The sequence below is a fragment of the Methanoculleus sp. DTU007 genome, from assembly GCF_001512385.1.
In the GTDB taxonomy this organism is placed as follows: Archaea; Halobacteriota; Methanomicrobia; order Methanomicrobiales; family Methanoculleaceae; genus Methanoculleus; species Methanoculleus thermophilus.
This window is the reverse complement of the sequence record NZ_LFRO01000023.1, coordinates 1-57671: the sequence shown is the minus strand read 5'-3', so window position 1 is coordinate 57671 and position 57671 is coordinate 1. Positions and strand designations below refer to the sequence as shown.

Here is a 57671-nt window from a genome sequence, read left to right as displayed (position 1 = left end):
ATCAGGCAGTCCGCTTCTTCTAAAGCCCGGCCGAGCCCCCACCCAAGCTCCCGCTCGTCGCGAAGATGGAGTTCTTCAACGGTGAGGAAATCATCGGATCGCCCCCGCTCTGCGAGCCTCCGGTAACGGGTCTCAAACGACGAGACGATCCCGATCAGTGTGAATTCGGGGAAGTGCTCTTTGAACGTCGCTACTTCATAGTCTCCCCGAATACCGTCCACCAGGACAACAGGCGCACCCGTCTCCTCGATGATCGGGATGGTGATCCGGGCGATGGCGTCCATACCGAGATCTGCGCGCAACTTCCCGGCGATCGCGCCACAGTTAGCATCCGTCAGGGGGAGACCGGCCGCTCTCACCTGCTCCCGTATCGCGTCGCCCATAACCACAACCGGGATCCCGAGATCCCTGGCGACCCTTGATACCTCCCCCTTCCCGCTTGCCGGCATACCAACAATTCCAATGACCTTCATCAGGACTTCTCCACCTATTATACTCTATCCAGAACAGCAGGCCGTGCCGGCGAGAGACCGGCTGCAGAATCCTGGTGTAGCCGGCCGCCCGATCCCCGTAATGCGAGGTCCGGGCAGCCGCCACGAGCGTCTCCATAACCGTGCGTTCCCGACGCTATTATGCTTAACGTCAGCGCTGCATCGACAAAACCGGACCTGGTGCATCGCGAGAACACCTACCGCTCCGGGTCGTACTCGACCTCGCCATCCTCCCGGGTCCGTATCCGAACTTTGCGGCCAAGCGGCGCTGCTGCCGCCTCGAGTTCCTGTCGGGTCAGGGGGATAAATCCCGGGGCAACTCCCTGCTGGAGCACGAGATCAACCCCGCGGGTGGCCCTGGCGATGGATGGGAGATCACTCTCCCTGCCCCGGAAGAGAGTGACCACGACCTCAAATCTTCCGAGGCTGCCGTTGGCCCTGGCCCGCATGCAGAGATCAAGCGACCCCTTCACCGCATCGACGGCGGGAAGCCCCAGTAGATTGTCGTAGTCTTCCCATGTAGTCTTGAGGTCGAGCGCGATCATGTCCACGAGATGCTCCTTAAGGAGGGCTTCAATAACCCGGGGAAACATCCCGTTTGTGTGCAGGCCGACGGAGAACCTCATCTTTTTGGCAGCGGTGGCGAGGTGCATGAGCGCCGGCCCCTGCAGTGTCGGCTCTCCTCCGGAGAAGACGACGGCACCTGCAAGCATGCGGGAACTCCGGATCATTTCAAGGATCTCATCTATGTCGCGAAGGTCCTCACCGCCCTGAAGGGAGGCGTTGTGGCAGTAGAAGCACCGGGCGGGGCATCCTCTGAGAAAGACGGTGCAGGCTGCCCGCCCACGCCAGTCGACGGTGCTGATTGGAACAAAGCCACCAAAATTGACGTACAAGGGATCACCAATCGATGTACTGGTGCTCTCCACTCTCTTGTAAGTCTTGGCTTCCCGGCTAGGAAACAAAACCTGAGTAAGCGTAAATCAATTTTACTTTAGGAGAAAACAAGCAAATCTTAGGTCAAATCGCAAAAACAAGCCTTTATCAACCCTTTCTCTCAAATATAGAGCCATGGGACTCATAGAGGATGCCCGACATGGCATCATCACTGAAGAGATGCGGGCTGTTGCGGCAGCAGAAGGTGTAACTGAGGATTTCGTCCGGCGCGGCGTGGCCGAGGGCCATATCGTCATCCCGGTCTCCCCCTATCGCAAGGTGAAGATCTGCGGTATCGGCGAAGGACTCCGGACGAAGGTCAACGCAAGCATCGGAACGTCTTCGGATATCGTGGACGTCGATATGGAGGTCGAGAAGGCCCGGCAGGCCGAGCGCGCCGGTGCCGATACGCTGATGGAACTCTCCACCGGCGGCGATTTCGTCGAGATCCGGCGCAGGGTCATCGAGGCGACCACCCTCTCGGTCGGGTCCGTCCCGCTCTACCAGGCGTTCATCGAGGCCGCCCGAAAATACGGGGCCGTCGTCCACATGGAGGAGGACGACCTCTTCCGGATCACGGAGGAGCAGGCGAAGCTCGGGACGAACTTCATGGCGATCCACACCGGGATCAACTACGAGACGATGAAGCGCTTAAAGAACCAGGGACGGCACGGCGGGCTCGTCTCCCGGGGCGGCGCCTTCATGACCGCGTGGATGCTCCACAACGAAAAAGAGAACCCGCTCTATTCTGAATTCGACTACCTGCTTGAGATCTTAAAAGAGCACGAGGTCACTCTCTCGTTCGGCAACGGGATGCGGGCGGGTGCGGTCCACGACGCGACCGACCGCGCTCAGATTCAGGAACTGCTCATCAATGCCGAACTCGCCGACAAAGCTCACGCAGAGGGTGTGCAGGCGATCATAGAGGGACCGGGGCATATCCCGATCGACGAGATCGAGGCGAACGTCATCCTGCAAAAGCGGGTCACAAACAGAAAGCCGTTCTACATGCTCGGGCCGCTCGTCACCGATATCGCACCGGGCTACGACGACCGGGTGGCCGCCATCGGGGCCGCGCTCTCCTCCTCTTACGGTGCCGATTTCATCTGCTATGTGACGCCGGCCGAACACCTGGCGCTCCCAACCCCCGAGGAGGTCTATGAGGGCGTCATCAGTTCAAGGATCGCCGCCCACGTCGGGGATATGATCAAACTCAAGAAGCGGGACGCCGATCTCGAGATGGGCCACGCACGCCGGGAACTTGACTGGGAACGGCAGTTTGCGATCGCGATCAACCCCGAGCGCGCCCGGGCAATCCGGAACGAACGGATGCCGGCCGACACCGATGCCTGCACAATGTGCGGCGATTACTGCGCGTTAAAGATTGTCGGGCGGCATTTTAACTTCTAACAATAGGAGAGTCCGGCGGGACACTCCCACTTTTTAATATTACATTCGCCAAAGAGCGGAAGTTGATGTTCACGGTAACGTGGACCGTGAGGGGATCGCCACTGAGGCAGGCAGCTGCCCGAAGGTCCATATGGGCATCGCGTTGAAGGGAAGGGGCATCCCGAGACGAGATCCTCGATGCACCCCAGAACGCCGCGACGGCATTCTTGCTCCGCGGGATCTGTGAGGTCTGCAGCGGGGAGCGGAAAGCAGCGAAGCGACGGCTTTCCCGCCCGGGAGCATGTATATTTTATGGTTTGATTGAGCCAAAACTCCTATAATGAGTCAGGCAAAGGCGGCCCTCCGCGCGCAGGCAAAGGAGGTCCGATCCCATCTCTCCCAAAACGAGATTACAGCGTACAGCAGCAGCATCAAACAACGGCTCCTTGGACTCCTGAACGGGTTTGAAACGGTTATGGTCTACGTCTCAAAAGCCCCGGAGGTCGAGACAAATGACCTCATCCTCGAGTTAAACCGCAGGGGCGTGAAGGTTGTCGTGCCTATCATCGAGCGGGAGACCCACAGCCTTCGCCTCTCGTATCTCCCGGACCCCGGGGTCCTCGTCCCGAGCACATTCAACGTTCCCGAACCGATCGGTCACGAGATTCCGGCCCGGCCCGAGGAGGTCGAAGCCGTCATCATACCGATGCTTGCCTTTGATGCCGAAGGGAACCGGCTTGGTTACGGCGCCGGGTATTACGACCGCTTCCTCTGCCGGTACCCACGCCCAAAAAAGATTGGGATTGCATTCTCCTGCCAGCAGATGGAGAGCATTCCTGCTGACGATTACGACGTGAAGATGGACTTCATTGTTACAGAAAAGGGTATCATCCAGTGCAAATAGGATGCTGCAATGCAAAAATATAAATATAACTTTTCACTTACTTATGGTAAACATCACAGGAGATGGAGCACATGGCTAATATCGACTCTGTTGAGGTGACCATCAAAGAGGCGGCTCATGAAGACGCCGGTCGTGGGATTGCCCGACTGAGCATCGACACAATGAAGGCTCTCAATCTTGTCAGCGGGGACGTCATCGAGATCGAAGGTCGGCAGAAGGCAGCGACGCTCGTATGGCCTGGATTCCCCCAGGACACCGGCAGGGCAATTCTGCGTATCGATGGAAACACCCGGCGCAACGTCGGGGCGGGGATCGACGATATAGTCAAGATCAAGAAGACCGAGGCCGGATACGCGAAGAAAGTGACCATCCAGCCGACCCAGCCGATCCGGCTGGTCGGCGGCGAGCAGTACCTGGCAAGACTCCTTCGAGGCCGGCCGGTTATCGAGGGGCAATACATTCCGGTCAGCATCCTCGGCAACCCGCTTACGTTCGCGGTCGCCAAAGTCGTCCCGAAAGGCATCGCCATCGTCACCGACAGCACCGAGATCGAGCTGAAGGAGACCCCATACGAGCCCAAGGAGGGGCAGCGGGAGACGAGGGCGGCCGACGTCCACTACGAGGATATCGGGGGTCTCGACCGCGAACTGCAACTCGTCCGGGAGATGATCGAACTCCCCCTCCGGCACCCCGAGCTCTTTGAGCGCCTCGGCATCGAGCCTCCAAAGGGTGTCCTCCTCTACGGCCCGCCCGGTACAGGAAAGACGCTGATCGCAAAGGCAGTGGCAAACGAGGTGGACGCTCACTTCATCACGCTCTCGGGCCCCGAGATCATGAGCAAGTATTACGGCGAATCCGAGGAGCGTCTCCGCGAAGTCTTTGAGGAGGCGCAGGAGAACGCGCCCTCGATCATCTTCATCGACGAGATCGACTCGATCGCGCCCAAACGTGAAGAGGTGAAGGGCGAGGTCGAACGCCGGGTCGTCGCCCAGCTCCTCGCTCTCATGGACGGGTTGAAGACCCGTGGTCAGGTCGTGGTAATCGCCGCAACGAACCTTCCCGATATGATCGACCCTGCTCTGCGGCGCGGCGGCCGGTTCGACCGCGAGATCGAGATCGGCATCCCGGACACCAAAGGGAGGCAGCAGATCTTCCAGATTCACACACGGGGCATGCCGCTTGCCGACGATGTGAACCTTGAGGAGTACGCCCGCTCGACGCATGGGTTCGTCGGCGCAGATATCGCGCTGCTTGCAAAGGAGGCGGCGATGCACGCGCTGCGTCGGATCATCCCGCAGATCAAGATCGAGGAGGAGATCCCTGCCGAGATCATCGACCAGCTCCGTGTAACGAACGAGGACTTCATCGAAGCGCACAAGCATGTTGAGCCGAGCGCGATGAGGGAGGTGCTCGTGGAGATACCCGATGTCAAATGGGAAGACGTCGGAGGCCTTGATGACGTAAAAAGAGATCTTGCGGAAGCCGTCGAGTGGCCGCTCAAGTACCCGGAGGTATTTGCCTCCCTGGACACTAAGCCACCCCGCGGGATCCTGCTCTTCGGCCCCCCAGGAACGGGGAAAACCCTCCTGGCAAAGGCGGTCGCAAACGAGAGCGAATGCAATTTCATCTCTGTAAAAGGTCCGGAACTCCTTTCGAAATGGGTCGGGGAATCAGAACGCGGAATTCGTCAGGTGTTTAGGAAAGCGAGGCAAGCTGCACCGTCGATTATCTTTTTCGACGAAATAGATGCACTTCTGCCAAAGCGCGGAGCTTATATAGGATCATCACACGTAACTGAAAGTGTGGTAAGCCAGATCCTGACAGAGCTCGATGGCCTCGAGGAGCTCAACAATGTCGTGGTTCTCGGCGCTACCAACCGCCCTGACATGTTGGACGAGGCGCTGCTTCGCCCCGGCAGATTGGACCGGATCATCTACGTTCCTCCGCCGGATCGTGAGGGCAGAAAGAAGATCTTCGAGGTCTACCTCAGGAACAAAGAGATCCTCTCAAACGATGTCAACATCGATGAACTGGTTGACAGGACAGAAGGCTACGTTGGAGCCGACATCGAGGCACTGGTCCGTGAAGCAAAGATATCCGCAATGCGCGAGTTCATTGCTGTGATGGGCAAGAAGCCCGAGGAAGAACGGCGCCAGGCGATCGGCAATGTAAGGATCACGAAGAAACACTTCGAAGATGCCTTCACCCGCGTGAAAGGTTCGCTGGATATCGACCGGTTGGAAGAGAACGAACGCAGCTCCTGGAAGATCCTCTACAACCAGGAGCAGCGGTCGGCCCTTGAAGAGGCCGTCTCGGCCATCAACCGGGTCAGGACGCGGGAGACTGGAAAGATCGAGGAAGAAGTCAAGGATCTGGTGCAGGCCCTCAAAGACGCGGTCTACGCGAGAAAGAAAGACTTCGGTGAGATAAGCCGTCTCACAAAGGAACTGAAGACCAAGATAGAACGTCCGCTGCCCCAGACAGGCATGGCGTTCTGATGGGACCGGTCCCCTTCTGGGGGCGGTCCCTCATCAACAGAGTCAAAGACAACGTGATGCACATGAGTGACACCCCAGAAGACATCTTCCAGCAGCTCAACGAGCTGATGAAACGTCTCATGGAGCAGGGGCTCAAAGAGCAGGGAGATCAGAACAGGCCGTTTGCCTATGGATTCAAGATCGTCCTTCATGATGCCAGCAGACAGGAGGCCCCAACGACGGAGGAGACGGAACCCGTATCTGCGCCTGCAGAACCCTCATCGGAAGGAAAGATCGAGCCGATCGCAGAGATGTTTACAACCGACGATGATGTGACGGTGGCAGTCGATCTCCCGGGTGTCGAAAAAGATGAAATTCACCTGTCACTCATCAATGGGACATTGACGATCATCGCCGGCGCAAACCAGCTGACCTCGGTGGAGGTGCCGGCCGTGGATCCCGACTCCATGCAGTCAAACTACAAGCATGGTGTCCTGGAGGTCAAATTCTCACGGGGCAAAACAATCCGGATCGATTAAGGGCCGTCCCAAGACCCGGCAGAACCCGGCAACTCCTCTTTTTCCTCATCTGCCGCCCCGGGAGGGGACGCGCGGCGGACATCTAAGTCACATATTAGACCCCAATGGGATTGAACACCGATAGCCTTCCTTTTTTGGATTGAAGAGTATAATTGGACCAAAAAGCCAAAACTCACTACATTAAGCAGAATGCCACTTCCCGCCGCACACATGCGAAAGAAATCCGGTCCACATCAAGGATAGGAAGTCGTACTATACGTTGCCCCAGCCAACCCTTTTTCAAGGCAACAACACCTACATATACAGTAATACCTATCTACTAGTCGTAAGGGCTATGCCCGTCCAGGTAGTGGTGATTAAATGGTTAAGACCACCGTGTCTGTAATTAAAGCAGATATAGGCAGTTTCCCAGGGCACTCCCGTACCCACCCAAAGATCCTTGAACTGGCCGCCCAGAGGCTCAAGGAAGCAGAGGGCAAGATCATCATCGACTCGCATGTTACCCACTGCGGTGATGATCTCGAGTTGATCATGACGCACACCAAGGGTGAGGACAATGAAGAGATCCACAAGTTGGCGTGGGATATCTTCATGGAGTGCGCCGGAGTTGCCAAAGAGATGAAACTCTACGGCGCCGGCCAGGACCTCCTTGGGGATGCTTTCAGCGGCAATGTTAAGGGGATGGGACCCGGCGTTGCCGAGATGGAGTTTGAGGAGCGGGGTTCCGATCCGGTTCTGATCTTCATGGCCGACAAGACCGAGCCCGGGGCGTGGAACTACTTCCTCTACAAGATCTTCGCCGATCCCTTCAGCACGTCCGGCCTCGTCATCGATCCTTCGATGCACCAAGGGTTCACCTTCGAGGTCCACGATGTCATCGAGAAGCGGAGGATCCGCTTTAACACGCCCGAAGAGTCTTACAGCCTTCTTGCCTATATCGGAGCACCGAGCCGCTATGTGATCAAGTACGTCTGGAAGAGGGATGGCACAATCGCGGCCTCCACCAGCACCCAGCGACTGAATCTGATGGCCGGCCGCTACGTCGGCAAGGACGACCCGGTCATGATCGTCAGGGCACAGAGCGGGTTCCCGTCGGTCGGAGAGGTCATCGACCCCTTCAGGACACCCATCCTCGTTGCCGGCTGGATGCGCGGCTCGCACCATGGACCATTCATGCCGGTCGGCGTCTGCGATGCAAACTGCACGCAGTTCGACGGACCGCCCCGGGTCATCTGTCTCGGGTTCCAGGTCAGCAACGGGAAACTGATCGGGCCTGCAGATATGTTCGACGATCCGGCATTCGATCGCGTCCGCGAACAGTGCTGCGAACTCTCCAGTATGCTCAGGGCCCACGGACCGTTCGAACCTCACCGCCTCTCGCTCGAAGAGATGGAGTATACCACTCTCCCCGGCGTCGAGAAGCAGTTCAAGGACCGCTGGGAAGACCTCCCCGAGTAACCCATTTTTACTCCTGGTTTTTGGACTGCCAGCCATTGATTGCAATCAAGGGTACTCGAACGAGATCTCTGTAGCAGGGAGGCCTCTTTCTATGCCGGAAATGGTTGACGGAAAATTTAATGCGTGAGGGTAACCATATAAGAACAGATGGTTAACGGCATTGTACTCCCCGTAAAAAAGGTTTTTTCTCTCGTAGACTCTAAAATAGTCGTTGAGATCAAGGACGACGGCAGAAAACTCCAGGGCCGGCTCGTGGCGGTTGACGAACACCTGAATCTGCATATGGACGAGACCACAGAGTATAAAGGCGACCAGAGGGGCCGCATACTGGGGACCGTCGTCATAAGAGGCAATAACATTTTGACTATTGCACCCCTGCTCTGATAGCCATGTCCGACCAGGAGGAAGAAGCACTTAAGGTCATTCAGTCTCATCGCCAGGGGGTTCTCCAGAGCGAACTCTGGAAACTCCTTGACATCGACAGCAGAAAGTGCTCAAGAATCGTAAAGCGACTGCTGGATGCCGGGCTGATCGAGCGTATCGAGTTTCGTAGCGACGGCATCAAGACGTATCTATTGCGGGCGAAGAAACAGGCGATTGACCCCTGTCTCATCCTTGCAGGAGGAGAGATCCTCCCTTGTATCGGCTGCGATCAGGAGTGTACCCCGGAAGACTGCGCGCTCCTCTTCGACTGGATGTACCAGCTCGCTCTTGAAGAGTACCAGGGTGAGTGACGCTTCCCAGGGGTCCCTCGATTGACCGGGACCAGCGGTCATCACTCCTGATGATGGGGTGGCGGCCCCGCCCCTTACCGGGTGTGTCCGCCTCCAGCACTCATTTCTTCGGACAATGCCGCACGCCCCCTTGTGACCTCCGCCTCTCATCCAGGAGATCTCATAGCCTGCGCTGTAAGATGCCACTCCCTCAGGCCTTAACCTTGAAGACCGGCCTCTGTATCCTGGGCGCAATCAGCAGCTCCTACAGGCAAGTGGCTGCTCCATAGTCCGCTTAAAAATCGATCGAGATGGACCTGAGTTCTGTTTCATAGTTCAATCACTCACAACTGAAACTTCGTTTCGTAGCGTTTATTTATCAGATGGTGGGATTCTCATCCAAGGCGAGAATGACGCTTCAAGGAGGATGGGGAGTCACTATCCCCTGCATACAGATAGAGATGCCGTGCGGGCAAACCATTGCTCCAGTAGTTCATGTCAGAACGCCCGCCGGGAGACCCAGCGCAGTTGGCGCATCGGGCTGTCGTGGTCCGCGGTCCGCGGGAAGAAGACGGTACAGGGACGTAAATGTTGGGAGCGGATAGCACAATCTTTCGATTTTCAACGGCTTTACGAACGGCATCTCAGCCAGGGAAACCGTCCGAAGCGCCAGTAGAGCTGACCACGGAGAGTGATCGAGCCATCTCGGAGACGCACGGCACGCTCCTGATGGTTGCCATCACCATCATCCTCGCTATTCTTGTCCTGCTGATGGCGCTTGCGATGCTCCCGTCCGGGTCCTGGATGGAGCCTGCAGAGCCGCCGATCATTATTACCGAGATCTCTCATAACAGCAAGGAGACAGGAAAATTCACCTGCGCAAGCAGGATAGTGCTCCTCAATAACGGCAGCACGGTCTACGAAAACGACGGCTTAAAGGCAGTCATATATCGGAACGGCCAGAAAGTCTGCGTCGTCCAGACTTTAAACGGCCACCGGCTCATACCATCGCACCACTACGGGGTAAAGACGCTCGGGGGCGAGGGGTGCCGCACCCCCTACTGGAACCCAGGCGAGGAGCTGGAACTGGACCTCTCCGACAATACCATCTACCCGGGCGTACAGGTCACCGTCGAGATTTTGGAGAAGCAGACGGGGGAGATAATCTCGAAGCACACCGTGCAGGCATGAGGTGGAACGCCTGCAAAGACCATGTATTTGTATCAGTACGTTTCAGACAGACGATTATGTTCAAATTGATACTCGTCGCGATCGATGGGTCGGAGATCGGTCACAGAGCGCTCGAGGAAGCGCTGGCCGTTGCCCGCTCCATGAAAGCAGCCCTTCATGCCGTACATGTTATCCAGACCGAAACCTACCCTACACTGATGCTCAACGAGCTCGAACCACCCGATTTAGCAAGGCAGGCAGTCCTCGACTCGCTCGAACGGGAGGCGGATGAGATTCTCGCCGAAGCGGAGCGGCAGGCAGCCGCATCCGGAGTCCGGATGACGGTTCACAAGCGCCGAGGACACCCGGGAGCGGAGATCACCGCTCTCGCGCAGGAGCTCAACGCCGACCTGACCGTGATTGGATCGCATGGCAGAGGTCGGATCGACCGATTCATCCTCGGGAGTGTCAGTTCCTACGTCGTCGATCATGCGACGTCAACGGTCATGGTCGTCAGGAGTTGACCGGGACGACCGGACGAGACCCCGGGCAATGAGCCGGGCAACCCTGATCGGCTCGGGCACCTTCCCTTCGCGCGTGAAGTCGTTGCAGAGCCTTGCAGCATCCTTGAAGGAAAGTCCGTAAGGCCGGATGAAGAGAGCGTATCCCGAGTGCAGCCTGACGGGGATACGCTCGCCAAGCCGGCGGTATGCTGCAAGCCTCTCAACGTCGCCCGGAAAGTGCCGGCGAATGTCTTCCTCGAGCCCTTCCGACTCCTCGTAGGTAGTGATGATGACGGGGAGACCCGTCGCCTCCTGCACCGCTACGGGGTCGATGATGTTGTACCAGGCGATGACGCTTCCGCTGATCATTATGAGGTTGATATCCTCTCGTGCAAGGCCGGTAAAGACCCGGATGACCGCATCGGTGGCGTCCGATCCCCCGACGGTCACCGGTGCAAAGGCCACCCCGTCGATAAGGAGATCTTTTCGCATGACGACCCCGGCAAGGGTGGACCGCTCACGCCCGGAGTAACTCTCAGCGATCCCGAGAACCCTAAGCCCCGATTTGGCAACGTGCATGCGAAGTCCTTATGATTCCCAATTGGATATAAGTACGTCAATGAGCATCGAGCGCGATGAGGTGTGCATCTTCATCCCTACGCTGAATGAAGCCCCGACGATCGGCAGACTGATCCAGGAATTCCAGGAGCGCGGGTTTCACCACATCCTCGTCATGGATGGGAACAGCATCGACGGGACCCCGGAGATTGCACAGGCTGCAGGAGCAATTGTCCGGAAACAGACGGGGAAGGGAAAGGGCAACGCCATTATCGAGGCTATCGAGATCATCGATAAGCCTTACGTGCTCATGCTTGACGGAGATGGGACCAACTCGCCGGAAGACGCGGAGCGAATGCTCGAACCTCTCGGGCGGGGGTTCGATCACGTCATCGGCGACCGCCTTGCCAACCCGGAGGAAGGGGCGTTCACGAGGCTGAACCACCTCGGCAACCATATCATCAACTTGATGTTCAGGATAGCACACGGACGAGACCTTCGTGACATCCTCTCCGGCTACCGCGCTTTTACCCTTCATTCGATCCGGCAAATGACCTTAAAGGAGACCGGATTCGAGATCGAGACGGAGATGGCAGTCGAGGCGGTGAGACACGGGCAGCGAATAGCCGTCGTTCCTGTCCGATACTACGCACGATCCGGCACCGCCACCAAACTAAATCCCCTCCACGACGGTATCGGGATACTCTCGACCATATACCGGCTCGCGAAGACGAACAACCCGATCTTTTACTTCGGGATCATCGGTCTCTTCATATCGCTTGCAGGTGGTGTCATCGGGATCTATGTCGTCCTCGAATGGCTCAAGAATATCGAGCACCTGCCGCTCACCATCCTCACGGTCCTCCTGATCGTGGTCGGCTTTCAGATCTTCATGTTCGGGGTTATCAGCGACATGCTCCTTGGGTTTCACCGCGAGATCATCCGTCAGATCGAGGAGTTACAGAACCCCCCGAAGCCGCCCCGATAAGAAGAGAATCCTACAGGCATACTCTGCTATCGAGGTGTAGATATACGCCTCATCAAGTGTTCTTCCGGCGGCAAACGTCCCATGCCCCCGGACAATGACGATATGACCGGCCTGAAGCGCCCCGGCGACGTTCTCTGCGATCTCGTTGGTCCCCGGGCTCCCGGTGACGACCGGGATCTCCGGGCAGAGCATACCCCCCTCGCTGTCGACCGGCCGGACGAGATCATGATCGAGCGAGGCCGCAACGGCGTGAACCGGGTGGGCGTGGACGATCGCCTGGTGCTCGGTCGCCCGGTAGACCGCCCGGTGAACCCGGTACTCGCTTGAGGCTTCACGCGGGACGTCGCCCGTATGAGGCACGTAGACCGGCATCCCGCAGGAATCGAGGTACGCGCCGGTTTTGGTGATGTAGAAGCCCCCTTCCGCCCGAACGCTCATGTTTCCGAAATTCGCTCCGACAAGCCCTTCCAAAAAGAGCCTTTTTCCTATTCGTTCGAATTCCTGATCCAGCATTTAAGACATCCCGAACTTCGTACAGAATGATTTGGCGCGACAGGGGATATCTGTGTGCTGGTTGGGACTATCGAGAAGAGATCAGAGTTCTAAAACAGTCTTTGCAGAGCGAATACGATTACCAAAGAGTTCAGGTTTTTGGGGTCAGGTGCAGGTCCCGAGCCACAAAAACCTCTCCCGGGCAGGATTATACAAACCTCACTCCGACATCCTTCATCCCGTTGAACCGCGCGATGTTGAGGAGAAGCGGTGTGAGGCTCTCAACGATGGAAGCGGCATGAAGCGGTCCTGCATCATAGGCACGGAGGCTGGATACACTGTTGACAAGATCCATGACCGTTCGCTTTGCACCATCGTCGTCGCAGCAGACGGCGACCGAGTAGTCCAGCACCTCGTCGAGCGCCCGCCACTTGTTTGCAGCGACGTTATTGAACGCGGCACAGACGATCGCGCTCTCTGGAAGCATCCCCTTGATCATCATCGCCGCCGAACCCTCCGGCGGAGGAGCGTAATAGAAGTAAGTTGTCCGTTCGATCGGATTGACCGGGCTGATGACGATCTTATCCTCAAACCCGGTCAAGGTTTTCAGGGTGGGAGCCACGTGTCTGAACGGTATCGCGAGAATGACAACATCCGCCTCGTCGATCGCACGCTGGTTGGTGACCCCGAGGAGATTGCACGCCAGATCACGCTCCTCCAGAGATGCCCTGCAGGCATCACAGGTGGCTATCGCCTTTGTCTCCTCACGTGACCCCACGATCACATCGTATTTCGGAGAGAGCCGGAGCGCCATGCCCTCCCCTATCTCACCGGTTCCACCGACGATCCCGATCTTCATTGCCTTACTCGACCAGCGGTTTTAGGATGCTTTCAAGTTTCTCGAGATCCTGTACACCCACCAGTTTCTGGACGATCTTTCCATCTTTCTCGATAATTAGCGTCGGTACGAACTGAATGTCGTATTTTGCGGCATATTGGCGTGTCTGCTCGGAATCAACACCGACGTCAATCTTCCTGATCTCAACTTTGTCGCCCATTCTTGCCTCGAGTTCATCGATGATCGGTGACTGCTGGTGGCATGGGCCGCACCACTCGGCGAAAAAGTCCATCAAAACTGGTTTTCCCATAAGACTATACCCCATTCACACACTGTGTGTGAATGGGGTAATAAAGGTTGTTGTGGGATTTTTATTTGGAGAGGATTGCCATGATTATCTTTCCATACGCGGGCCTGGTGACCAGGATACCGATCAGGACACCGAGTATGGTGATGATGGCAAAGCCCCGGAGAGTGGAGAGGTCCATCAACGCGAGAGGGAGCATGGCGATGAAGACCGTCGCCGCCGAGGCGAAGATGATCCCGAGCGCCCGTCCGTACCGTTTCAGATAAAGGTTCGGCGATGGGACGCGCCCTTCGTGAAGAACCTCGTCCGTGATGATGACAAGCTGGTCGATACCGGTACCCACAACCGCTATCAGACCGGCGATGGTGGCGAGATCGAGTTGCACGAAATATCGGGCGATACCGAGCAGAATGACGATCTCTGAAAAGTTGACGGCGAGCATCGGGATCACGATCGAGGGCTCCCGGTAGCGGTAGTAGACGACGACTCCCACGGTGAGCAGGGCAAGCACCCCGGCAATGAGGACCACCATCTTGAACTGTTCGCCTAACGCCGCGGGGACCGAGCCAGACCCGACGATATCCACCTTCACCGGCAAGGCGCCGGCACGCAGGTGAACCTGGAGCGCCTGTGCTTCCTCTAGCCCCTCATCGCCGAGGCCGGTGCTCGCGGAGAGCGACCTGACCGGGCCCGACCGGATCTGTGCCGCAAGTTCGCCGGAGAGCGGAGCGCTGTAGACGGTCTCGTTGTCAAGAAGCATCATGAGGTAATGAGCTCTTGGGTTGTCGACCGCTCCGTGCTCGATGGCGGCATTCCGGAAGGCCTCTGCGCCGGCATCAGAGAGCGAGAACCCGACACCCCACTCCTGTGTTCCGGGATCTCTCTGCGGCACGCCGACGCTCGTGATCTGGTCGCCGTAGAGGACGTGCTCGGTCTCGTTGCCGGTCGTCTGGATCCGGATCTCGAAGAGACCCTGCTTGCCGACAATCTCCTGCGCCGTCGCCATATCGACGCCGGCAAGTTCAATCCGCACATACTGCGGGTAATCGCTTCCCGTCGGGGTAAGGAGGTTGATCCGCGCGTCCTGCATCCCGAGAGCGTTCACCTTGTCGCTTAAGATCCGCTTTACTTCGTCCGCGGTGAGCGCCGATACACCCTTCTGGTAACCGACGATCGAAGCGTCCGACTCTGCAAAGATCGGCTCAAGGTCAGCGCGTGAGACGCTCTTTCGGATCTCCAGGTGGTTCTGGTCGATCTGGATGACATCCGCATCTAGACCAGTTCTCAGGTTCTCTACGAGGTCTCCGACCGACCCGTCGGTCGAGTAGGTCACGACCACGGACTGGAACTCCATCTGCAGCCACGATCCCCCTTCGAGATCGAGACCGAACTGGAGGTTCCCCTCAAGCCCCTTCTCCGGGTTCGGGGGGGCGAGGTAGATGCCGATGAGGGAGCCGACGACCAGCACGAGCAGCAGGGCAACCCGCCAGTCTTTAACAAGGTTCTTGATGGTTTCGCTGTTCATCTCTTATTCTCCCGGCGGATGTATCCTTTGAGTATCCCGGCATTCAACATCCAGGTGTTCATCATATCGACAAAAAGCCCGATGAGAAGGACGCTTGCGATCTCGCTGATGATCTGGATCTGGCCTGCCGTGGCGACGACCCACATCGCGGCGATGGCCGTAAGCGTCGTCGTCGTCATGATGATACCGGTCCTGAAGGCTCCGGAGAGTTTCTCTTCGAGTTTCCCTTTGCGCTTCAAGAGACGTGTGGTCAGCAGGACGTTACTGTCTGCAGCGTACCCGATCAGCATCAGAAGAGCCGCCGTAGTCCCGAGGGAGAGCGGGATGCCGATGATCTGCATGATCGCCGCAGTGATGCAGATATCAGAAAAGGCCGCAAGAACGATCGCGCCTGCTGATACCAGTTTGCGGTACACCAGAAAGATCACGACGGCCATCCCGATGAACGAGAAGATCAGTGCGAGGATTGCCTGGCCCTGAAGGGTCTTTCCGAACGTCTCGCCGATCTGGTCTACTTTCGCATCAGGATACTTCTCATTGATGAGCCTAGCGAGATCCTGAAGCTGCGTATCGTCCATGGGACCGAACTGGAGGTACTTTCCGTTGCCGATCCCCTCACCCACCGATAGCAGTGGATACCCGGCAAAGGTCGCCTCTAACGTCTCCTTGCTGTCAGCGGTAAACACGGTGACCGCCGTTCCCCCTACAAAGTCAATGCCCGGAGTTACCGGCAGGCCGGTGGTGAGCGTGGTATAGCCCACCAGGACCCCGGCAAGGAGGAGAAGAACGAGGGGCAGCGCTACCATCTGCCGCGGAGAGTATTTGTTGATATCATATCCGGAAAATTCCATGCCGTAGTAGTGTACGGGTGTGATAGGTTAAAGGGTTGCTCATTCATACGAGGCGCGAATCGTGATCCGCCCGGGGAGCGCGAGTCCGTCCCAAAATATCCCGGATCAGAATAAGGTCTGATCGCGCCCGGTTCTCCCTCCGCGTAGGTCCTAACGAAGCATGGCAGCCCATCTTTGCAGATCTCATCACGCCGGGCCAGAACGCATTTATCCATTCAGACTGTCCCTGCCAGATCCCAGGCCAACCCTCATGTTCATCGTCTTTACGCGCATGCCTGCAAGCATTGCCCACAGAACAGAGCGGCACGCAGAATGTTTGCAGGAGAGTTCATTGGAGGAAGATCCTGAGCAACAAGAACACGGGTTATGTTCACTAAATTTCTAAAATATCCTCTTATATGTTACAGTATTATGAATAGACCAATCTAATTTATCCTCACCATATTTCGTCAGACAATTGTCGTCCTCCTGGCAGAATACTCGATTAAACGATTGAAAAGAAAAGATATATATAAAATACCGAATCACAAGCACATATGAGATCACCCTCTGAGCTCAAAAAAGAGATAGAAACTCGACTCAAAGGATATCTCTCACGGGACCGGGATGGAATCCGGCACGAACTGCTCAGCCTCTTCGTGAAAGTAAAATCTCTGACCATCCCCCAGATCTACAGGAGGTTACAGAAGCAGTTCTCGATCAGCTATCACTCCATCGCATCAATGGTAGGTATCATTGCATCCCGAATGGGCATTCTGCATGTGAAGCGGAACGCAGAGGGAACAAAGACAATTTACGAATTGAAAGACCAGTACGTGGATGTGGTGGCGAAGATCCTCGGAATAACGTAACACTCAAAGACCATACCTCTTTTTTTATACCCAAAACCAATATGTGAGACTAATCATGCAGAGTGATACACAGGGGTCTGAACCATCGCCAAGCATCTACATCACAGACGACGTCCGAACATACGTTCTCCAGAGAAAGCGTGATTTCAGGGTGAGCACATCCTGCAGCGGAGCCATCCTCCTCCCGACGTCAGTGAAACCGCCGAAATCGACCGATCTGAAGATCCCGGTTGGTGATTATACCATCTATGTCTCGAAGTATCAGGCCCGCTACATCGACTCCGTTCACAAGGGAATGATTCCTATATTTTATGATGACTTCTAGACCATGAGTTTCGAAGAACTGGAACATACCGCCGACGTCCAGATGCGGGTGCGGGGAAGGACCATAAACGAGCTCTTTGCCGATGCAGGCCGAGCCATGTTCCAAATCATGTACGGCCCCTGCATTGACCGCGGCGTCACGAGAGAGATCTCCCTCGAGGCCGATAACCTCGAGGCCCTCCTTATCGACTACCTCTCGGAACTGCTCTTCATCACCGAGGTCGAGGGCACCGTATTCTGCACGTTTGACGTTGATGTCCAGGGTACCCGGCTCACCGCCACCGCACGAGGTGAGCCCTTCGATCCAAAGCGGCACTCCGGAGGGACGATTGTCAAGGGTATATCCTACTTTGGACTCGAAATCGTTAAAGAAGAAGAGGGTTATGTGGTGGAGATCATCTTCGATATTTAAGAGGGATCCATATGCTTGAAGGAATCAATAAAGTCGGAGACCTCGAATGGGAGGTCCCCATCGGGTATGTTCCCAATATGCGGGTACCCGGGCGTTTCTTCCTCTCACCGTCGCTTGGAGAGACACTTGAGGAAGGGGCAATTCGTCAGCTTGCAAACGTCGCAACCCTTCCCGGGATTGTGAAACACTCGCTTGCCATGCCCGATATTCATTGGGGATACGGGTTTCCCATCGGCGGTGTTGCCGCGTTTGATATGACTGAGGGGGTCATCTCTCCCGGCGGGGTTGGCTTCGACATCAACTGCGGCGTCCGGCTGATCACGACACCTCTGACCGAGGCCGATCTCTCCGGCAAGAAGCGAGAACTGATCGAGAGCCTCTTTGCCGCGGTACCGACAGGTGTTGGTGCAAAAAGCACCTTGCGGGTCTCAAACAAGGAGCTCTCCGATATCATGGTCGACGGCGCACGATGGGCGGTTGAGCGCGGACTCGGCACGAGCGCTGATCTTGCCCGGTGCGAGGAGGAAGGCGCGATGCCCGGCGCACAACCGGAGACGGTCAGTGCCAAAGCACGCCAGCGAGGCGTGCCGCAGATCGGGACGCTCGGCGCGGGAAACCACTTCCTGGAGGTTCAGGTGGCGCGAGAGATCGTCAATCCCGAGGTTGCGAAGGCCTTTGGAATATCTGAGGGACAGGTCTGTTTCATGGTCCACTGCGGCTCACGGGGTCTCGGCCACCAGGTCGCCACCGACCACATACGGGTGCTCGAGGGGGCGCTTTCGAAATACGGGATACAACTCCCGGATCGGCAACTTGCCTGCGCTCCTATCGATTCCCCAGAAGGGCGTGCGTACTATGGCGCCATGGTCTGCGCTGCAAATTATGCCTGGGCGAATCGACAGGTCATCATGCACGAGGCAAGAAAAGTCTTTTCGCAGCTCTTCGGGATCGATTACGATGAGATGCGGCTCATCTACGATGTCGCACACAACGTCGCAAAGTTCGAGCGCCACGACGTCGACGGTGCGTCGATGGAGGTCTGCGTCCATCGCAAAGGCGCGACACGAGCGTTCGGTCCCGGGGCAGCGGGTATTCCCAGGGAGTATGCCGCGATCGGGCAACCCGTGATCATCCCAGGAAGCATGGGGACGTCCTCTTACCTCCTCCGCGGCACATCGACTGCTATGGAAAAGACCTTCGGGAGCACCTGCCACGGCGCAGGGAGAGTGCTCAGCCGGTCGAAGGCGAAGAAAGAAGTCCGCGGGAGAGAACTCCGGGAGCAACTCGCAGGAGAGGGCATTGTGGTGCGAGCTCACAGCGACGCCGCCCTCGCTGAAGAAGCACCCGAAGTCTATAAGCCAAGCGGGGAAGTGGTCCGGGTCGTGCATGAAGCAGGCCTCTCGGATATCGTTGTCCGACTTGAGCCGCTCGGGGTGATCAAGGGGTGACCGGCAGAACCGGGCTGCTCTGGGACAGTCCTCTCATGTTCTCGCGGCTCATCGAGGACTGCGGCTCCTGCTGTGAGACGGTCAACCCCCATATGCTTGGATCTCCCTTCTGGCGCGGACGATTCGGTTCACTCATCGTCCCGACGGGGTTTGCAAACCCGTCCTACTCAAACCTTCTTCCGGCTCTTCGGGCCGCAGAGGGGCGTATCCGGCGTTTCGTCGAGAACGGTGGGCGACTGCTTGTCTTCGGGGCAGGATGCTCTCGTGATGACGCCTACGACTGGCTCCCATTCCCGGTAACCTATACGTTCGCCTATGGGCCGCGTGCCGTCAGGTTCGAGAGGGAGAGCAGATACAACTCCCTGTTCTCCGGATACGACCTGACCGCCGTCGAGTGTGATGGCACCTTCCCGTCCCACGGCGGTGAGACGCTTGCCGCCGCGGATACCGGTGAGGCGCTTCTCATCGAGAAGGTGGTCGGCGACGGAATAATTCTGATCTCCAGTATCCATGAGTACCCAACACGTGAATTTTTGAAGGAGTTCTCCTGCAACGAGAGGGAAACCTTATTTTAGATAAACCGTGATGAAAAGTTAGGGGTACGACCATGGAGCAGTATATCATCTCTGAGTCTTCGAGAGCGCGCGATCTCGCTCCAATCATGATGAGTATCCATGAACTGCTTGGCCGTCTGCCTGTTACAGCACGCTCCCGAGATTACCCCGGACTCAGAATCGAGGGAGGGAAGATTATTGAGGAGGCCTATACCGGCCCCGTTCTTGAAGAAGTCCTGGCGGAGAACGTCACGTTGAGGGTCAGGCCGCAAGGAGGCCCATACAAAGGCATCCCGGTGGTAGTGGCGCCGGTGCGAAACGAGGAAGGCAAGGCCATCGGCGCGATTGGGATCGTCGATGTGACCGGGATCTTCGATATTGCGGGTTTCATGGAGCAGAACGCGGAGATCCAAAAGCAGATCTTTGGTGAGAATCCATATCCGCCCTCGACTGAGTCGCCTGCAACGCAAAGGTAATAGACATGAAGGATACGGCAATCAGCGTATTAAAGATTCTCGAAGAAGCATCCGGCCCGGTATCGGGCGAGCGAATTGCAGAGCAACTGGGCATAACCCGTTCAGCAGTCTGGAAACAGATACGTGAACTCCGAAAGTTGGGATACCGTATCTCATCATCGCGGGCGGAAGGCTATCGCCTTGAAGCGGCAACAAGCAGGCTCCTTCCGTACGAGATCCAGAAAAAACTTCGCACGCAGGTCATCGGACGGCAGATCCGCCACTTCGACCGCACCACATCCACAAGCTGGATCGGGAAGAGACTTGCCGGCGAGACGGATCCTGAACAACTGCACGGTCTGGTGATCATCGCCGAGGAGCAGACCGGCGGCGTTGGGAGACTCGGACGCGCCTGGGTCTCGCCCGCCGGTGGGATCTGGGCCACCATCGTCTTAAAACCGCGGATCCCGCTTGACAACCTCTTCATGATCACCATGGCCGGGGCGATCGCAATCGCCCGGGCCATTCGGAAGGAGTACAACATCAGCGCCCTCATCAAGTGGCCCAACGACATCTTCATCGGGGATAAGAAGGTTGCCGGGCTGCTCCTGGAGCTCGCCGCAGAGGCAGATACCGTCCACTATGCCCTTCTCGGGATCGGGATCGATGCGAACATCTCACTTGCCGATCTACCATCGGACCTGCAGAAGACAATCACCTCGCTCAAGGATGAGGTGGGCCATGAGGTCGATCGTGTGGCGCTTCTTGCCCGGATACTGCGGGAATTTGAGCTGCGCTATCGGCAGCTCGAGGATGGAGAATACGATTCCATCATTCGCGAGTGGAAGACCCTCTCCCTGACGCTTGAGCACCGGGTCGTCATCAAGACCATCAACAAGACCTTTGAGGGAGAAGCCATCGACATCGACAGGCACGGCGCCCTGATCATCCGCAAGGACAACGGAGAGGTCGAGCGGGTTATCGCCGGCGACTGTTTCCAGTTCTGACCCGGGCCACCTGTCAACCACAACAAAATTTTTGGTTGACAGGATTTTTCTCTTCGGCCGTCCCATACTAGACGGTCTAGATGATACGTCGAACACGGATCCTTGCCTACAGCGGCACGTTTATCGCGCTAATTGCTGCCGGGAGCTGGATATCCATCCCGTTGCCCCCGGTCCCGCTCACACTCCAGACACTCTTTGTGCTTCTTGCGGGTATCGTCATGAAACGCTACGGAGTGATACCCGTCGGGCTCTACGTCCTCCTCGGGGCGGCGAACCTGCCGATGTTCCATAACGGTACGGCGGGTCTTGGGGTGCTCCTCGGCCCGACGGGAGGGTACCTGATCGGCTTCATCCCCGCCGCCCTCATCGTCGGGCTCGCCTACGAGCATGAATCGATACAGTGGCGTGTAGGAGGCCTGATTCTGGCGACAACCGTCATCTACCTCTTCGGGGTTGCATGGCTCGCCTACTCGGCCTCGCTTGCGCTCCCCCAGGCTGTCCTGCTCGGGGTCGCCCCGTTCGTCATCGGGGAGGTCGTGAAGGTCGCAGCAGCGTACTCGATAGGAAAGCGTCTGGCATGATCCGCATCACCGATCTTCGGCATAAACTGCTCGATATTCCCGATCTCTCTCTCGTTGCACGCCATATCGCCGTGATCGGGCCGAACGGGAGCGGAAAAACGACGCTCCTCTCGGTCTGCGCCGGACTCGAGGAGCCAAAGAGGGGGAGAGTCCAGATCCTCGGAAAGCCGCCGTCCGCTGCAAAGATCGGGTGGGTAGGGGAGTTCCCGGACCGGACGCTCCTCTTCTCCCGGGTCTACGACGAGATTGCATCGACCCCGCGGTTCCGCCATTACCCCTGTACGAGGGCGGATGAACTTGTCAGGGCGGCCGCAGAGGCGGTCGGCATCGTCCACCTCCTCGATAAGAAGGTCTCGGCCCTCTCCGGGGGAGAGAAGGCCCTCGTCGGGCTGGCCGCGGCCGTTGTCGATAACCCCGAGGTGCTGATCCTCGACGAGGCCGACTCGCACCTGGACGCCGGGACCGCAAAGCGCGTCCACCGCATCGTGCGGGAGAGCCCGGCCGCCCACGTCCTCTGGTGCACCCAATCGATGGATGCCGCAGCCGAAGCGGACTTCATCCTCTTCATGGACGGCGGCAGGGTCCGGCACCACGGGACGCCCGACGAGGTCTTCTCGGCGCTCGAGGGGACGTGCTTTTACCCGACGATCTGGAGGCTCCGTTCATGAGAGTGGAACTTGATGAACTCCTGTTTGCCCGGGGGACGTTCACCCTCCGGGGCAGCGGCACCTTCGATGAGGGCGTACACCTGGTCAGCGGTCCGGTGGGCAGTGGAAAATCGACGCTCGCCCTCCTGATCGCAGGGCTTCTCCGTCCAACCGGTGGCGCCGTCCGAAGGCACGGGATCTCCTCGGTCCAGGTCCTGCTCCAGTTCCCGGAGTACCACATAACATCCTCGACCGTCGCCGGGGAGGCTGCATCCTGGGGCCTTGACCCGGACGAGGTGCTTGCCCGGGCGGATCTGGTCGGGCGTGCAGACGATGACCCGTTCCGCCTCTCCCGCGGTGAACTCAAACGGCTGACCCTTTGTTGCGCCATCATGCAAGATCCGGACCTCTTGATGCTGGACGAACCGTTCAGCTCGCTCGACTGCACCGCAAAACAGAGGGCCTGCAGGATGATCGAGGGGAGGAGAGAGGGCATCACAATCATCTTCTCGCACGAGAGCGCGGTCCTCCCCCGGGTGGATGCAATCTGGGAGATGGAGAACGGAACCCTGACCGGCCTCGGCGGTGTTCCCCATGCGATTCCCAGATGGCGGCACGCTCCGCCGTACCTTGCATACGCCTTAAACGAGGGTGCGCGCCCGGAAAACATCAGGCTCCAGGACGCCCGGGAGGCGCTATGCAGGATCCGCGACTGAGGTTCCTTGCGGCTGCTGTCCTCTCGCTTGCTGCGTTTGCAAGCACGGCAGGAGCCGTCGCAGCCCTCGTCTGGTGGCTGCTCGCGACACCGCGCACAAAAACCCTCCCGGGACCGCGGGTGCTCATCCCCCTTATTGCGATGATCGGCGTCACAGCCCTCGTCTCTGCATTGGAGGGCGGACCTGGTCTCTCCTACTTCATCCGGATGACCGTGATTCTGCTGCTTGCTGCATGGGCATATGCCGAGACGAGGGAGGGAGATGCTCTTTCTGTGGCGGTCTGGGCCCTCGGCAACCGGGTTGGATTCGAGATCGGGCTCATTGCCGAGATGGGAATTGGAGGGCTCGCCGTTATCCGGGAGGATATCGAGCATGCGCAGGTGGCAATGGCACTGAAGGGAATCCGACCCGGTCTGCGCTCGATCGTGCCGCTCGCCGTCACCCTCATTGTTACGGAGATCCGGCGATCCGACGATATCGCACGGCTGCTTGCCGTGCGGGGGTATACGTTCGGAGGAGAGATCTGTCCAGAGTTCAGGAGGGACTCAAAAGATCTTCTGGCATCCATATCAGCCGTATTTTTTGGGATTTTATCGTGCCTGCCCCTTCGCGACGTTTTTATATTATTAGGATGAATTTTCTAGAGGCTTTATTGATATTTTCTCAGCCCTTCGAGGTGCAAATTCGATGTGTGCTGCCAAATCGGATACACTCAATATCACCGACACCACGCTTAGGGATGCGCATCAATCGCTCATCGCCACCCGGTTGCGGACAGAAGATATGCTCCCTCTTGCCCGAGCCATCGACGAAGTGGGTTTTTTCTCTGTCGAAGCCTGGGGCGGGGCGACCTTTGACAGCTGCATCAGGTTCCTCAACGACGATCCCTGGGACCGTCTCAGGATGCTGAAGGCTGAACTCAAGCGCACTCCTATCCAGATGCTTCTGCGAGGGCAGAACCTCGTAGGGTACCGGCATTATCCGGACGATGTGGTGGAGAAGTTCGTAGAGGCATCGGCGCGGAACGGAGTTGACATCTTCCGGGTCTTTGATGCATTGAATGATATCCGGAATATGAAGAAAGCGATGGAGGAGGTCCAGAACGTCGGCGCGCACCTGCAGGGCGCAATCTCCTACACGACAAGCCCGGTTCACTCCGTTGCGTCCTTTATCGATATGGCGCAGGAGCTCTATACGCTTGGCTGCGACTCGATCTGCATCAAGGACATGGCCGGACTGATCATGCCCCATGATGCCCGAGACCTTATCTCGGGGATCAAGAAGGTAGCAGATGTCAAGGTCTGTCTCCACTCCCACTGTACGAGCGGCGTGGCACCCCTGAGTTATCAGGCGGCGATCGATGCCGGCGTGGATATTCTTGACACGGCGATGTCGCCGTTCTCCCTCGGCACATCCCAGCCTCCAACGGAGAGTGTCGTTGCAAGCGTCGCCGGAACGCCGCGGGATACAAAGATAGACCTCATCAAACTCCGCAAGGTCCGCAACATCTGCCGTGAGATTCGGGAGAAGTACGATCCGCTCTTCAACTCCATCGCAGACAGGGTTGACTCGGACGTGCTGATCTACCAGCTTCCGGGCGGTATGATCTCAAACCTCGTCTCCCAGTTAAAGGAGCAGAATGCACTTGACCGCCTGGATGAGGTGCTCCACGAGATCCCCCGGGTTAGAGAGGACCTCGGCTACCCGCCGCTCGTGACACCGACAAGCCAGATCGTGGGCACGCAGGCGGTGCTCAACGTTCTGATGGGCGGACGCTACCGGAACGTGACAAAAGAGGTAAAGGACTACGTCCTCGGCTGTTACGGCCGCTCACCCGCCCCGATCAGCACGGAGGTGCAGAAGATGATCATCGGCGACGAGAAACCGATCACGGTCCGTCCGGCGGATCTCCTCGAACCCATCTACGAGCAGATGCGGGCGGAAGCAATGGAGCAGGGTCTCGTCACCCGTGAGGAGGACGTTCTCACCTATATCCTCTATCCAAACATTGCTCCCTCGTTCCTCCGGGGCGAGCGGAAGGCCGAAGTGATCCCGGAAAAGACGGCAGTCGTCACCGCACCAGCAGGGGCTGCAGGCATACCCCGGTCCATGGAGGTGGAGGTGGACGGCGAGATCTTCTCGGTCCGGATCATTACCGTGGAGGGAGGCTCGGTCCCGGGACCTGCAGCCGAATCATCAGCCAAAGAGAGGATCCCCCGCGGCGAGGTCGCCGGCGGCGTCAAGAGCAACATGCAGGGCATGGTCCTGAAGGTGATGACCGAGCGTGGGAGCACCGTCAAGAAGGGCGATACCCTCATTGTCCTTGAAGCGATGAAGATGGAGAACCCAATCCGCAGTCCACGCGACGGCACGGTGAAGGAGATCTTCGTGGATGCCGGGGACGTCGTGCAGAACGGCGATGTGCTCATGATCATCGAATAGGGACTGTTTGCGCGATGAAGTACTTTGACAAGATCCTGATTGCTAACCGTGGCGAGATTGCCATCCGGATTATGCGTGCCTGCCGGGAACTGGGTATCGATACGGTTGCTATCTACTCAGAACCCGACAAGAATTCACTCCACGTCAAGTATGCCGACGAAGCATTCTGCGTGGGCGAGGCGCACCCATCAAAGAGTTACCTCAACAAAGAGCGGATCTGCGATGTGGCGAAGAAGACCGGAGCGGAGGCAATTCATCCGGGGTACGGGTTCCTTGCTGAGAATGCCGATTTTGCAAAACTTGTCGAGGATGAAGGTCTGACGTTTATCGGACCATCGTGGAAGACCATCAAGGCTCTTGGCTCGAAGATCGGGTCGAAGCAGATGATGCACGATGCGGGTGTACCGGTCCTTCCCGGCACCCCGGAAGGCGTCAGGAGCCTCGATGAAGCGAAGAAGGTCGCCGCTGAGATCGGCTACCCGGTGATTGTGAAGGCAAGCGCGGGCGGCGGCGGTATCGGGATGCACATCGCCGAGAACGAGGAGCAACTCGAGGAAGCAATCGAAAAAGGCATGCGGATCGCCCAATCCGCCTTCGGAGATCCGACGGTCTTCGTGGAGAAATATCTCACGAAACCGCGCCACATCGAGATTCAGATCCTTGCCGATTCGAAAGGGCACATCCTCCACCTCTACGACCGTGAGTGCTCGATCCAGCGCCGGCACCAGAAACTGCTCGAGGAAGCACCCTGTCCGATCATGACACCCGCACTCCGCGAACGGATGACAGCCTCGGCCATTGCCGCCGCAAAGGCAGCAAACTACACGAACGCCGGCACGGTGGAGTTTCTCTATTCAAACGGCAACTACTACTTCATGGAAGTGAACACCCGGCTGCAGGTGGAGCACACGGTCACGGAGTTCATCACAGGGCTTGACATGGTCAAGCAGCAGATCGCCATCGCTGCCGGGGAGGAACTCGCGATGGACCAGGAGGATGTCAGTATCCGGGGGCACGCGATCGAGTGCCGGATTAACGCTGAGGACCCCCTGAACAACTTCGCTGCGGATCCAGGAAAGATTGTCCGCTACCGCTCCCCGGGCGGGCCGGGGATACGGGTTGACTCCGGCATTCATGTGGGTTATACCATCCCTCCGCACTACGACTCGATGATCTCGAAGCTCTGCGCTCTCGGCTCCAACCGCGAGGAGGCTATCCAGCGGATGCGCCGGGCCATCTACGAGTATGTCATCCTGGGTGTGAAGACAACGCTCCCGCTCCACTACGCGATCATGCATAACGCTCACTTCATCGCCGGCGATACGCACACACACTTCCTCCAGGAGGAGCATATCATGGCGGATCTGCGCCGCTACCTCCACGAGGAAGAGGCGCGTATGCAGACACTGGCCGCGTCGCTCCGGCAGGGGAAACATGTGGCGGCAATAACCGCAGCAGTCAACGTGTATCTACAGAAAAACATGAAGTAACCCGTCATCCAATTTTTTGGGGAGACGTAAGGTTTATTTGTCAATACATCATTGTTATAATGCACTTTGTGTGCTGCGGTGGCCTAGCTGGTTAGGGCGCCAGACTCATAGGGTTTTCAAGCGAAACGGTGCGTCCAAACCTGGGACATCTGGAGATCGTGGGTTCGGATCCCACCCGCAGCATCGATTTTCAGGTTCAGATCTGTCAGAAAGTGTTTTTTATACATCTATTCAGACCACCTTTGCATGGGGACTAGAAAGACAACAACCGGTGAGCAGATCCATACTACTCACGGGAGTGCATTCCCTTACACACTCACATATCTCCGTTAACAAGCGGCATTCCCCGGGGCAATCCCGGATCGTACTTCGTTGCAGTCTCAAAACACGCCGCTGCTTCGTCGGTCCTATTCATATTCGTCAGGATGACTCCTTTCAGGTACCATGCCTGCCCGTACTCCGGGTCCAGTTCAAGCGCCCTGTTGCAGCTCTCCAGCGCTTCGGCGTACTGATTATAGTTATTGTTGTAGTACATCCCCCGGATGCACCAGGCCTCCAGGGTTGTTCGGCTCCGCAACAACCCAGTTATCGTAATACTCCTGGTTATCGTAATACTCCTGGTTTTTGACGTGAACTATGCAACCACCGTTAAACAGAGCAAGTATCAACACACAGCAGAGGCATACAACCGGGGATGGGGTCTTCATGGAATCCCATTGGACCCGACGGTTAATCAAACCCCGCTATCGGCAGTCAAACGTGGTGTCCTTCAGGCCCTGCCAGAACCGCTCTGCATTGACCCGATCCTACATCCAATAGACCGCAGTTGCAGGAGCGATCTCGTGCTGCCAGGGGGGCCAGGCCGCATTGCTACCCCATCAGCATACAAAAGTATTTGAGGGATGACGACAGATTAAATGAGGTAAACGGGGTGCGAAAGCGCAACCGATGGATTACCCATCTCCGTTCATGCGTAAAGCATGTTCTTCCTCATACCCTAGCGAGGGTTGCCAAGCCAGGTCAAAGGCGCAAGGTTGAGGGCCTTGTCTCGTAGGAGTTCGAGCGTTCAAATCGCTCCCCTCGCACTTATGCTTCTCGCCCGGGCAACGGGCGGCGAGAATCACCAGAGTGCCCAGGTAGTGTAGTGGCCTATCATGACGGCCTGTCACGCCGTCGACACGGATTCGAATTCCGTCCTGGGCGTTCCATTCTCTCACCATCTTTCAGCAGGCGATAGAGCACATCCCACTTCTCCAGTAATAACCCCAACCGCTCCCGACCCAACTCTTCGCTCCATAGCCACCAAGCCGTTCGTGAGTATCAGATCCGCCAGATATCCGGCTCGACAACAAACAGTTCGATGCGCCCTGGGACAAACCGCGCAGAGAGGAAAGGATAGAAGAGATGCCGTACCGGCAGGGAGAGATCACGCCAGTATTTCATGGCGCTGCTGGCAGCGTGCCTGCAGTTCATCCCACTCATCCGGGTGCTCCTCAGCCCATTCTATAATCGCATGGATAACCCGATCCCGCGACTCAGAATCCCCTCGATAATCTACCAGGACACAGTTTACCACCACTTCGATCTGATCTTTCAGGTATTGTTTATCTCCGGCCATAGCGGCTACCTCCTGATACTCCAGGTGCCAACGTTGGGTGAAGGTTCGAGACCATATAAGCCTGATCCCGCTCGCCCGGCGCCCTCAGGGCATCTCGCCGTTGCCCAGAATCCGACGCAGCGTCCCCCTTTGCAACTACCAGCCCACATGCACCCGGATTCCCATAAGGCACATAGTTCTGCCGCGCCGCAGGAGTTATCATGCCCGAAAGAGAACGATATGCAGTTACGATGAAACTCGGCGTGCTCTTCTCCGGTGGGAAGGACTCACTCTTTGCCTGCTGGAAATCGATGCAACAGGAAGAAGTGGTCTGTCTGATCACGGTCGTCTCCAAGAACCCCGAGAGCTATATGTTCCACACCCCAAACATCCGCCTTGCCGCACTCCAGGCAAAGGCGGCTGGGCTCCCTCTCGTTGAGGTGGAGACGGCAGGGGAGAAGGAGACCGAACTTGAAGACTTAAAGCGGGCTCTTTTCGTTGCCCGGGAACAGTTCGGGATCGAAGGGATCGTCACCGGGGCGATCCTCTCTGTCTACCAGGCAACAAGGGTCCAGCGGGTCTGCCAGGAACTGGGCCTCTGGTGCTTCAACCCGCTCTGGGATACAGACCAGGAGGCGTACATGGACGAACTCATCAGCGCCGGCTTTAAGGCCATCATCGTCGGCGTTTTTTCCGCTCCTTTTGACGCATCATGGCTTGGGAAGGAGATCGACCGCCATACCCTCGATGAACTCCGGAAAATCGCCCGGAAGCACCAGGTTACCCTCACCGGGGAAGGTGGGGAGTTTGAGACGTTCGTCGTCGATGCCCCTTTCTTCTCACAGCGGATCGCGATCGAGGAAGCATCGCGAGTTTACCAGAACTACAACGGCGTCCTTCGGATTGAGCGGGCGGGGTTGATGGAAAAATGATCCTCGTTCTCGACCTCTGCTACAGGGAGAACTCGCTCTCCCGGGACGAGTTTGTCAGGCCGATTGAACGGCACCTCCAGAATGCCGGAACACCGTTTGCCACCCGCCACTACACCGCCGTCGGTGCACCGGAGATCGAGGCCGCGGATGCGGCGATCATCTGCGGGACGGCGCTCCAGGATACCGGGTTCGCAGAACATCCGGAACGGTTCAAGTGGCTTTCTGAATTCAAGCGCCCGGTGCTCGGCATCTCCTCCGGGATGCGGGTTCTCGCGGCTGCCTTCGGCGGCGGTATCGAACCGTGCTGCGAGATCGGCATGACCGAGATCAGAGTGCTCGTTCCCGATCCTCTCTTTGCCGGAAAGGAGGATTTTTTTGCATACGAACTGCATGAACAGGCCGTGCAGGCTCCAAATGGGTTCATATCGCTTGCCGCCTCCGACCGGTGCCTCCAGGCGATCCGGCACCATTCACTCCCTCTCTACGGTACCCTCTTCCACCCCGAAGTCAGAAACGAGTGGATCATCGAACGGTTCCTCAAGTTAGTGGGAACCGCTCAGTAAGACTTATCGTCAGCACCGGATAGAAGATGGAAGTGTTCCGGGCGTATCCCGGCGTGCCTCGCATGGGTATGGGATTCGAGTTACCAGACATCCAGAACCTGACGGCGGGGGAATGAAGGAATGCCCGAACCCCTCCGGCTGCTCATCATCACCAGGAGCCCGGGCGACGCCCTGCTGATAGAGCAGCTGCTCCGGGAAGTCGGGCTCCCGGTTGAGATAATCTCATACCCGCAGGTTGCCGACGGTCTTGCTGCCCTCATGCGGGAGCCGTTCGATCTCGTCATGCTCGACCCCGATAACGATCCCGATGTGGTGACGCGGGTGAGCAAGAATGCCCCCGGTGTTCCGGTCATCCTTCTCATCCCGCGTGACGACCTTGACGCCGCGATCAGGCTCCTTTGGCGTGGTGCGGACGATTACCTGATCCGGGAGCAACTCACCCCCGAACTCCTGCTCTGCACCATCCGATATACTCTCATGCTGAAGCGCACCGAGGTGGCGTTCAAGCGAATAGAGTGCTTCTGGCACGAGATCGGCAGGAGCCTGCATGAAGGAATCCTCGTGGTCGACCAGAGAGGCACTATCGTCTTTGCCAGTGCTCGGATGAAGGAGATCCTCGGCTACACCACAGACGAGATGCAGGGGACCCCCTTCCTTTCCTTCGTCGACCCGGTCGACGTCCCACGGGCAAGGATCCTGATCGAGCGGGATGGAGGCGGGCGGGAGGAGACTGAACTCCGGCTCCGCCGATCCGACAGACGGGTTATCGACGCCAGACTCACCACTTCACCGGTGACCGGCGGAAACTCCGGATACGTTGGTGTTGCCATCGGCGTTGCGGACATCACCAACCAAAAACTCGCCGAGGAGGGGATCCGGCGCAGGAACACTCAACTTTATGTCATCAATCAGGTGGTCAGGACTGCCACATCGTCGGCAGATCTAGACGAACTGCTGAGAGGCGTGCTTGAGAAGACCCTGGAACTCCTCATCTTTGAGGGCGGCGGCGTCTACCTGATCGATCCCGGCCGGTCCAGCGCCGAACTGGTCACCGAGATCGGGCTTCCGGAAGGGTTCTCGTTCCGGCGACGGATCATCGATCTCGGTGCACCGCCATACGACCAGGTTCTCGGGAAGGGTGCGGCGCACTTTGTAGAGAACTACCCGCGCACCTACCCGCAGGATGCCGGATCAGGTATCCAGGCGTTTGCGAGCATCCCCATCATGACCGGGAAACGAGTAATCGGCGCCATCAACCTGGTCAGCCGGACCGTGCACAGTTTCTCACCGGATGAGCGGGAGGTGCTCGTCTCCATCGGCAGGGAGGTAGGGGGCGCCGTCGAGCGAATGTGGCTCAACGAGCAGGCGAATTTCTACCTGGACCTCATGACGCACGACATCAACAACGCAAACACCGTCGCCAGCGGCTATGCAACACTCCTTGCAGAGACACTCGCCGAGCCGGATAAGGGTCTTGCCCGAAAACTCGCAGCGGCTATCAGGCAGAGCGCCGAGATCATCGGGAACGTATCGACGATCCGGAGGATTGCGGAGGAAACTCCCGCACTCGGGCCGGTGAATCTCGATCCTGTCATCAGGGATATCATCTCCTTCTTTCCGGACGTCGATATCCACTACACCCCGCAGACCTTGTGCGTCGCCGCCGACGATCTCCTCGGCCAGATCATCATAAACCTCGTCGGCAACGCCGTCAAGTTCGGCGGCCCCGGGGTCTCGATCTGGATCACTGCACGGGAGGAGGACGGGAGAATTCTGGTCTCGGTCGAGGATACCGGTCCCGGGATACCGGACGCCGAGAAACCCATGGTATTCAAGAAGTTCAGGAAAACAGGGAGTAGGAGCGGCAAAGGTCTAGGACTCTACATCGTCCACACCCTGGTCCAGCGCTACGGCGGCAGGATATGGGTCGAGGGCCGGGTGCCGGGGCATCCGGAGTCCGGGGCCGCCTTCCGGTTCACGCTCCAGGCGTGCCCACCCGTCACCGGCCGTAACGATTGATCGTGTTGATCAGGGCTGCAAACCCTTCCATCTCTTTATCGAGCACTTCCGTACGGGTCATCCCCATGCTCATCTCCGCGTCGGCCGTCAGCATATCGGGGCCGCGCACCACCACGCGGTCGACGCCGTCTGCGGAGAGGATCTTCTGGGCCTCGGCGTCATGGACGAAGGCCCGACCGGGGATGACCACAGCGTCCTCAAGCCTCGCCAGGTCCACCCCGGCAAGGTCGTCGGCGGTGATGAGGCAGGCGATCTCCTTTCTGACCTTGACGACCCTTGATGTCGAGCCGCGGATCGAGAGGACACGCTGGATGAAGGGGGCCGCGATGCTCCCGGTGATCACCGTCGCACGCTTCCTGACCCGGGGGAGTTTCTTTAAGAGGTCGGGCTCGTGAAGGATTGCAAACGGCGATCCGATCGAGGGATCGCCAAGCGGGGTCCCGCTGATCTTCATTGAGAACCGTTCGTTTAGGTCGGTGACGATATCGTGGAACTCATCGACAGTATGGACCCGTTGCCCCTCTAGGAGCGGTGCATTCCCGAGAATGAGCCCCTGGTCGGTTCGGTTTGCAAACCGCATCAGGATCAGCCCCTTTGCACCCCGCTCCTCCAGCCACGCACAGGTCTCTTCAAGAATCTCGCCGTCGTTGACGCCCGGGATGATGACTGCGGCGGCGTAGACGTCGACTGCGCCGCAGAGCCGGTCGAGGATCTCAAGCGAGGTCTCCGGCGTCGGGTCGTGCATCCATTCTCGCCGCAGTTCTGGGTCTGCGGCGAAGATGGTATAGGAGACCTCGGCGAGGCCGTTATCGATGAGGAAGTCGGCAATACCGGGGTCATCGAACCCTTTGCCGCTGGTGTAGCCGATATGGAGCGGCACCTCCATGCTGCCGAGGAGTTCGATGAGGTCGCGGAACTCCGGGTAGCAGCTCGGGTCCCCACCCCCGCTGATGGTGATCCGGTCGAGATCGTCGCCCATCACCTGGAGGTTTGCCAGCGTCTCGTCGGCGACGCTCCGGAGGTCTTTGAACCCGGTATAGCCCTCGCGCACGCCCCGGGTGCAGTAGTCGCAGCCTTTCTGGAAGGGGAGGCAGTATTTGCAGCCGAACGACGTTGTGCCCTTGACGTGTTTGAAGTAGCAGTACGAGCAGAATCCCCGGCAGTCGAGGCCGGGCCGACCCCCGAGATCGACGGTGAGATGCGACATTCTGATGGTACTTCTGTGCTCCTCGGTTATGAAGATTGCAGACCCATCCTTGCCGTCGCGCTGCAGCCAGGCCCATCGACAAAACGGGCATTGCACGACAACCCGAGCGGCACCGTGCACCTTTATGCCCCGGGGTGGGCAAGGTGATCGTGGGAGAGGAAGGATATGCGAACAAGCCACCGGCTGCTGCTCCGGCTCTACCACGATCCTGGCTACGACTTCTCCCGGGTCGAGGTCGAGTACGTCGATCGGGGAGCGCCCGGCGACCGCTCACGGGTGCAGGGGGAGCGGGTCGTCGCGCTCGATGCCCAGTACCTGGAGGTGGACTCCGGGACCCACGTCGCCTGCATCCCCTACCACCGGATCCGCCGCATCCTCTACGACGGCAAGACCCTATGGCCACAACCGGCCGAGGGCATGGAGAGGGGCGAAGACAACCCGGGGTGAGCGCCACCTTTTTTACTGCAGACCGCCCACATAATAGGGTGTGCCCCAGTGGCTTAGCTGGCAGAGCGGCTGACTTGTAATCAGCAGGTCCCGAGTTCAAATCTCGGCTGGGGCTCTTGCGCTTTTAGTTCAAACCCTGAGGTAAACGAATACTCCTGTAATCGTTCAATCCCCTTCGATCCAATTCCAACCCGGGGGTAATGTCCTCGCTCCCCGGAGATTCGGCCGTGCCAGTTCGGGCGCATCGGTGAGGCCCTCCGTCTTGTGATAAGGCGAGCCCTCTACCATCTGTGTTTGTGCGTTCGATTACATAATCGGGGGAAGATCATCTTCGAGGGCCTCGAGCAAGGCAGTTTTCCGAGGGGAGGCATTCTCAAACCCGCAAATGATCCGGAGACGCAGACGAAACCGCCATGAGAGGCAAACGAGCAGATATCATCCTGTGGGTGAATGCCTCCGGGTTCCCCTCAACATCGAGAGCCACTGGCGTATCAGCGCCATTTCACGTAAAGCGGCGGCGACCATGACCTTCGTGGCAAATCCGGCTCTGGGGAGCACACGGGTCGGACTGCACTCTCCGGGGATGATTGGAGTTAGGCCACACCGAGAGTCATGTGACTATGCGTGACCGGTACCGGGCATCTTTTCTAGAGTTAGGACGTAAGGGGGACGAGATCTAACATACCAAAAATGTATGATCCGTACTACCAGACGTCACCCCGTGTGGTTTTTTAGATACCACATCAATGTTCTGTCCGGAGACTCTCCCGGTGTTTCGATGCCATTTAGATCTCAATCGCTTACACCCGTCAACAGGTGGGGAGACGAAGTTCGTCTGCGTCGACGACCTGATGAGATCGTGGATCTTTATAAACCGATAGCATTATTGGAGATCCCCGATCACATATCTGTAGAGCGAACCTACACCTCGCCCGATGCTTGAATAGGGCATTTTTAGGCGCTGTTAGAATTGGACTAAAGTAGGATTGAAACGAGAGAACCGTTGGACTCTTACCCTTTCGAGACCCTAGTTAGAATTGGACTAAAGTAGGATTGAAACTGGTGACGGTCTGGGTTAACGACAGACAAATTATACGTTAGAATTGGACTAAAGTAGGATTGAAACCGGGTACATGGCGAGGAGTTTATACGGGGATTGAAGTTAGAATTGGACTAAAGTAGGATTGAAACATTACTGATCCTACAAAACTCCTTAATTCTTTCGTAGTTAGAATTGGACTAAAGTAGGATTGAAACGTCTATATCCTGAATGATAACGAGGAGTCCGGCGAAGGTTAGAATTGGACTAAAGTAGGATTGAAACCTTCTATCCTCACCGTAACCTCTTCGCCGTCCTCGAGTTAGAATTGGACTAAAGTAGGATTGAAACCACCTTGGCGAGGAGTTCGACAATGCCTCGCACCTCGTTAGAATTGGACTAAAGTAGGATTGAAACCTGTGAAAGTGGGAGCGTGTATGTCCGTAAGGACAAAGTTAGAATTGGACTAAAGTAGGATTGAAACATCAATTGTGTAACATTGTAGTAACCGCGGGGGATGGTTAGAATTGGACTAAAGTAGGATTGAAACTATCTCATATTTGCGGCGAGTCGGTCCCTGTCCTCTGTTAGAATTGGACTAAAGTAGGATTGAAACGACCATGCGGGCTGCGTTGCTCTACGCTGCCGAACGGTTAGAATTGGACTAAAGTAGGATTGAAACTGCCCTTCTCTTCGAGGGCTGCGAGAGTGATCGCCAGTTAGAATTGGACTAAAGTAGGATTGAAACAGGCGCAGGAAGAGTATAACGCCGCGCTCCGGGAAACAGTTAGAATTGGACTAAAGTAGGATTGAAACCGTAAGGAGGGTATATACCTTCAGCATCATACCCTCGTTAGAATTGGACTAAAGTAGGATTGAAACTATATTCTTATCGCATTGGTTACATCTGGAATATTGGTTAGAATTGGACTAAAGTAGGATTGAAACATCGGGTGCATCGATACAAGGGGATGCTCAGCATACGTTAGAATTGGACTAAAGTAGGATTGAAACACAAACGTTAAACATAACGTTTTACCGTTCCCACGGTTAGAATTGGACTAAAGTAGGATTGAAACGTCGTAGAATTCGAAAACGGAAAGCGCTTGATTGTAGTTAGAATTGGACTAAAGTAGGATTGAAACGTATCTGACGTTACTATGATATCACATAGTTGATATGTTAGAATTGGACTAAAGTAGGATTGAAACTAGTTTCTGCCCATGGGGCCTCCTGGGGATTTTCTGGTTAGAATTGGACTAAAGTAGGATTGAAACAGTCCAACGGCGATAGGGATTAACGGCGCAACCATTGTTAGAATTGGACTAAAGTAGGATTGAAACGCGAAAACGATATCGTATGTATGAGGTGATTAACGATGTTAGAATTGGACTAAAGTAGGATTGAAACGATCTTACCCTCGCATACAGGGCAGTTGTCGGTATCGTTAGAATTGGACTAAAGTAGGATTGAAACGATACATCGAGGTTTCTGTTCCTGAAAACTCTACCTAGTTAGAATTGGACTAAAGTAGGATTGAAACCGGGAGACGTTCGAGGCGTCGGGCTGACAGGCAAGAGTTAGAATTGGACTAAAGTAGGATTGAAACGGTCGCTCATCGGAGCCACCCCCCGGAGGCAAGCGCGGTTAGAATTGGACTAAAGTAGGATTGAAACAATATTGTTTTAGCCGTCGCAAAACCGACACCAAAGGTTAGAATTGGACTAAAGTAGGATTGAAACATGATGGCCCGGCCGGAGGGGACGCGCAGAAAATCGGTTAGAATTGGACTAAAGTAGGATTGAAACGTCGGGAGAAAGCAAATGCGACCAAGAAGTGACATCGTTAGAATTGGACTAAAGTAGGATTGAAACGGGGTAAGGATATCGTTTACCCATCCACGAGTATCGGTTAGAATTGGACTAAAGTAGGATTGAAACAAAATTGGCTAGACCAGATGAGGCTAAAGCACCCTAGTTAGAATTGGACTAAAGTAGGATTGAAACGTCGGTACTACAAACGTGCCAATACCTTCGACGGTAAGTTAGAATTGGACTAAAGTAGGATTGAAACTATCCATTTAGTGTCTTTTTCTGTCTCTGAAAGTAGTTAGAATTGGACTAAAGTAGGATTGAAACAATCGACCATCCTCACAGAGGCTCTATATCCGACGAGTTAGAATTGGACTAAAGTAGGATTGAAACTGCTCGGAATGATTTATTGTAGTACTTACTCCGAACGAGTCGAAATTGACCTAAAGCAGGACTGATACCGCGAGAGACTCAGGGGAGCGGCCCCTGGCAGGGAGCCCTCCCCTGATCGACCCTACTTGGGCCCATTCACCTTTTTGCACTGGACCGCGAATCAATAAGTGATCGGAGTGGCAGAAGAGGAGAGAAGGACTGGCGGGCTAGCCATCAACACCATCCATACCATGGACTGCATCGAAGGCATGCAGCGCCTCCCGGCAGGTTCGGTCGATATCATCGTCACATCGCCGCCCTACAACATCGGAAAGGAGTACAACACCTACGACGACCAGAAACCCCGCGAGGACTACCTCCGCTGGATGGGGCAGGTCGCCGCCGGAGCGTCGCGGGTCCTCGCCGACGACGGTTCGTTCTTCCTCAACATCGGCGGCAAACCTCGCGACCCCTGGATACCCTTCGATGTCATCCAGCAGTTCCGTCCTCACTTTGAACTACAGAACGTCATCCACTGGGTCAAATCGATCGCGATCGAGAAGGAGGACGTGGGGAATTACGAAAACATCCTCGGCGATATCGCCGTCGGCCACTACCAGCCGGTGAACAGCTCACGCTACTTGAGTCAATGCCACGAGCACATCTTTCACTTCACAAAGAAAGGAGACGTCATCCTCGACAAAATGGCGATCGGCGTGCCCTACCAGGACAAGAGCAACATCGGTCGATGGAAGGCGGCGGATCGCGACCTCCGCGACCGGGGGAACACCTGGTTCATCCCCTATCGGACCATTCGCTCCTCCCGACCTCATCCGACCAGTTTCCCGGAAAAACTCCCGGAGATGTGCATCAGGCTCCATGGCTGCCGTCCCGGGACGCTCGTCCTCGACCCCTTCATGGGCATCGGGAACACGGCGCTTGCGGCGATTGCACTTGGCGTAGACTACATAGGCTTTGAGATCGACCCGGAATACCAGGCCATTGCAGAGGCCCGAATTGCCAAGGCACGCCGGCAAGAAGGATCGGACTGACGTAGACTATCCTTTTTAAGGCAGGAGATACTCCGGGCCCAACCCACTCCCACCACTATTCTTCAAAAAACCGGCCCGGACCATGTACATTATATAATTTAGGCGGTATGTAGTCCCTGCCAGAGGGAGAATAATGGATCTCAAATACGTATCTACGACATGCCCGTACTGCGGCACCGGGTGCGGGTTCAACCTTGTCGTCCGCGACGGCAAGGTCGTTGACGTGGCGCACTGGCAACGCGCACCCGTCAACGGGGGCAAACTCTGCCCAAAAGGGCGCTACGCCCACGAATTTATAAACAGCCCGGATCGACTCACTAAGCCGCTCATCAAGAAGAACGGCACGTTCGTCGAGGCGACCTGGGACGAGGCATACGACCTGATCATACAGAAGTTCAGGTCCTACAAGCCCGAAGAGATGGCCTGCCTCTCGTCTGCCCGGACATCGAACGAGGAGAACTACCTGATGCAGAAGTTTGCGAGAGTGGTCCTCAAGACCCCGCACATCGACCACTGCGCCCGGCTCTGCCACTCATCCACCGTCGCTGGCCTTGCTGCGGTCTTTGGGTCCGGCGCGATGACCAACTCGATCAAGGACATCGCCGAGTCAAAGTGCGTCTTCGTCCTCGGAAGCAATACCTTCGAGCAGCACCCGCTCATCGGGCGGAGCATCATCCGTGCACGGGAAAGCGGGGCAAAGGTGATCGTGGCCGACCCGCGCTACACCCCGACCGCCAAGCAGGCCGATCTCTACATGCCGTTCATCTCGGGGACCGATGTCGCTCTCTTGAACGGCTTGATGCAGGAGATCATCAAGAACGGCTGGGAAGACAAGGAGTTCATCAAGAATCGGACGAAAGACTTCGAGAAACTCAAGGAAGTCGTCATGAAGGAGGACTACAGCCTTGAGAACGTCTCAAGAGTCTCCGGGGTCCCCGCGGAAAGCCTCAAGACCGCCGCAGAATGGATTGCAACCGCCGATGTTGCCGCGCTCATCTACTCGATGGGCATCACCCAGCACACCGTCGGCGTCGACAACGTCAAATCAACCGCCAACCTGATGCTGCTCACCGGCAACCTCGGCAAACCCGGCTCCGGCGTCAACCCGCTCCGCGGCCAGAACAACGTTCAGGGCGCCTGCGACATGGGAGCCCTCCCGAACGTCTACTCCGGCTACCAGAAGGTCACCGACGAGGCGGCGCAGAAGAAGATGAAGGAGATGTGGGGCGTCGACGAACTCGCCGAGGGCAAGGTCGGCTACACGGTCACGGAGATGATCAACGTCCTCGCCGAGAAGCCCGGCGAGATCAAGTGCATGTACATCATGGGCGAGAACCCGATGCTCTCCGACCCGGACATTCAGCACGTCGAGGAGGGGCTTAAGAACCTCGAGTTCCTGGTCGTCCAGGACATCTTTATGACCGAGACCGCCGAGCTCGCCGATGTCGTCCTCCCCGCCGCCTGCTACGCCGAGAAAGACGGCACGCAGACCAACACCGAACGCCGTGTCCAGCGCTGGAGAAAGGCCCAGAACCCTCCCGGCGAGGCGAAGCCCGACTGGCAGATCCTCTGTGAACTCGGCAGCAGGATGGGCTACGAGAAGCAGTTCTCGTTCAAGAGCCCCGAGGAGATCTTTGACGAGATCGCCGCGGTCACGCCGTCCTATCACGGCATGTCCTACGCCCGCCTCGACCCGGACGGCCTGCACTGGCCCTGCCCGACGGCGGAACATCCGGGAACGCCGATCCTCCACCGGGAGACATTTGCCATGCCCGACGGTCTCGGAGTCTTCTCGCCTATCGAGTGGAAACCCCCTGCCGAGGTCCCGGACGCCGAGTATCCGTACGTCCTCACGACCGGGCGCACCATCTGGCAGTGGCACACCGGCACGATGACCCGGCGATCGTGGAGCCTTGAGAAGGAGGCGCCCATCGGCTGGATCGAGATCAACCCCGATGATGCAGAAGAACTCGGAATCAAGAACAACGAAGTCGTCCGGGCAAGTACCCGCCGCGGATCAGTCGAGATCCCCGCACGGGTCACGCCGGAGATCATCAAGGGCGTGATGTTCATCCCGTTCCACTACAAGGAGCATCCGGCAAACCGGCTGACCCACAACGCGCTCGACCCCATATCAAAGATCCCGGAGTTCAAGGCGTGTGCTGTTAAGGTTGAGAAGATTTCGGAGGTGTGAGATATGGCAGGAAAAGGCGATTTACTCTATGCATGGACGACGGACGACGAACTCCGCGCAAAAGCAGAGACGGGCGGGGCGGTCACCGCTCTGCTGCGCCATGCTCTCGAGAGCGGTATGGTCGACGGGGTCTTTGCGGTCAGGAAAGGTGCGGACGTATATGACGCCGTCCCGGCCCTGATCACCGACCCCGCCGAGATCGGCGGAATTGCCGGGTCGCTCCACTGCGGCACCCTGCTCCTCCCCAAGCAGATGCGCCGTTGCCTCCTTGCGACCGAACCCAATATGCGGATCGCCACCGTTCTCAAGGGCTGCGACGTCAAGGCAATCTATGAGATGGCGAAGCGCGGCCAGGTCAACCTCGACAATATCATCATCGGCCTCAACTGCGGCGGCACCATCCGACCGGAGACCGCGCGGACCATCGTCCGGGAGAGGCTCGGTCTCGATCCCGACGATGTCGTCAAGGAAGAGATCGACAAAGGCAAATTCATCGTCGAGACAAAGGACGGTCAGCACAAAGGCATCTCCATCGATGAACTCGAAGAGGGGGCGGAGGATCTCCTCGGGAACGAGGGGCTTGGCCGCCGCTCGAACTGCCGCCGGTGCAAGATCAAGATCCCGCGCCAGGCGGATCTTGCCTGCGGCAACTGGGGCGTCATCGGTGAGCGGGCCGGCAAGGCGACTTTCGTCGAGGTCTGCTCCGAGAAGGGGGCAAATCTCCTTAATTCAGCGGTTGCAGCTGGAGCGGTCGCCACCGAACCCGCGAACCCCAAGGGAATCGAGATCCGCGGCAAGGTCGAGAACGCGATGCTCAAACTCGGCGACAAATGGCGGGAACGCTACTTCGGAGCGCTCGGCGAGGGGACGGAGCGCCTGAACAAGATCAAGGAGCAGACGAGCCGATGCATCAAGTGCTACTCCTGCATCGAGAACTGTCCAATCTGCTATTGCATCGACTGCAGCACAAGAAGGGACTATCTGGTCGAGCCGGGCGTGATCCCGCCGCCCTTCATGTTCCACCTCATCCGGTTCGCCCACATCTCCGATTCCTGCGTCAACTGCGGCCAGTGCGAGGAACTCTGCCCAGTCGAGATCTCAAACTCGGTCTTCCTCCATGCCATCCAGACCGAACTCGAGAAACTCTTTGGGTTCCACCCGGGTGAGGATATGACTCCACCGGTCCTCGCGCTCGTCGATGAGAGGGCTGAACGCGACCGACTTGCCGCGACCGGGAGCGACCAGATCTTTGATATCTTTCGCTGACCGGGATTCAGTTCTTCACCATCGGCCCTTTTTTTCGTCGAAACGCTTTTCCGGCGCCATCTTCAGTATTAGCAAGGTGCTTATCTACCCCAGAATGGCGGCGCTTTCATGACGTCCGTTCGAGTGACAAAACCCGAGAGCGTCCTCTGGAGAAAATTATGCGCGCCATCTTTAAGGGCATCGCCCCGGGGTTCCCTGCCGCGACGGCATCCGAGTACCAGCCTCCACCAGAAGCCCGAAAACGCACCTATAGCATGCGATCTCCGGGGGAGTGATAAAGACATCGGGAGCACAACCATAACCACTAGAAGCCCGATATGCCAGTGTATTGCCGGGAGAGCATGACTCCGAATGAGGCGGTTGCGACCAGCCGAGTCGAATCACCTATTCCTGGAAAAAATACCACATTTACACTCGGTATCGAAGCATATCACGATACGCATATACCTGCAGAAATTTTGTCCGAGCATCCATTACCCGGCACTGACATGCGAGATTCGTGCGGTCACTTCCGCGCACCTGGCCCGCAAACTCGCTTCAATCCTCATATTTTTTGCGTGGGCGCGTGTGTGATAGAAAAAGCAACGTTTGCCTATATAGTGTTTAATGACAGAAATTAANNGAAATTAACTTAAAGCGAGTATAAACGCCTGAATTTGGGATATCTTCGTCGGACACGGCGATCATTTCGAAACCTATTAATAGCACTCTCAAATTACTGAATAATTAGACCTATCCATTCGGATTACCTGATGGTATAGGTAGGACGTTTAGAGAGGTGTATGAAAAAATGGTGTTCCATCCTCCAGTTGCTATTGTAGCAAAAGCAGGTGACTCCGGAAAGTATAAGGTCGGGCTGCCTGCCTGGAACATGGTTCTGCGCGGTTTCCTGTCTGGAGCCTTCATCGCGATGGGTGCCGCTCTGGCAACGGTCTGTTCAACCGGTGTCCAGGCAACCGACATTGCAATGCGGTTCGGTGCCGCAAGTCCCGGTATCGCCCAGCTCGTTCTGGGTGCAGTCTTCCCTGTTGGGCTTATCATCACAATCATGACCGGTGCTGAGCTCTTCACCGGCGACGCAATGCTCGCCCCCATGGCGGCTTTTATTCACAAAGTCAGCTGGGCAAAGGTGCTCAATCTCTGGGTCTGGGTATATATTGGTAACTTCATCGGGTCGGTAGTCTTCGCGTACATCATGGCGTACGGCCCGTTTGTCAACTTCGACGCCGCAGGCGCTGCAACGGTCACAGTATTCGGTCAGAGAGCAGTAGCCATAGCAGCCGCAAAGACGAGTTACGTTGGTACAATGGGACTGTGGTCGGTCTTCCTCAAGGCAATCGCCTGTAACTGGCTCGTCAACCTTGCTGTCCTGCTCGGTATCTGTGCTGACGACGCGATCGGTAAGATCGCAGGTATCTGGTTCCCGATCTTCGCTTTCGTTGCCAGCGGATTCGAACACAGTATCGCGAACATGTATTTCATCCCGGCAGGTATCTTCGTTACAGGCATTGACCCCTCATTGTCGGTCGATACCGTTAACTGGGTAACCATGTGGACCAGCAACATTATCCCGGTCACAATCGGCAACATCGTCGGGGGTCTGTTCTTCGTCGGTGTCCTCTACTGGGTCGCGTTCAGAAAGGAAATTGCAGCCCTGAAGTAAACCTGATTGAAGATGCAAATCGGAAATATCAAAGTGAGGGTGACGGCCGTTACACTGGCCGTCTTCCTCTTTTTTGTTGTCCTGGTCGCTCTGTATATCCTCGCAACCGGGGACATATATGCGCTATTTTGGGCAGTTCCAGCGGTACTCATGCTGCTTATCATACCCATGATACTCAATTACATGAGCCAGAAGCAGTATGCGTCGCTGGTGCCAATGTATGAAGCGGAAGCAAAAAACGCCCGGATTCGGGAGATTAACCTGAACAGGCTCGGCGAACCTGTGCGCATAAAGGGCGTCGTCGAGCAGGTGTATTTCCAGTTCCTTAACCGACCGCAGTACCTCGTCGCCGACCGAACAGGTGAGATATCGGTCAAGATGTTCACCTCACCGATGGAGGACGTGCAGAAAGGGGATGTGGTCGAGGTGCTCGGAACCGTCGTCAAACGCTACATCCTGACCGGAGATGCGGTCATCAACTGTGTCTCCATACGGAAAGTCAAGAACAATCAACAATCCTGATGCCCCAAGAAGCATCATGCAATCCAGTGAAGGGACGGCGGAAACACTGCAGTTTCCAGCCCCATTCACCTTCGCGTTGCACCTAAAACGTCATATCCAGCCCATCGTCGATCGGCTTTGCCTCGGGCCTATTATTGAGATCCTGAATATAATCTTCAAAGAGATGGATCCGGGTGCTTACCGGGAACGGGATCCCGATGGTGCTGATGACCGCCTCTCCTCGTTCAAGCGTCTGAATCTCGGTATCGAGGCGCGAGAGGTCCTGTTTTGCGCTGCTTGCGATCATCTCGCGATCACCGCGGTCTGAAAGTCCCATCACCACGAAGGTGTTCAACTGCGCAAGAACTCGTGCATCGATATTCTTTGGCTGCTGGGTGACCACACAGAGCCCAACACCGAACTTTCGCCCCTCCATCGCGACTTCCCGGAACGTCCGGGTGCTTCCGGATCCCGAGCCCAGCACCCGCTGGGCCTCCTCGATGGTGATCAGCACCTGTCTTGGCTCCTCCGTATCTTTCGTGTCCTCGCCCTGATGAATACGCATGATCCTGCGGGTTATGATTGAGAGGACGAACAGTTCGCTCTGCTCGCTCATTCCAGGAATATCGATCAGGACGACCCTGTTCTCGTGGAGCGCTTTCACGATATCCGGGATCGAGGAGCCCTGTTTCCGGAGGAAATCGCGGTTCCGGTTGAGCATGCCCACGATACGCCGCTGCATCACCGAGAGCGTGCTCGGCGAGAAATTCCTCACGTCCCGGGCAATCCGGGGATGCGGACCGGTGTAGGTGTCGGCATCGAAGGTTGCAAAGTCGGTATGCTGGAAGAAATCGATCACATCGGAGCCCGGGACACTCTCAAGCATCTCCACGACCTCACGCTGCGGCTGCGAGTGCTCGTAGAGCAGGAGAAGGTCGGGCATCCGGAAGTCGCCATAGTCCAGGTAGAGTCGGTTTAACCCGTACTTCTTCCGGAATCCCTCCGGGCGGGTGGAGAAGACCGCAAGGCCGTCCCGGCCGGCCTGATAGTGCAGGAGCCCTTGAGTGCTCTCTCCAGTCGATGACCGGCCTCCAGCCACATACTCACCGTGGGGATCGACAATGAGGAGCCCGAACTTCCGGGCCCGCATGCAGGAGGCACAGAAGACCTTCATGAAGTTGCTCTTACCCATGCCCGTTGTGGCAAAGACTCCCATATGCTGGCGCATCGCCGCCGAGTGGAGTGCCACCCTCACGTCCCGAAGTACATCCTGGCCGGTCTTCATCACGCCGACCTCGATCTCGCCCATCACCTGCCGCAGGAACGCAAAGTCGCGGGCTTCCGGCAGTTCGACGCGGGAGAACTTCGCAGGAATCGTCCGCGGCTTTCGGAAGGTGCCATCCTTCCCGACGTAACCGAGCGGCATCGCCTCGACAAGGATGAAGACGTTCTCCCCTATCGCGTAAAAGTGCTCTGTGTGAGGGCGGGTATCCCATTTCGGGTCAGAGAAGTTGCAATCGTGGAGAAGGTCGCTCACCTTGGCAAAGAACGTCAGCCCTTTGACGTCATCGACGATCTTTAAGATATCCCCTAAATAGAGTTCTGCGTCATGGGGGACCGCAAACCGGTAACTGAGCACACGGTCCCCGATCAGGCGGTATTTCGAGGCGTCGTCGCCGTCAATATCGATCAAACTCATCATGATAGTCACCAAAGATGCTGATGTAATCGGCAAGATTCATGCCGAGCCGGTCCATCCCCTGCATGATATCCTGGCGGATCTGATCGACCGCATCCTTCCCGATCTTGGTGGTGAGGTGCGCATCGAGAAGCGGATAGGGGTAGCCCGGCACTCTCCCGTCATCGGCAAAGAAGGAGAGCGCGGAGAAGACCCGGTCGACCATTTCAGGGCTATAGTACTTGGGGATCTCCACCTTGAACGCCCGTTCTGCCCGGCGGTGCAGCCGCGCGACGTACTGCTCGCCTCTCTGCTTCCAGGCACGCGTCTCCAGGCGATCGATCAGGCCCTCGACAGCGGAGACGCAGAGGTACCAGGGCGCGGGGACCCCGAGATCACGTGCAAGTTCTTCCGCCGCCGGGAGGATCGGGTATCCCCCGCCCCAGGTGAGGGATGTCCGTTTCGTCACCGCGGCGATGAGCACGCCCCTGAGGTTGCAGAGGTTCAGGAGTTTCTCGACGATCTCATCATGGCTTGCATGACGGACCTGAAGCGTGCCGTCAAGGACGATGAGATCTCCGGCCTTGAGTTCCTCGGCCATCTCCATCGCAGTCCAGTACTCAAGGGTATCCCGTATGACCGCAGTGTTCCGGACGGGATCGTCATGATCGAGGTGCACCTTCGGGGAACAGCGGAAACAGTCGTAAAAAAGTGCATCAAAGTCCTCATTTCCCACCCCGGGGTTGACCGTGACGATATGGAGAGGCGTCGTCCGACGGCAGAGGCATGTCTCGCCGGAGTACACGCTGACCGATGCCCGGACTGCGGCGATAGCAAAACTGCCGGCATCGAGGACGACGGCATCGCTCCCGTCCACCGCGCAGACAGCCCCGTCAAACTCAGGCAGGCAATGCAGATAGGATGCCGCATCAAACCCGCCCTTAACTGAGAACTGCCTGGAAAGGTCCTCCGGGACGGAGTCGCGGATCCTTCCGGCAATCCGCCAGATTGCATCCCGGTAGTGAGTGCTCGGGTCCATCACTCAATCTCCCGGACTCTGCTTGCCTGATCCGCACCCATCTCGACCACGAGCGTCGTCGAGAATTCATCCTGTACCTCGGAGATATGGGATATGAGGAGGATCTGGGGGAAATGTACCTCTTGCGTCCTGAGCGCTCGCAAGAGGTTGCTTCGCCGCTCTTCATCCTGGCTCCCAAAGATCTCATCAAATATCAGGAACGTGGAGTCATGCACCTGGTTCACCTCGGCGATGAACCGGGAGAGGGCAATCCGGAGGGCAATGGCAATGTCGTCCTGCTCACCGCCGCTGAATCGCTCGGCCGGGTAGTCATCTCCCATATCATTGACAAGAACAGTGAAGTCGTCGTCCAGCAGCACGGTGCCATACCGCCCGTCGGTGATCTCGGCAAGGACCCTTCCCGCCTCCTCCTCGATCCGGTCCCGGACCACCTGGAGGAGGTAGTCTGTATAGTCCCTAATGAGCGAGCGGGTCAGTTTGAGGCGCCCGATCTCCTCGGCGAGCATCTCGTGCCGCCGGGCGAGATCCTCGGCACGGGAGAGTCTCTCGGTCTCACCCTCGATATCAGTCTTCAGGCTGCCGATTCGGGCAGTCGCTGCGTACTTCTGCTCCCGCGCCGTAGCAAGGTTTCTCTCGCAGTCAGCGATAGTCCCCTCTGCTGCCGCGACCGCACTCTCGTCAAAGCCCAGGTCAGCGATATCCGTCTCGATCTGGAGCAGTTCAGCCTCACGGCTCTCAAGGAGGCTTCGCTTCGCATCCAGCGCCTGGGAGAGCCGCGAGAGTCCTTCGAGGCGCACACGGAGTTCAAACGCTCTCTGGAATGCTGCTTCGGCACGGTTGCATTCTTCGCCAAGTGCGGCAAACCGTTCCGGGTCAAAAGAGAGGCGGGCAAGTTCGTCCATCGCACTCTCCCGCTTCTTACAAAGCCCGTCAATCTTTGCAAGAACGACAGCGTGCTCCTCCTCAAGCGCTGGTTTTTGCAGAAGTCGGGCCTGCATCTGCGCATACGCACGGTAAGACGCCTCAAGCGCCTGCGCCTGCGCTTCCAGGTCTTGCAGGACCCCTGGGTCGAACCCGAGCCGTGCGATCTTCGCCTCGGCCTCCTCTTTACGGGCCAGGTAATCCTCGACATCGGCGATGAGCTGCTGCCGCTCCTTCTGGAGGGCGGGAAGGCGGCTGCACTCGCCCCGGAGCGTATCAGCCTCCGCCCGCTTCCCGGTCAGGTCCCGGATCCGCTCTTTGAGGGCATTATGCGCCTCGGGATCGTATTCATCCATACCAAGCGCCCGTATTGCGGCACTGTACTTTTCAGCCTCGGTCTTGCGCCGTTGCAGGACGGCTGCGGTCTGCTCGTATCGGGAGGAATAAAGCGCATGCTGTTCCTTTAAGCGCTGGTATGCCGTACGTTGCTGGTAAAGGTTCTGTAAGCCTGCGATGAGGGCCTCGCGCTCGGCGACTGCCCTCGCATACTCGTGCTCGAGATCGGCAAGCGTCTTCTGTTTTAATTCACTGGCGGCTGCAAGATCGTCGACCAGTTCCTCATAATGCTCGCCGAGGCTCTGGTGGCACATGGGGCAGGACCCTTCCGGGCCTGCGGTGATGATCTCGGTCCGGTGCTCCGCCAGCCGCCGGATCTCCTCGCGGATCGTCTCCTGGCGTTCGGCGCACACGCTGATCCGTGAAGTCAGGTACTCTTTTTTGCTCTCTGCAGACTCAATCTGCTCCTCAATCGCACCCATCCCGGCGAGTTGCCGGGAAACTCCGGCGATCTCGGTCTCGAGTTGATTCATCTCTTCGGAGGCGGCGCAAGCTTCCTGCAGGCACCACTCTCTCTGCCGGGCATACTCCGCCGCCGAGAGAAAGATCTCTTCACGGGCCCGGAGAGCATCGAGGTCACGGACCTCGGCCTCCAGCGCACGGAGATGCTGGACCTTCCCTTCAATCCGCTCTATCTCCTTTCGGTTCTCCAGGACCCGCTGCTCTATCTGGGCAAACCGCTCATCGAGGCGAGCAAGTTCCTCACGAAGACTGTCGTATTCGGGTTGGAGAGCCTTCATCGCCGAGATACGATTATGAAGCGACTGCAGCGCTGCAATATCACCGGAAAGCCCAGCAACCGCGTCCTCATCTTTTTTCAGTACGGCGAGTTCGGCTTCAATCTTTGCGAAGCGTTCAGTATACTCCCGGATCTGCTCCTCAACGGTCTCCACCTCGTGCCTCAGGCGGTCCACGGTTGCCCTATTCTCGGCCATTTGGGCGAGCTCTGCCTTTAAGGATTCGTAACGCCCGGCAAGGAGATCGAGATCTCTAAGTTCGTCCTGCAACCGCTGCCGCTGTGCGATCTCTGCCTCTCCCTCCTGGCACTCGGTGCGGAGCCGCGCGATCTCTGCCTCAAGCACCTCCCTCTCCCGCGCGAGGTGCAGGTAGCGGTCGCGCACGGAGAGAAGCCGATCGCGCTCTTTACGGGCGCGCTCAAGCATCTCTGCAGCGCTCTGCTCGCCGGCACTGATCCGCTTCAGTTCGTCCTCCGCCCGGGCAAGTTCGGCGCGAAGTTCCTCAAGTCGGTCGCGAATCGAGGCGGCATCGAGTTCCTGGAGTCTTCCCGTGAACTCCAAAAGAGTTCCTTCCCGGGCATCGATGATCTGTTTTAACTCCTCCATGCTGTCTTTCTTGAGGTAATCGATGCCCAGCACCTGCATGAACCAATCCTTCCGGGATCCGGCCCGGCTCTCGAGCAGGGTGAGGAGTTCCTTCTGTCCGGCGTAGATGGTGTTTCGGAAGTCACCCGGCCCCATGCCGACGATCCGGTGCACTTCTTCTCCAACTTTTTGGACGCTGCTTGCAAGCAGTTTCTGGTTCAGGAAGAGGTACGCCTCGTGGAGGGTCGAGGAGGGGCGCCGCTTGAACCTGCGAACGACGGCATACTCGTTGCCACCGACCAGGAAGTCCAGGCGGACCTCGCAGACATCCTGCGGGCCCGCAAAGGAACTGACGATGTAGTTCCCATCTAGCCCCGTCCCCTGAAGCCCGTAGAGAGCAAAGAGAATAGCACTCACGATGCTGCTCTTGCCGGTCCCGTTGTTCCCGATGATACCCGTGATGCCGTCATGGAAGGTGATCTCCTGGTCGCGGAACCGCTTGAAGTTCCGCATCCGGAGTTTATTCAGCAGCATTCTCCCCCTCTTTGTGGCGCGCGATGACCGTTCTGAGGACATCTGTCCCGGTCTTCTTCACGAACTCTTCATCGCCGGGGGCGAGGTGCTCCATCTCCACGAAGTGCTTGAACTCGGCGACGTAGTCAAGGCCGACAAGCGAGTCTTCGTAAAGTATCCGGGATGGATCGTCGATGGTGAGGGCCTGCAGTTTGAGGTCGAGCACCCGGCTCCTGACCTCCGCGAGGGCCTTCTGGTCAAGTGCGCGGAGTGTCTCGCGCCGGATCCCATCAAGCGTGATCTGGCAGATCGCCTGGTAGATCCCCTTCCCGGCTCTATCAACTGCGTCAAGGATTCCATCCACGACCTCCCGGGCAGAGAGACCGTCGCAGTTGATACGGCCGAGGTTGATCATGGGGGTGTGCGGGAGGTCGACATGCCGGACCTCCCCCGAGGCCAGATCCACGACGAGGCCACCCTTGGTATCCGATATCTCACCGTAATTACAGTATTCAAGCGACCCGCTGTACCAGGCATTATCGGTGACCTGTACCTGATCGTGGAAGTGGCCGAGCGCGATGTAGTCGAACCGGTCGGAGAGGATCGTCGCATCCAGTTCGTGTTCGGCAACGGTGCGGAGCCTTCGATCCGAGAGAACGCTTGCAAGACCATGAGTGACGAGCACGTCTGTGCCGGAGGAGAACTCTATCTCCTCAAACGCTGCCCGGTACCCCTCAGGGAGAAGCATATTCGGGATCAGATGAAAGACAACGTCATCGAGTTCAACCCGCCGATAGCGGTTATGGTGAGCGATGTAGAGATCGTTTGCGCGGTAGCCTGCCCGTTCGAGCACCTCAAACGGCGATGCCGTATATCGGGTCTTGGCCATGCTGTGGTTACCCGCGACCATGAGCACCGGTATCCCGGCATCTCTAAGACGGCCAAGGGCATCGAGGGCCGTTGTGTAGGCGCGGGTTTTCGGCTTGACCTGGTGGAAGAGGTCGCCGGCATGGACGAGCGCATCGGGATGCAAGTCGATGATTCGATCGATGGCGGCGAGGAAGTTGTCATAGATGAGTTGTTCGCGCAGGTTCATCCCGGTTTTGGGGTCTACCCGGTTAAATGCCGACAATCCGAGATGTGTGTCTGCTACATGAACGATCTTCATGCCCAATTAGTCTCCGTGTCTCTTGCGTATAAATGCCTGATCTCTGTGCTGTGAAAGTGTTTGGCACCGGGTCGGTGTCAAAAATACGTGTAAACTAATATATCCTCACCAATATTTGTATGGTGATCTCGTGTCGAAAAGAGCCGTAGATGCAGTTTTTCAGGCGCTCTTCCTCCTCTCCGACCTCCGGTTTCTGCTCCGGGAGACAGCTCCCAAGCATGACCTTGACGAGGCACAGAGAGCGCGCGCCGCAGCCACGTTAGAGAAGATGAAGCGGCAGATCGCAATCATTGAAGAGGAGTTGATCCAGTGAAATGCGCAGTAGATATCGAGTCACGCGACATCGAGGAGATGTATATCAACATTGACCCGATTCAGGCAGGCGGGCGACTCACCGCGGACGCCATGAAAGCGGCGATATCATTCGGCGACGGCTACTCAGTCTGTGACAACTGCCGGAATCCCCCCAGGCTTGATTATATTCAGAACCCCCCGATCGCGCAGTTCCACAAGGACCTTGCTGCGTGGCTGAATATGGACACTGTGCGGGTGGTGCCGGGAGCGCGCCGCGGGTTCCAGGCGGTGGCAAATACATATGTTGAGAAAGGCGATCCGGTCATCCTGACGTCGCTCGCTCACTATACGGAGTTTATGGCAATCGAGGCGGCTGGAGGGATCCCGCGGGAGATTCCAAAGGATAAAAATAATCACATCACCGCCGATGCTGCGGCGGAAAAGATTGAGGCGGTGATCCGTGAGTTCTCGAAGACGCCACCGCTGCTCTTTGTCGATCATGTCGACTACCAGTTCGGGAACATTCATGACGTCGCGGGCATCATCAAGGTCGCCCACCAGTACGACATCCCGGTCCTCGTCAACGGGGCCTACACCGTAGGGATCATGCCTATCGACGGCAAGGCACTCGGAGCCGACTTTCTGGTAGGGTCGGGCCACAAGAGCATGGCGGCCCCAGCACCATCCGGCCTCCTTGCGACGACGAACGAGCACGCGGAGCGGGTATTCCGGATGACACAGGCGAAGGGAGATGTAACGGGCAGGTCGTTCGGCATGAAGGAGATAGAGATGATGGGCTGCACCCTGATGGGGGTCACCGTCGTCGGCATGATGGCCTCGTTCCCTCACGTAAAGGAGCGGGTGAAACACTGGGAGACCGAGGTAACCCACTCACAGGCAGTCGTTGACGCCCTCCTCTCCATCGAGGGGACGAAGGTGCTCTCAGATTACCCGCGGCAGCACACCCTGACCCGGATCGATACCAGCGAGTCCTTCGATAAGGTCGCGCAGCAGCACAAGAAACGTGGTTTCTTCCTCTCGAGCGCATTAAAGAAGCGGGGGATCACCGGTGTCATCCCCGGGTCCACCCGGGTCTGGAAGTTCAACACCTTCGGGCTGACCGAGAAGCAGATCCGGTATGTCGGAGAGGCATTTATTGAGGTTGCGCGGGAGAATGGGTTGAATATTATCTGAAAGACTCGTCAACTCTTTTTTAGCGGCACAGTGTGAGCGGGGGCAGAACCCCTCACTCAACCAACTCAATCACTCCGTTCTTTGCGCGGTAGCGCTGCACCGCCCCGGTAGCCTGCTCCGCGAGGGCAGCAACGCCTATCTCTTCCTCAATCCGTGCAATCGTCTCCGCGGGTGCCGCTGTCGAAGGGTAGCGGGGAGCAACCGCGCACTCGACACTCCCGGGATGGGGTTCGAACGTCCCGATGGCGCGGGCGCGCTCGATGATCTCCTCCTTGTCAAACCCAATCAGCGGGCGAAGCACCGGAATGGACGTCGCCGAAGCGATCACGGTCATATTTGCAAGCGTCTGGGAGGCCACCTGCCCCAGGTTGTCACCGTTGACAAGCGCGTAAGCGCCGCGCTCCCTCGCAAGGATGCCGGCAACCCGGAGCATGAACCGCTTGCAGAGGATGCACCGGTAGCGCGGCTCTTTCAAGCCCGTGATCACCTCAAAGAACGGCTCCATATCCACGACAAGGAGATCAAGCGGGTGCCCCGGGATCCAGGTGGAGAGCCGGGCATGATTTGCGAGGACGTTCCGCTCCAGATCGGCTCCTCCGAATCGACCGCCCCGCATGTTGACGTGAACCATCCGGCAGCCCCGGCGCATCATCAACCACGACGCGACGGGCGAGTCGATCCCTGCCGAGAGAAGACACAGCACCTCCCCCTGTGTCCCATACGGGAGACCGCCCGGCCCATCGATCTTCTCATCGTAAACAAGGCCGCCAAACTCCCGGGCCTCAACAAAGACCTCGTAGTCGGGCGCCGTCAGGTTAACCCTTGCATCAGAGATCCGGTCAAGGATGGCTGAGCCAACCTCGGCCGCGAGTTCCTGACTGTTGAATCCCTCGACCCCCGAGCGGCGTGCCCGGACGGCAAACGACATTCCCGGGTGGAGACGCCGCTTGGCGTGCTCAACGGCTGCAGCCGAGATCCCCTCGATATCGGGCGTGGTCACCGTGCAGACGCTCACGCTTGCCACACCAAACGTCCTTGCCGCCACCCCGGCAATCTGCCGGGGTTCGTCTCCGTAGATCAGAACTCTCCCCCGGGGAGCCTCGATGCGGTAAGAGAGCCCTTCGGCCTCCAGTGCGAGCCGGATGTTCTCGATCATGATCGATATGAACCGGCGTTTCACCGGCTCGCTCTTGAGGAAGATCTCGCTGTACCGAATCATCACCGCTTCCACGAATCTGCGCCTCCTTCCCGATAGCCCTCCGGAGCAGCCATAACATCCTCAAAACCCGGTTTTTTCACCGCATCGAGCAACCGCTCCAACTCTGCATGATGCGCCAGGTCGACCTCACTAGGAGCTCGATGATCGCCGGTGGACCGGACCCGTATGGTCCCCGGAATCTCCCGCGCAAGGAGTCCTTGGGCGGCCGCAATAGGCTCAAAGGATTTCATGAGCGAAGCCAGCCCCAGTCTATCTCGCATCTCCTCTTTTTATGCTCGCTCGACCTACATGAATCTTCGCGAATCGCGGCAATTTAAGCCTTCTGCATCGTGAGCAAATGGTATTTAACAGAGGCACTCCGAATGTGTACTGATATGGCAAAGAAGGCGAGTGCCAAACAGGCAGAACCCATGAAACTCTTCTATATTTTTTACAATCAGGAGCGCTGGGACAACTGGATTAAGACGCTGGAAGAGGCAAGTTTCGAGCCCGCAGAGGGCGAAGAGGTCTCCGAAGGGGAACAGATACTCTACAGTTTCACTGAGGATATCACCCTCTCGGTCTTAAAGATCATCCGTCTCTACCAGAACGGCCGATTCACGAAGGAGGAGACCATTGAGAAGCTCAACGATGTGGAGCTGATTGTTATGACCGGTCTCCCCGAAGGAGACCTCGAGGAGATCATCGGATCGCTCCAGCTCTCGCTGCTGGTGCTCTTTACTGCCTGCCGGAAGTACCTCGAGGGTGAGTTTGATAAAGATATCAAGACGCTTGTGAAGAAGGGGCGGAGCATCGACGAGGAGAACCTCGATGAGGCGCTTGAGGTTGCAGCGAATATCGGGGCGGCCGTGATCGATGGTGCCACCTGCTGCGGAAAATATATCAAGGACAACGTGGAGAATCCAAGCCTCTTTGACGAGTGGCTAATCGAGATCGAGACCATGGGCAACGCCATGAAGTCACTCGCGAAGTTTGACGAGGAGCCTGGAGAAGTCTCGTGATTGCAGATAAGGCCCGATTTCGGGCGGCAAGGAGACTTGAACGGGCAGCCGGATTCCGGCTCCCGGATCATGTCTTCTCAGGCGCATTTCTTGAGGCGCTCGGGAGGGCAATCAACTTCGATAACCTCGATCGCCGGATGCGGGAGCAGCTCCTCGCTTTTTTCCGCGACTTCATGGACTGTGAATGCAAAAACGCACCCTACTGCGGATGCCCTGAGCGGAAGTTCACCCTTGCGATCATCGAGTTTCGTGAGATGGGGCTTGATCACCGCCAGATCAGTGCCCACCTTCTCGACGAGTACGGGATTGACCTCTACCCCGCCGATATCCTGAGTTTCCTCGAAGACTCTGTCCATATGCTTGAGGCGATACGCGACGTCGCCGAGTTGCAGGGGCGGGAGAAACTGGCGGAGAACGCCATCGAGCATATCAGGAAGATCGAACACTAAGGCAAGACCCTGGATGTCCCGGGCTCCACTCTTCGCCCCATTCAGGGCAGCCGCATAAGTATGGCTCCTGGCGACTACCCGCCCCCGGGCTTGCGCATCATGGGAGCCACGTTGCAGCCCGCCATCTCCCCAAAGCAGAAGAGGAACCGCTCCCGGATACTCTTCGGCAGCCTCGCCTCCGGGATGAGTTCAAACCCGAGTCTTTCGTAAAACCCAATCAATGGAAGTGTTGAGTGGATGTAGATCGTCTCGGAGCCGCATTCTTCGAGAAGTCTCTGGACAGCTTCCCTTGCATATCCGCTTCCACGGTACTCGTCCAGGGTGAAGACGCAGTCCATCTCAAGCCCCTCCGGATGGCGTGTGCAGCGAGCCGTCGCCGCAAGGGTTCCATCGACGAAGACGCCAAAGATCCTCTCCCGTGTCGGATCGGACTTCTGGCCGCGGTAGTGCATCCAGACCCTCTCTGCAAGCAAAAACTCATCACGTTCCAGTTCACGGATATTCTTCCTCATCATCATCCTCTCATATGAGCACAACCTGCTGCACCATCTTACTTCAATTAAACTGAGAGAGGTTTCCGGGGGGTGTTAGGATGATAGCAAGCGCAGCCCGTGGACCGTGGTTCTCCCGGGTTTAGAGTGAGCCGGGCCACGGGAGACCCAGTTTTCCGGCCAGGTCTTTGAGTTCGTCGTGGATACCACCATCAAGTCTGAGGAGGACCAGGCAGTAGACCAGCCCGCCGAGCGCAACCGCCCCAAGAACGACAAAGACGTTTGAGAGCGGGACGACGAGTGAATAGGCCGCAAGAACGACCGCCATAATGAGTGCAGCAAGGACGATGTTACCCACGCTGCGGGGCTCTATCGTTACCCGAATACTCCGGGATAGGGCATAGTAGGCGAGCGCTGCATTGAGAACCATGGTGACGAGTGTTGCCGCCGATGCCCCGACGATGCCGTATGCCGGGATGAGATAGAGGTTGAGCCCAATATTCGCAGCAACTGCAACTGCCGTCACCCGGAACGAGTCCCTCGGCCGGTCGAGGGCGTTCAAGCACGTCGTCTGGAGAAACATAAAGACATGAACAACCTGGACGAGCAGGAGTATCGCAAGAGCTCCCGCCCCGGTGGAGAATGCCTCCCCATAGAAGAAGTAGAGGAGACGCTCCCCGAGGATCCAGCCGCCGAGAACGACCGGGACCGCGAGGAGGAGCGAGTAGGTGAAGGCACGGGCAAGTGCACGCTCCACCGAAACAAGATCGTTCTGTTTCCCCCAGTAACTGATCTTCGGGTAGAGCGTGGTATGGAGCGCTGTGGTGACGAACGTTGCAGCCAGTGTGAGCTGGAGCGCCACGCGGTAAATACCGACCTCGGTATCGGTCAGGAAATAACCGATCATGATGGTATCGGCGTACGAGAAGACAAGGGAACCGCTTGAACTGAGAAAACCCCAGAATGAAAAGGCAAAGAGGCTCACGATGTGCGAGCGGCCAAACGGTGCGAGCTTGAGATCGAGGAACCGGTAGTTGACGAGCCCCGCCGCGAGGAGCCCGGCAACGAACCCCCCGGCGAGCCCCGCAACACCGTAGCCGAGGACGACCGCAACGACCTGGACGACGACACGGACCAGGTTATCGATCAGGTGGCCGATCTGGTTGACACCGACCTTCCCGCTGCCGTAGACCCCGTTAATGGTGATGCTCGTGAAGACGCTCGCGACCAGCGCAAAGACCAGCCAGGGAAAGACCCCTGATGAAGTGATGTCGACAAGGTATGGCTGTGCGATGAGGAGGAGGCACACCGAGACGACCACCAGCATCACGCGGAGGACGAGAAACGCGGTAAAATATGCATTCTGATCCTCGCCCTCGCTGATCCGCTTTACCGCGGCACCCCCGAACCCTCCGTCCCCGATCAGGTTGAAGATGCTGAAGTAGGCAACAAAGAGGAAGTACGCACCCAGTATCGCGGGACCGACAGTGTGGGCAAAGAGCATCGTGGAGAGAAACCCGACGGCGGTGAGGCCCAGGGTTGAGGCGAGGCTGATGAGGCTCTGACGCTGGATCGGGTCAATACGCATGACACGGGCAAGATACCCCCTGGGTCGGAACACAGCATTGGTTTCGCCGTCAAAAAATTTATGAGTTTTGAACTCATGCAAGGGGGCCATCAGCGGTCTGGCAGGATGAGTCTTTTCGATCCAGGCGAGTGCAGCAAAAACTACTGGCGGTGAGATCTTGGATGTAGGGGTGATCGGTGTCGGAATGATGGGCAGGAATCATGCCCGTGTTTATTCAGAGTTGAAGGCGGTGGACTCACTCTACCTGTACGACCTTAACCGGGAGGCGGCCCGCGACCTTGCCGAAGCCTTCGGGGCAACAGTCTCTTCAAGCATTGAAGACCTGCTCGGAGGCGTGGATGCAGTGAGTGTCTGTGTTCCGACCTCTTACCACTTCGAGATTGCAGAGCAAGTCCTCGATGCCGGGGTATCCCTCCTCATCGAAAAACCCATCTGCGCAACTGCTGACGAGAGCAGGCGGCTTATCCAGATGATCCCGGACGGCCTCGTAACCGGGATCGGCCACATCGAACGGTTCAACCCTATCCTCCCCGAGATCAAAAAGATTGTCCGGAACCCCCTCTACATCGAGATAAAACGGCATAACCCGGCATCGGCACGGGTGAACAGTTCCTCGGTCGTTGAAGACCTGATGATCCATGACGTGGATATTGTGCGAAACGTCCTCCT

56 protein-coding genes, 4 tRNA genes and 1 CRISPR repeat array (1 of these 61 running past the window's edge) are annotated in these 57671 nt (G+C 57.3%); of the genes, 41 read left to right on the top strand and 19 right to left on the bottom strand.

Annotated features, from left to right (window positions below):
• On the bottom strand, positions 1–473 hold the 5' portion of the coding sequence (locus ACI94_RS02345) for a dephospho-CoA kinase (protein WP_066953871.1). Its footprint begins 79 nt before the window's first position; 473 of the gene's 552 nt are visible here — the first part of the coding sequence; the start codon lies at positions 471–473; its stop codon lies off the left edge, out of view.
• A gap of 215 nt (positions 474–688) precedes the next feature.
• A complete protein-coding gene (locus ACI94_RS02340; RefSeq protein WP_066953868.1) occupies positions 689–1387 on the bottom strand; it encodes an anaerobic ribonucleoside-triphosphate reductase activating protein in 699 nt (232 codons plus the stop codon).
• Between the two features lie 175 nt (positions 1388–1562).
• On the opposite strand from ACI94_RS02340, the gene thiC reads away from it, so the two are divergent.
• From thiC to ACI94_RS02295, 9 genes are all read left to right on the top strand, one after another.
• Complete coding sequence (gene thiC / locus ACI94_RS02335; protein WP_066953865.1) at positions 1563–2837, top strand: phosphomethylpyrimidine synthase ThiC; 1275 nt, start codon at positions 1563–1565, stop codon at positions 2835–2837.
• A 319-nt stretch (positions 2838–3156) separates the two neighbouring features.
• Positions 3157–3720: a 5-formyltetrahydrofolate cyclo-ligase gene (locus ACI94_RS02330; RefSeq protein ID WP_066953862.1), complete on the top strand. Its 564-nt coding sequence runs from the start codon at positions 3157–3159 to the stop codon at positions 3718–3720.
• 71 nt (positions 3721–3791) lie between these two features.
• Positions 3792–6218: a CDC48 family AAA ATPase gene (locus ACI94_RS02325; RefSeq protein WP_066954643.1), complete on the top strand. Its 2427-nt coding sequence runs from the start codon at positions 3792–3794 to the stop codon at positions 6216–6218.
• A gap of 62 nt (positions 6219–6280) precedes the next feature.
• Positions 6281–6736 (top strand): Hsp20/alpha crystallin family protein, encoded by a 456-nt coding sequence (locus tag ACI94_RS02320; RefSeq protein WP_066954640.1) that lies wholly within the window; start codon positions 6281–6283, stop codon positions 6734–6736.
• Between the two features lie 360 nt (positions 6737–7096).
• Positions 7097–8194, top strand: a complete 1098-nt coding sequence (fbp, locus tag ACI94_RS02315; protein WP_066953860.1) for a fructose-1,6-bisphosphate aldolase/phosphatase — start codon at positions 7097–7099, stop codon at positions 8192–8194.
• A 147-nt stretch (positions 8195–8341) separates the two neighbouring features.
• Positions 8342–8578 carry an LSM domain-containing protein gene (locus ACI94_RS02310; protein WP_066953857.1) on the top strand — a complete coding sequence of 79 codons (237 nt, stop codon included), beginning with the start codon at positions 8342–8344 and terminating at the stop codon, positions 8576–8578.
• A 5-nt stretch (positions 8579–8583) separates the two neighbouring features.
• Positions 8584–8928 (top strand): AsnC family transcriptional regulator, encoded by a 345-nt coding sequence (locus ACI94_RS02305; RefSeq protein WP_066953854.1) that lies wholly within the window; start codon positions 8584–8586, stop codon positions 8926–8928.
• 567 nt (positions 8929–9495) lie between these two features.
• Positions 9496–10098: an archaellin/type IV pilin N-terminal domain-containing protein gene (locus ACI94_RS02300; protein ID WP_083524693.1), complete on the top strand. Its 603-nt coding sequence runs from the start codon at positions 9496–9498 to the stop codon at positions 10096–10098.
• A gap of 56 nt (positions 10099–10154) precedes the next feature.
• Positions 10155–10601, top strand: a complete 447-nt coding sequence (locus tag ACI94_RS02295) for a universal stress protein (protein ID WP_286681044.1) — start codon at positions 10155–10157, stop codon at positions 10599–10601.
• On the opposite strand, the gene ACI94_RS02290 is transcribed toward ACI94_RS02295, so the two are convergent.
• Positions 10575–11159, bottom strand: coding sequence for a DUF99 family protein (locus ACI94_RS02290; RefSeq protein WP_066953844.1), 585 nt, complete (start codon positions 11157–11159; stop codon positions 10575–10577). The two genes, ACI94_RS02295 and ACI94_RS02290, sit on opposite strands and share 27 nt — an antisense overlap.
• A 40-nt stretch (positions 11160–11199) precedes the next feature.
• Between ACI94_RS02290 and aglJ the strand changes: the two genes are divergently transcribed.
• On the top strand, positions 11200–12126 hold the full coding sequence (gene aglJ / locus ACI94_RS02285) for an S-layer glycoprotein N-glycosyltransferase AglJ (RefSeq protein WP_273258922.1): 927 nt from the start codon (positions 11200–11202) through the stop codon (positions 12124–12126).
• Here aglJ and ACI94_RS02280 read toward each other — a convergent pair.
• From ACI94_RS02280 to ACI94_RS02260, 5 genes are all read right to left on the bottom strand, one after another.
• Positions 12097–12639: an aldolase gene (locus ACI94_RS02280; RefSeq protein WP_273258920.1), complete on the bottom strand. Its 543-nt coding sequence runs from the start codon at positions 12637–12639 to the stop codon at positions 12097–12099. The genes aglJ and ACI94_RS02280 overlap by 30 nt on opposite strands.
• A 187-nt stretch (positions 12640–12826) precedes the next feature.
• Positions 12827–13477 (bottom strand): NADPH-dependent F420 reductase, encoded by a 651-nt coding sequence (npdG, locus tag ACI94_RS02275; protein ID WP_066953835.1) that lies wholly within the window; start codon positions 13475–13477, stop codon positions 12827–12829.
• 4 nt (positions 13478–13481) lie between these two features.
• Complete coding sequence (locus ACI94_RS02270; protein WP_066953832.1) at positions 13482–13766, bottom strand: co-chaperone YbbN; 285 nt, start codon at positions 13764–13766, stop codon at positions 13482–13484.
• Positions 13767–13827: 61 nt separating this feature from the next.
• Positions 13828–15288 carry a preprotein translocase subunit SecD gene (locus ACI94_RS02265; RefSeq protein ID WP_286681043.1) on the bottom strand — a complete coding sequence of 487 codons (1461 nt, stop codon included), beginning with the start codon at positions 15286–15288 and terminating at the stop codon, positions 13828–13830.
• Positions 15285–16139 (bottom strand): protein translocase subunit SecF, encoded by an 855-nt coding sequence (locus ACI94_RS02260; protein WP_066953825.1) that lies wholly within the window; start codon positions 16137–16139, stop codon positions 15285–15287. The genes ACI94_RS02265 and ACI94_RS02260 overlap by 4 nt, the downstream gene beginning before the upstream one ends.
• Positions 16140–16675: 536 nt before the next feature.
• Here ACI94_RS02260 and ACI94_RS02255 point away from each other — a divergent pair.
• The 14 genes from ACI94_RS02255 (at position 16676) to ACI94_RS02190 (ending at position 27249) form a co-directional block, all read left to right on the top strand.
• The gene (locus tag ACI94_RS02255; protein WP_066953822.1) at positions 16676–16990 is read left to right on the top strand and encodes a DUF2551 domain-containing protein; all 315 of its coding nucleotides are present in this window, start codon (positions 16676–16678) and stop codon (positions 16988–16990) included.
• 55 nt (positions 16991–17045) lie between these two features.
• Positions 17046–17315, top strand: coding sequence for a hypothetical protein (locus tag ACI94_RS02250; protein ID WP_066953819.1), 270 nt, complete (start codon positions 17046–17048; stop codon positions 17313–17315).
• A 3-nt stretch (positions 17316–17318) separates the two neighbouring features.
• Entirely contained in the window at positions 17319–17726 is a 408-nt protein-coding gene (locus tag ACI94_RS02245) for an archease (protein WP_066953816.1), read from the top strand.
• A gap of 11 nt (positions 17727–17737) precedes the next feature.
• Positions 17738–19174, top strand: a complete 1437-nt coding sequence (locus tag ACI94_RS02240; RefSeq protein ID WP_066953812.1) for an RtcB family protein — start codon at positions 17738–17740, stop codon at positions 19172–19174.
• A complete protein-coding gene (locus ACI94_RS02235; protein ID WP_224732761.1) occupies positions 19171–19749 on the top strand; it encodes a hypothetical protein in 579 nt (192 codons plus the stop codon). Before ACI94_RS02240 ends, ACI94_RS02235 begins: the two co-directional genes overlap by 4 nt.
• Before the next feature lie 32 nt (positions 19750–19781).
• A complete protein-coding gene (locus ACI94_RS02230) occupies positions 19782–20204 on the top strand; it encodes a DUF2111 domain-containing protein (protein ID WP_286681042.1) in 423 nt (140 codons plus the stop codon).
• Between the two features lie 5 nt (positions 20205–20209).
• Positions 20210–21190 carry a biotin--[acetyl-CoA-carboxylase] ligase gene (locus ACI94_RS02225; protein WP_273258915.1) on the top strand — a complete coding sequence of 327 codons (981 nt, stop codon included), beginning with the start codon at positions 20210–20212 and terminating at the stop codon, positions 21188–21190.
• Between the two features lie 80 nt (positions 21191–21270).
• Positions 21271–21771 (top strand): biotin transporter BioY, encoded by a 501-nt coding sequence (locus tag ACI94_RS02220; RefSeq protein WP_066953800.1) that lies wholly within the window; start codon positions 21271–21273, stop codon positions 21769–21771.
• Positions 21768–22439, top strand: coding sequence for an energy-coupling factor ABC transporter ATP-binding protein (locus tag ACI94_RS02215; RefSeq protein WP_066953797.1), 672 nt, complete (start codon positions 21768–21770; stop codon positions 22437–22439). The genes ACI94_RS02220 and ACI94_RS02215 overlap by 4 nt, the downstream gene beginning before the upstream one ends.
• Positions 22436–23134 carry an ATP-binding cassette domain-containing protein gene (locus ACI94_RS02210; protein ID WP_273258912.1) on the top strand — a complete coding sequence of 233 codons (699 nt, stop codon included), beginning with the start codon at positions 22436–22438 and terminating at the stop codon, positions 23132–23134. Before ACI94_RS02215 ends, ACI94_RS02210 begins: the two co-directional genes overlap by 4 nt.
• Complete coding sequence (locus ACI94_RS02205; RefSeq protein WP_066953791.1) at positions 23116–23769, top strand: hypothetical protein; 654 nt, start codon at positions 23116–23118, stop codon at positions 23767–23769. The genes ACI94_RS02210 and ACI94_RS02205 overlap by 19 nt, the downstream gene beginning before the upstream one ends.
• A 52-nt stretch (positions 23770–23821) precedes the next feature.
• A complete protein-coding gene (oadA, locus tag ACI94_RS02200; protein WP_066953788.1) occupies positions 23822–25576 on the top strand; it encodes a sodium-extruding oxaloacetate decarboxylase subunit alpha in 1755 nt (584 codons plus the stop codon).
• Positions 25577–25590: 14 nt separating this feature from the next.
• Positions 25591–27066 carry an acetyl-CoA carboxylase biotin carboxylase subunit gene (locus ACI94_RS02195; RefSeq protein WP_066953784.1) on the top strand — a complete coding sequence of 492 codons (1476 nt, stop codon included), beginning with the start codon at positions 25591–25593 and terminating at the stop codon, positions 27064–27066.
• Between the two features lie 72 nt (positions 27067–27138).
• Positions 27139–27249, top strand: a tRNA-Met gene (locus ACI94_RS02190).
• 133 nt (positions 27250–27382) lie between these two features.
• Here ACI94_RS02190 and ACI94_RS02185 read toward each other — a convergent pair.
• The gene (locus ACI94_RS02185; RefSeq protein WP_150468704.1) at positions 27383–27643 is read right to left on the bottom strand and encodes a tetratricopeptide repeat protein; all 261 of its coding nucleotides are present in this window, start codon (positions 27641–27643) and stop codon (positions 27383–27385) included.
• Positions 27644–28066: 423 nt separating this feature from the next.
• Here ACI94_RS02185 and ACI94_RS02180 point away from each other — a divergent pair.
• Positions 28067–28151, top strand: a tRNA-Leu gene (locus ACI94_RS02180).
• A gap of 45 nt (positions 28152–28196) precedes the next feature.
• Positions 28197–28269: transfer RNA gene (locus ACI94_RS02175), tRNA-Asp, on the top strand.
• Between the two features lie 117 nt (positions 28270–28386).
• On the opposite strand, the gene ACI94_RS02170 is transcribed toward ACI94_RS02175, so the two are convergent.
• Positions 28387–28548: a hypothetical protein gene (locus tag ACI94_RS02170; RefSeq protein WP_161937557.1), complete on the bottom strand. Its 162-nt coding sequence runs from the start codon at positions 28546–28548 to the stop codon at positions 28387–28389.
• A gap of 366 nt (positions 28549–28914) precedes the next feature.
• On the opposite strand from ACI94_RS02170, the gene ACI94_RS02165 reads away from it, so the two are divergent.
• The 3 genes from ACI94_RS02165 to ACI94_RS02155 all read left to right on the top strand — a co-directional run bounded on the left by ACI94_RS02165 (position 28915) and on the right by ACI94_RS02155 (position 32177).
• The gene (locus tag ACI94_RS02165; RefSeq protein WP_273259121.1) at positions 28915–29595 is read left to right on the top strand and encodes a diphthine--ammonia ligase; all 681 of its coding nucleotides are present in this window, start codon (positions 28915–28917) and stop codon (positions 29593–29595) included.
• Entirely contained in the window at positions 29592–30158 is a 567-nt protein-coding gene (locus ACI94_RS02160; RefSeq protein WP_273259119.1) for a type 1 glutamine amidotransferase, read from the top strand. Before ACI94_RS02165 ends, ACI94_RS02160 begins: the two co-directional genes overlap by 4 nt.
• Positions 30159–30278: 120 nt before the next feature.
• The gene (locus ACI94_RS02155; RefSeq protein WP_286681041.1) at positions 30279–32177 is read left to right on the top strand and encodes an ATP-binding protein; all 1899 of its coding nucleotides are present in this window, start codon (positions 30279–30281) and stop codon (positions 32175–32177) included.
• On the opposite strand, the gene mmp10 is transcribed toward ACI94_RS02155, so the two are convergent.
• Positions 32158–33384: a methyl coenzyme M reductase-arginine methyltransferase Mmp10 gene (gene mmp10, locus ACI94_RS02150; protein WP_066953767.1), complete on the bottom strand. Its 1227-nt coding sequence runs from the start codon at positions 33382–33384 to the stop codon at positions 32158–32160. The two genes, ACI94_RS02155 and mmp10, sit on opposite strands and share 20 nt — an antisense overlap.
• Positions 33385–33549: 165 nt before the next feature.
• Here mmp10 and ACI94_RS02145 point away from each other — a divergent pair, with 165 nt between their 5' ends.
• From ACI94_RS02145 to ACI94_RS02115, 7 genes are all read left to right on the top strand, one after another.
• Entirely contained in the window at positions 33550–33831 is a 282-nt protein-coding gene (locus ACI94_RS02145; protein WP_066953763.1) for a DUF504 domain-containing protein, read from the top strand.
• Between the two features lie 42 nt (positions 33832–33873).
• Positions 33874–33946: transfer RNA gene (locus tag ACI94_RS02140), tRNA-Thr, on the top strand.
• A gap of 848 nt (positions 33947–34794) precedes the next feature.
• A CRISPR array of direct repeats spans positions 34795–37142; the repeat unit is 30 nt; unit sequence GTTAGAATTGGACTAAAGTAGGATTGAAAC.
• A gap of 108 nt (positions 37143–37250) precedes the next feature.
• Positions 37251–38105, top strand: a complete 855-nt coding sequence (locus ACI94_RS02135; protein ID WP_083524714.1) for a site-specific DNA-methyltransferase — start codon at positions 37251–37253, stop codon at positions 38103–38105.
• Between the two features lie 133 nt (positions 38106–38238).
• Entirely contained in the window at positions 38239–40299 is a 2061-nt protein-coding gene (gene fdhF, locus ACI94_RS02130) for a formate dehydrogenase subunit alpha (protein WP_286681040.1), read from the top strand.
• Between the two features lie 3 nt (positions 40300–40302).
• Positions 40303–41565 (top strand): Coenzyme F420 hydrogenase/dehydrogenase, beta subunit C-terminal domain, encoded by a 1263-nt coding sequence (locus ACI94_RS02125; protein WP_286681039.1) that lies wholly within the window; start codon positions 40303–40305, stop codon positions 41563–41565.
• Positions 41566–42355: 790 nt separating this feature from the next.
• Positions 42356–43228, top strand: coding sequence for a formate/nitrite transporter family protein (locus ACI94_RS02120; protein ID WP_286681038.1), 873 nt, complete (start codon positions 42356–42358; stop codon positions 43226–43228).
• A gap of 150 nt (positions 43229–43378) precedes the next feature.
• The gene (locus ACI94_RS02115; protein ID WP_353743238.1) at positions 43379–43750 is read left to right on the top strand and encodes a nucleotide-binding protein; all 372 of its coding nucleotides are present in this window, start codon (positions 43379–43381) and stop codon (positions 43748–43750) included.
• Between the two features lie 82 nt (positions 43751–43832).
• On the opposite strand, the gene ACI94_RS02110 is transcribed toward ACI94_RS02115, so the two are convergent.
• The 4 genes from ACI94_RS02110 to ACI94_RS02095 are packed head-to-tail and all read right to left on the bottom strand — an operon-like array spanning position 43833 to position 50766.
• Positions 43833–45431: an ATP-binding protein gene (locus tag ACI94_RS02110; RefSeq protein ID WP_066958875.1), complete on the bottom strand. Its 1599-nt coding sequence runs from the start codon at positions 45429–45431 to the stop codon at positions 43833–43835.
• On the bottom strand, positions 45409–46446 hold the full coding sequence (locus ACI94_RS02105) for a DNA double-strand break repair nuclease NurA (RefSeq protein WP_066958876.1): 1038 nt from the start codon (positions 46444–46446) through the stop codon (positions 45409–45411). The genes ACI94_RS02110 and ACI94_RS02105 overlap by 23 nt, the downstream gene beginning before the upstream one ends.
• Entirely contained in the window at positions 46446–49619 is a 3174-nt protein-coding gene (locus ACI94_RS02100; protein WP_286681037.1) for an SMC family ATPase, read from the bottom strand. The genes ACI94_RS02105 and ACI94_RS02100 overlap by 1 nt, the downstream gene beginning before the upstream one ends.
• A complete protein-coding gene (locus ACI94_RS02095) occupies positions 49606–50766 on the bottom strand; it encodes an exonuclease SbcCD subunit D (protein WP_273258753.1) in 1161 nt (386 codons plus the stop codon). The genes ACI94_RS02100 and ACI94_RS02095 overlap by 14 nt, the downstream gene beginning before the upstream one ends.
• Before the next feature lie 130 nt (positions 50767–50896).
• Here ACI94_RS02095 and ACI94_RS02090 point away from each other — a divergent pair, with 130 nt between their 5' ends.
• Both ACI94_RS02090 and pscS read left to right on the top strand, forming a co-directional pair.
• The gene (locus ACI94_RS02090) at positions 50897–51079 is read left to right on the top strand and encodes a hypothetical protein (protein WP_066958196.1); all 183 of its coding nucleotides are present in this window, start codon (positions 50897–50899) and stop codon (positions 51077–51079) included.
• Positions 51076–52254, top strand: a complete 1179-nt coding sequence (pscS, locus tag ACI94_RS02085; RefSeq protein ID WP_066958197.1) for an O-phospho-L-seryl-tRNA:Cys-tRNA synthase — start codon at positions 51076–51078, stop codon at positions 52252–52254. The genes ACI94_RS02090 and pscS overlap by 4 nt, the downstream gene beginning before the upstream one ends.
• Before the next feature lie 52 nt (positions 52255–52306).
• On the opposite strand, the gene thiI is transcribed toward pscS, so the two are convergent.
• Complete coding sequence (gene thiI, locus ACI94_RS02080) at positions 52307–53485, bottom strand: tRNA uracil 4-sulfurtransferase ThiI (RefSeq protein WP_066958199.1); 1179 nt, start codon at positions 53483–53485, stop codon at positions 52307–52309.
• Entirely contained in the window at positions 53473–53733 is a 261-nt protein-coding gene (locus ACI94_RS02075; RefSeq protein WP_066958200.1) for a hypothetical protein, read from the bottom strand. The genes thiI and ACI94_RS02075 overlap by 13 nt, the downstream gene beginning before the upstream one ends.
• A gap of 114 nt (positions 53734–53847) precedes the next feature.
• Between ACI94_RS02075 and ACI94_RS02070 the strand changes: the two genes are divergently transcribed.
• The gene (locus ACI94_RS02070) at positions 53848–54474 is read left to right on the top strand and encodes a DUF2150 family protein (protein WP_066958202.1); all 627 of its coding nucleotides are present in this window, start codon (positions 53848–53850) and stop codon (positions 54472–54474) included.
• The gene (locus tag ACI94_RS02065) at positions 54471–54923 is read left to right on the top strand and encodes a DUF5814 domain-containing protein (RefSeq protein WP_066958203.1); all 453 of its coding nucleotides are present in this window, start codon (positions 54471–54473) and stop codon (positions 54921–54923) included. The genes ACI94_RS02070 and ACI94_RS02065 overlap by 4 nt, the downstream gene beginning before the upstream one ends.
• A gap of 74 nt (positions 54924–54997) precedes the next feature.
• Here ACI94_RS02065 and ACI94_RS02060 read toward each other — a convergent pair whose 3' ends face one another.
• Both ACI94_RS02060 and ACI94_RS02055 read right to left on the bottom strand, forming a co-directional pair.
• Positions 54998–55435 (bottom strand): GNAT family N-acetyltransferase, encoded by a 438-nt coding sequence (locus ACI94_RS02060; RefSeq protein WP_066958391.1) that lies wholly within the window; start codon positions 55433–55435, stop codon positions 54998–55000.
• A gap of 121 nt (positions 55436–55556) precedes the next feature.
• Positions 55557–57035, bottom strand: a complete 1479-nt coding sequence (locus ACI94_RS02055) for a flippase (protein ID WP_286681036.1) — start codon at positions 57033–57035, stop codon at positions 55557–55559.
• 151 nt (positions 57036–57186) lie between these two features.
• Between ACI94_RS02055 and ACI94_RS02050 the strand changes: the two genes are divergently transcribed.
• The coding region (locus tag ACI94_RS02050; RefSeq protein ID WP_286681035.1) for a Gfo/Idh/MocA family protein at positions 57187–57671 on the top strand (485 nt) is incomplete at its 3' end.

Coding starts and splice junctions, on each gene's coding strand:
- thiC (WP_066953865.1), top strand. CDS start 1,563: ATGGGACTCATAGAGGATGCCCGACATGGCATCATCACTGAAGAGATG.
- ACI94_RS02330 (WP_066953862.1), top strand. CDS start 3,157: ATGAGTCAGGCAAAGGCGGCCCTCCGCGCGCAGGCAAAGGAGGTCCGA.
- ACI94_RS02325 (WP_066954643.1), top strand. CDS start 3,792: ATGGCTAATATCGACTCTGTTGAGGTGACCATCAAAGAGGCGGCTCAT.
- ACI94_RS02320 (WP_066954640.1), top strand. CDS start 6,281: ATGAGTGACACCCCAGAAGACATCTTCCAGCAGCTCAACGAGCTGATG.
- fbp (WP_066953860.1), top strand. CDS start 7,097: ATGGTTAAGACCACCGTGTCTGTAATTAAAGCAGATATAGGCAGTTTC.
- ACI94_RS02310 (WP_066953857.1), top strand. CDS start 8,342: ATGGTTAACGGCATTGTACTCCCCGTAAAAAAGGTTTTTTCTCTCGTA.
- ACI94_RS02305 (WP_066953854.1), top strand. CDS start 8,584: ATGTCCGACCAGGAGGAAGAAGCACTTAAGGTCATTCAGTCTCATCGC.
- ACI94_RS02300 (WP_083524693.1), top strand. CDS start 9,496: ATGTTGGGAGCGGATAGCACAATCTTTCGATTTTCAACGGCTTTACGA.
- ACI94_RS02295 (WP_286681044.1), top strand. CDS start 10,155: ATGTTCAAATTGATACTCGTCGCGATCGATGGGTCGGAGATCGGTCAC.
- ACI94_RS02290 (WP_066953844.1), bottom strand. CDS start 11,159: ATGCACGTTGCCAAATCGGGGCTTAGGGTTCTCGGGATCGCTGAGAGT.
- aglJ (WP_273258922.1), top strand. CDS start 11,200: ATGAGCATCGAGCGCGATGAGGTGTGCATCTTCATCCCTACGCTGAAT.
- ACI94_RS02280 (WP_273258920.1), bottom strand. CDS start 12,639: ATGCTGGATCAGGAATTCGAACGAATAGGAAAAAGGCTCTTTTTGGAA.
- npdG (WP_066953835.1), bottom strand. CDS start 13,477: ATGAAGATCGGGATCGTCGGTGGAACCGGTGAGATAGGGGAGGGCATG.
- ACI94_RS02270 (WP_066953832.1), bottom strand. CDS start 13,766: ATGGGAAAACCAGTTTTGATGGACTTTTTCGCCGAGTGGTGCGGCCCA.
- ACI94_RS02265 (WP_286681043.1), bottom strand. CDS start 15,288: ATGAACAGCGAAACCATCAAGAACCTTGTTAAAGACTGGCGGGTTGCC.
- ACI94_RS02260 (WP_066953825.1), bottom strand. CDS start 16,139: ATGGAATTTTCCGGATATGATATCAACAAATACTCTCCGCGGCAGATG.
- ACI94_RS02255 (WP_066953822.1), top strand. CDS start 16,676: ATGAGATCACCCTCTGAGCTCAAAAAAGAGATAGAAACTCGACTCAAA.
- ACI94_RS02250 (WP_066953819.1), top strand. CDS start 17,046: ATGCAGAGTGATACACAGGGGTCTGAACCATCGCCAAGCATCTACATC.
- ACI94_RS02245 (WP_066953816.1), top strand. CDS start 17,319: ATGAGTTTCGAAGAACTGGAACATACCGCCGACGTCCAGATGCGGGTG.
- ACI94_RS02240 (WP_066953812.1), top strand. CDS start 17,738: ATGCTTGAAGGAATCAATAAAGTCGGAGACCTCGAATGGGAGGTCCCC.
- ACI94_RS02230 (WP_286681042.1), top strand. CDS start 19,782: ATGGAGCAGTATATCATCTCTGAGTCTTCGAGAGCGCGCGATCTCGCT.
- ACI94_RS02225 (WP_273258915.1), top strand. CDS start 20,210: ATGAAGGATACGGCAATCAGCGTATTAAAGATTCTCGAAGAAGCATCC.
- ACI94_RS02220 (WP_066953800.1), top strand. CDS start 21,271: ATGATACGTCGAACACGGATCCTTGCCTACAGCGGCACGTTTATCGCG.
- ACI94_RS02215 (WP_066953797.1), top strand. CDS start 21,768: ATGATCCGCATCACCGATCTTCGGCATAAACTGCTCGATATTCCCGAT.
- ACI94_RS02210 (WP_273258912.1), top strand. CDS start 22,436: ATGAGAGTGGAACTTGATGAACTCCTGTTTGCCCGGGGGACGTTCACC.
- ACI94_RS02205 (WP_066953791.1), top strand. CDS start 23,116: ATGCAGGATCCGCGACTGAGGTTCCTTGCGGCTGCTGTCCTCTCGCTT.
- oadA (WP_066953788.1), top strand. CDS start 23,822: ATGTGTGCTGCCAAATCGGATACACTCAATATCACCGACACCACGCTT.
- ACI94_RS02195 (WP_066953784.1), top strand. CDS start 25,591: ATGAAGTACTTTGACAAGATCCTGATTGCTAACCGTGGCGAGATTGCC.
- ACI94_RS02170 (WP_161937557.1), bottom strand. CDS start 28,548: ATGAGTGGGATGAACTGCAGGCACGCTGCCAGCAGCGCCATGAAATAC.
- ACI94_RS02165 (WP_273259121.1), top strand. CDS start 28,915: ATGAAACTCGGCGTGCTCTTCTCCGGTGGGAAGGACTCACTCTTTGCC.
- ACI94_RS02160 (WP_273259119.1), top strand. CDS start 29,592: ATGATCCTCGTTCTCGACCTCTGCTACAGGGAGAACTCGCTCTCCCGG.
- ACI94_RS02155 (WP_286681041.1), top strand. CDS start 30,279: ATGCCCGAACCCCTCCGGCTGCTCATCATCACCAGGAGCCCGGGCGAC.
- mmp10 (WP_066953767.1), bottom strand. CDS start 33,384: ATGTCGCATCTCACCGTCGATCTCGGGGGTCGGCCCGGCCTCGACTGC.
- ACI94_RS02145 (WP_066953763.1), top strand. CDS start 33,550: ATGCGAACAAGCCACCGGCTGCTGCTCCGGCTCTACCACGATCCTGGC.
- fdhF (WP_286681040.1), top strand. CDS start 38,239: ATGGATCTCAAATACGTATCTACGACATGCCCGTACTGCGGCACCGGG.
- ACI94_RS02125 (WP_286681039.1), top strand. CDS start 40,303: ATGGCAGGAAAAGGCGATTTACTCTATGCATGGACGACGGACGACGAA.
- ACI94_RS02120 (WP_286681038.1), top strand. CDS start 42,356: ATGGTGTTCCATCCTCCAGTTGCTATTGTAGCAAAAGCAGGTGACTCC.
- ACI94_RS02115 (WP_353743238.1), top strand. CDS start 43,379: ATGCTGCTTATCATACCCATGATACTCAATTACATGAGCCAGAAGCAG.
- ACI94_RS02110 (WP_066958875.1), bottom strand. CDS start 45,431: ATGATGAGTTTGATCGATATTGACGGCGACGACGCCTCGAAATACCGC.
- ACI94_RS02105 (WP_066958876.1), bottom strand. CDS start 46,446: ATGGACCCGAGCACTCACTACCGGGATGCAATCTGGCGGATTGCCGGA.
- ACI94_RS02100 (WP_286681037.1), bottom strand. CDS start 49,619: ATGCTGCTGAATAAACTCCGGATGCGGAACTTCAAGCGGTTCCGCGAC.
- ACI94_RS02095 (WP_273258753.1), bottom strand. CDS start 50,766: ATGAAGATCGTTCATGTAGCAGACACACATCTCGGATTGTCGGCATTT.
- ACI94_RS02075 (WP_066958200.1), bottom strand. CDS start 53,733: ATGCGAGATAGACTGGGGCTGGCTTCGCTCATGAAATCCTTTGAGCCT.
- ACI94_RS02070 (WP_066958202.1), top strand. CDS start 53,848: ATGGCAAAGAAGGCGAGTGCCAAACAGGCAGAACCCATGAAACTCTTC.
- ACI94_RS02060 (WP_066958391.1), bottom strand. CDS start 55,435: ATGAGGAAGAATATCCGTGAACTGGAACGTGATGAGTTTTTGCTTGCA.